The following is a 55,514-nucleotide window of genomic DNA, read 5'->3' as shown; positions in this document are numbered from 1 at the left end:
CGTGCGTGGCCGCTCGATGCGCTCGGTCGGTGCGATCACGTGTGCCTCGCCGTCGATCACGATCTTGCCGTCCTGGTTGACGCAGGCGCAGGCAAGGGTGAGACGTTTCTTCGCCGCGTCGCGCGCGCTGACCTTGACGCTGACCTTGAGCGTGTCGCCGATGCGCACGGGCGCGAGGAAGTTCAGGGTCTGGCCCAGGTAGATCGTACCCGGCCCGGGCAGGCGCGTGCCGAGCAGGGCCGAGATCAGCGTGGCGCCGAAAATGCCGTGCGCGATCACGCCGTGGAAGCGCGTCGACGCGGCGAAGGCCGGGTCCATGTGCTGCGGATTGACGTCGCCGGAAAGCGCCGCGAACAACTGGATGTCGGCTGCGGTGAGCGTGCGCTCGAGCCCGGCCTCGTCGCCGAGGGCGATCTCGTCGAACGTGCGGTTGCGGATCGTGCGCCGATCGTCGGCGGGTGGTTGGAAGGCGATGTCGTTCATGGGTGTCTCGATACGGGTTCAGGCCATCTGGCCGATGGTCTTGCGGAATCGCGCCAGGGAAAGAAAGAACAGCACACTGCCGATGACCAGCAGGATGAGGAACGGCTGCCAGACCACGTCGAGGCCGGCGCCGCGATAGAGGATCGCCTGGCCGAGCTCGACGAAGTGCGTGGTCGGAGCGGCGAGCATGATGTTCTGCACGATCTGCGGCATGCTTTCACGTGGCGTCGTTCCGCCCGACAGCAGTTGCAGCGGCAGCAGGATCAGCACCATGAGCAGGCCGAACTGCGGCATGCTGCGCGCGAGCGTGGCGAGGAAAATGCCCATCGAGGTCGTCGCGAACAGATGCAGCGCGGCGCCGGCGAGGAACAGCGCGACCGAGCCTTCGACCTTCACGTGCAGCAGGCCTTGCACGACCAGCAGCAGCGAGGTCGCCGCGGCGACGAGCACGACTGCGCCCATCGACCAGACCTTGGCGAGCATGATCTCGGTCGGCGTCACCGGCATCACGAGCAGGTGTTCGACGGTGCCGTGTTCGCGCTCGCGGATCAATGCGGCGCCGGTCAGGATGATCGACAGCATCGTCACGTCGTTGATGATCTGCATGAGGCCGCCGAACCAGGTATGGTCGAGCGTCGGATTGAAGCGCATGCGCGGGGCAAGGTCGACCTGCGGCACGCTCGTCGCGCGATGGCGCCGCACGAATTCGTTGATCTCGCCGAGCACGATCTGCTGCACGTAGCCGCCGCCGGTGAAGGCCTGGCTCATGCGCGTCGCGTCGACGTTGAGCTGCATCGTCGGCGCGCGCCCGGCGAGTACATCGCGCTGGAAGTCGGGCGGGATGTCGAGCACGAAGGTGTACCGGCCCGCGTCCATGCCGGCATCCATTTCGCCCGTCGTGATCTTCGACGGCGCCATGAACAGCGGTGGATAGAACGCCGAGGCGATGCGTGTCGACAACGCCGAACCGTCCTCGTCGACGATCGCGATCGGCGCCTTGTGCAACGTGTCCGGCATCGCGCGCGCGGCAGTGTAGACCGACACGGTGAACGTGTAGGCGATCAGCACGAGCATGACCGGATCGCGCCACAGGCTCCACAGTTCCTTGACGCCGAGGCGGAAGATGTTGGCGAGATGGCGCATCAGGCTTCCTGCTTGCGCAGCAGCGCGATCGCCGCACCGAGAATGACCGGCAGTGCGAGCAGCAGCGGCCAGAAATCACCGGCGAGATCGGCGAAACCGAGCGCCTTGTTGAACACGCCGCGGCTGATCGTGATCATGTACGTTGCCGGTTGGATGCTGCCGATCAGGCGACCGGCGCCTTCGAGCGAGGACACCGGGTCAATCAGGCCGGCGAACTGCGTTGCCGGAATGAGCGTGCCGATCATGGTGAAGAACATCGCAGCGATCTGGCTGCGCGTCAGCGCTGAGGCGACGAGGCCCATGCCGGTTGCGGCGATCGCAAAGAGCAATGCGGCGAGCAGCAGTGCCGCGTAGCTGCCCTTGACCGGAACGCCGAACACGGTCACCGCGGCAAGACTCATCAACAGGAAGTTGAGCACGGCGAGACCGATGTAGGGCAATTGCTTGCCGATCAGGAATTCGCTGCGCGTCGTCGGCGTGACGTAGAGATTGAGGATTGAGCCGAGTTCCTTCTCGCGCACCACCGCGAGCGCGGTCAGCATCGCCGGCAGCATCAGCAGGAGCAGCGGAATCACGGCCGGGACCATTGCCGGCAGGCTCTTCACGTCGGGGTTGTAGCGGAAACGGGTTTCGATCCCGGCGCTCGCCGGCGCGCTGCGGCCAAGGCGTTCGCGCGCCTGTTGCGCAAGCCAGAGTTGGTGCATCCCGGCCACGTAGCCTTGCACGGTCTCGGCACGCGTCGGCATCGCACCGTCGATCCATGCGCCGATCTGCACGTCGCGGCCATGGGTCAGGTCACGACCGAACCCCGGCGGAATCTCGAGCGCGAGCGACAGCTCGCCGCTGCGCATGCGCCGGTCGAGGTCGGCGTAATCGGCGATCGCGGGGCGTTCGATGAAATAGCGCGAGCCGGCGAGGTTGAGCGCATAGTCGCGGCTCAGTGCGGACTGATCGCGGTCGAGCACCGCGAAGCGCAGATTCTCGACATCGAGGCTGATGCCGTAGCCGATCACGAACATCAGCAGCAGCGAGCCGAGCAGCGCGAGCGTGCCGCGCACCGGATCGCGGCGCAGCTCGAGAGATTCGCGCCAGGTGCAGGTGAGCAGGCGTTGCAGGCTGAAGCGGCTCTGGTGTGCTGGGTGTATGGCCGTTGCGCCGGCCACCGGCACGGTATCGTCTTGCGCGGCTTGCGCTGCGCCGCCGCCGGCTTCGACGAGATAGTCGATGAACGCTTCCTCCAGGGTCTTCGCGCCGCGCCTGGCGACGAGTGCGGCCGGCGCGTCGCTGGCGAGCACTCTGCCGGCATGCATCAACGAGATGCGGTCGCAGCGTTCGGCTTCGTTCATGAAGTGCGTGGAGATGAAGATCGTCACGCGGTCGCGTCGCGACAGTTCGATCAGCAGGCGCCAGAAGTTGTCGCGCGCGATCGGGTCGACGCCCGAAGTCGGCTCGTCGAGGATCAGCAGTACCGGTCGATGCACCATCGCCACCGCGAGCGAGAGGCGTTGGCGCATGCCGAGCGGAACCGATTCGGGAAGGGCGTCGCCCACCTCGCCCAGGTCGAAGCGCGCGAGCATCTCCTCCACGCGCGCGGGTATCTCGGCTGCGGGCACATGGAACAGGCGGGCGTGCAGCACGAGGTTTTGCCGCACGCTCAGTTCGGCGTAGAGCGAGAACGCCTGCGACATGTAGCCGACGCGGCGGCGCGTGTCCAGGTCGCGTGGATCGACCACGTTACCGAGCAGACGGGCCTGGCCTTCGCTGGCCGGCAGCAGGCCGGTGAGCATCTTCATCGTCGTCGACTTGCCGCAGCCGTTGGAGCCGAGAAAGCCGAAGATCTCGCCACGGCGGATACGCAGGTCGACGTGGTCGACCGCGACGAAATCGCCGAAGCGCATGGTCAGACCCTGGGCCTCGATCGCGATGTCGTCGTCGCCGCCGGATGCGAGCGGCGGAATTTCCACCGCCGAATAGCCGCGCCGCTTCTCCTCCGGCAGCAGGCGGATGAAGGCGGCTTCGAGCGAGGGCGATGCGGTGCGCGCGAGCAATTCGGTCGGCGTACCCGTGGCGAGCGCCTTGCCGGCGTCCATCGCCACCAGCCAGTCAAAACGCTGCGCCTCGTCCATGTATGCGGTCGCGACGACGACGCTCATGCCAGGCCGGTCGGCACGGATGCGCGCGATCAGGTCCCAGAACTGCGCGCGCGCCAGCGGGTCGACGCCGGTGGTCGGTTCGTCGAGCACGAGCAGGTCCGGGTCGTGGATCAGAGCGCAGCACAGGCCGAGCTTCTGCTTCATACCGCCGGAGAGCTTTCCCGACGGGCGCGCGAGGAACGGTTGCAGGCCAGTGCTGCGCGTCAACTCGTCGATGCGGCGGCGGCGCTCGATCGCGTCATGGCCGAACAGGCGTGCGAAAAACTGCAGGTTCTCCTCGACCGACAGCGTCGGATAGAGATTCTTGCCGAGGCCTTGCGGCATGTAGGCGATGCGTGGGCAGACCGCGGCGCGGTGACGCCGGCTCGCCATGTCGCCGCCGAGTACGTCGAGACGGCCTTCCTGCAGCGCGCGCGCGCCGGCGAGCAACGACAGCAGACTGGACTTGCCGACGCCGTCAGGCCCGAGCAGGCCGACCATGCGTCCCGCGGGAATGTCGAGGTCGACGGCGTCGAGCGCGAGCGTTTTCGCGTAGCGCAGGCTCACGCCGCGCAGACTCGCGACCGGCGCGAGAAGGGCGGGCATGCCTTACTCCGGTACCTTGACCGCGAGCGACGCCGGCCATTGTGCGGCCGGATCGAGCTTGATCCAGGCGACACCGGGCAGGCCGGTCTTCACCTGTTTCAGATGCTTCCGCAGCAGTGCGCGATCGATCTGCGCCTTGACCCGGAACATCAGCTTCTGCCGCTCGCTCGCCGTCTCCACGGTTTTCGGCGTGAACTGCGCCACTGCGGCGACGAACGATACCTTGGCGGGGACCACGTATTGCGGCGCGGCATCGAGCACGATATGCACTTCGCTGCCGAGGGCGATCTTGCCGGCAACGGTCTCGGGCAGGAAGAAGGTCATGTAGACGTCGCCGAGGTCGACGAGGTTGAGCACGTTGCCGCCCGCGCCGAGCACTTCGCCGGGCTGGGCGACGCGGTACTGCACGCGACCGTCGCGCGGCGAGGTCAGGGTCGAATCGGCTATATCCGCATCGATGCGCGCGATCGTTGCGCTGGCGGCGTCCGCGCTCGAACGCGCGCTCGTCACTTGCGAGCGGGTGGTTTCGATCGCCGCCTTTGCTGCGGCGACCTGCGCCTGCGCGGCCGCGACGGATGCGCGCGCGCTGTCGATTTGGGCGCGCGCATCGTCGAGCGCCTGTTGCGACAGCAACCCTTTCGTGGCGATCGTGCGCGTGCGCTCGAAGAGCTTTTGTGCGGCGTCGCGGTTGGCCACGCGTGCGGCGACCGTCGCTTGCGCCGCGCCGTATTCGCTCTCGCGCTGAGTGACCTGGAACTGCGCGGTCTGGATCGCGGCCTGCGCATTTGCGAGCTGTGCCTGCGCTTCGTCACGCTGCGCCTTGAGCACCTCGGTGTCCATGCGCGCGAGCGCTTGGCCGGCGCTGACGAATTCGCCTTCGTCGACGAGTACTTCGCGCAGGCGTCCCGCAGCCTTGGCTGCAACGTTGATCTCGATCGCCTCGATGCGCCCGTTGCCGCTGATGAAGCCCGGCCCCGGCCCGTGCGGACGCAGGTAGAGCCAGGTCGCCGCGCCGAGCACGACAATGGTGGCGACGGCTGCGGCGACGCGCAGCGCGGGTTTCCAGTTGGTGAGTTTCACGACTGTCCTCGATCAGTTCAGGATGTGCAGTCCGGCGTCGACGAGCAGCGTGTCGCCGGTGATCGCGCCCGCGGCATCGCTGCACAGGAAAGCGCAGATTGCGCCGACGTCGTCGAGGTCGATCAGGCGGCGCAGCGGTGCGCGCCGGGCGGACTCGTCGAGCAGCGCGTCGAAATGCGCGATGCCGGAGGCCGCGCGCGTCGCCACCGGCCCCGGCGACACCGCGTTGACGCGGATGCCGGCCGGACCGAGCTCGGCGGCGAGATAGCGCACGGACGATTCGAGCGCGGCCTTGACCGGACCCATCATGCCGTAGTTCGCGATCACCTCATCGGCGCCGAGATAGCTCAACGTGACGATGCTGCCGCCGTCGCGCATCAGCGGCTCGGCCAGCCGCGTCATGCGCAGCAGGGAATGACAGGAGACGTCCATCGCGCGCGCGAAGCCGGCGCGCGAGCAGTCGACGACACGGCCGTGCAAGTCGTCCTTGGGCGCGAAGGCGATCGAGTGGAGCAGGAAGTCGAGCCGGCCCCATTGCCGTGCGATCGCGGCAAAGACCGCTTCGAGCTGGCCTTCCTGTTCGACATCGAGAGGCAGCGCGATCGGTGCGTCGATTTGTTTCGCGAGCGGTTCGACGAAGGGCCGCGCCTTGTCGTTGAGCCAGGTCACCGCGAGTTGCGCGCCGGCCGCATGGCAACGCTGCGCGCAGCCCCAGGCGAGGCTGTTCTCGTTGGCGATGCCGACAATGAGACCGCGCTTGCCGGCGAGGTTGACGATGCGCGTGGCGCCCATCTCACTTCTCCAGCACGTAGCGGCCGGGCGCGTCGTCGACGGCGGCATGGCCCTTGGTGCCGATCTTCGGCGGCACGAGCGGCGCGCCCGAACGCGCGTCCAGCCACGCGCACCATTCGGGCCACCAGGAGCCGTCCTTGTGCGCCGCCCGCGCCTGCCATTGCTCGGGCGACTCGTAGGGCGCGCCCTCGGCACGCGTGCGCAGCAAATAGCTGCGGTGCGGGTGACCGGGCTCGCTGACGATGCCGGCATTGTGTCCACCCGAAGTCAGCACGAAAGTGATCTCGGCGACGGTTTCGTAGTGCAGCTTGTAGACCGAATGCCACGGCGCGACGTGGTCGGTCATCGTGCCGACGCAGAAGATGGGCAGGCGGATGTCGCTCAGCGCGACCGGCTTGCCGCCGACCGGATAGCGTCCTTCGGCGAGGTCGTCGTCGAGGAACAGCCGGCGCAGGTATTCCGAATGCATGCGCGCCGGCATCCGTGTCGCGTCGGCGTTCCAGGCCATCAGGTCGTTCGTTGCCTCGCGCTCGCCCATCAGGTAGTTGCCGACCAGCTTCGACCAGAGCAGATCGTACGAACGTAACATCTGGAACGCGCCGGCCATCTGCTGCGCGGTGAGATAGCCGGTCTGCGCCATCTGGTCTTCGAGATAGCTGACCTGACTCTCGTCGATGAACAGGGCGAGTTCGCCAGGCTCGCTGAACTCGGTCTGCGCGGCGAGCAGGGTCATCGAGGCGAGGCGGTCGTCGCCGTCGCGCGCCATCGCCGCCGCACCGATCGACAGCAGGGTGCCGCCGAGACAGTAGCCGGCAGCGTGGATCTTCTTCTTCGGCGCGATCGCGGATACCGCGTCGAGCGCGGCCATCAGGCCGAGGTCGAGATAGTCCTGCATGCCGAGGTTGCGTTCGGCCGTGCCCGGGTTCTTCCACGAGACGCAGAACACGGTGTGCCCCTGGTCGACCAGGTACTTGATCAGCGAATTGCCCGGCGACAGGTCGAGGATGTAGTACTTCATGATCCACGCCGGCACGATCAGGATCGGCTCGGGCCGCACCTTGGCCGTGGTCGGCGAGTACTGGATCAGTTCGATGAGGCGGTTGCGCAGCACGACCTTGCCCGGCGTGACCGCGACATCGCGCCCGGGCGCGAAATGCTCGACGCCGGCCGGCGGCTGGCCCGAGACGAGGCGCTGCATGTCGTCGAACGCGTTGAGCGCGCCGCGCACGAGATTGGCGCCGCCTTGGCGCGCGGTCCGGTCCAGCACGAGCGGATTGGTGGCAAGGAAATTGCCCGGCGAGAACACGTCGAGCCACTGCCGGGCTGCGAAGGCGACCACGTTGGCGTGATGCTCGGACACGCCGCGCACGTCGCGCGCGGCGGCGGCCCAGTACTTTTCTGCCGAGCGGAAGGCTTGCTGCAGCGCGACGAACGGCCAGCGTTGCCATTCGGGCGCATCGAAGCGACGGTCGCGCCCGGCCGGCTCGACGCAAGGCTGCGACCCGGAGCCGCCGGAGACGAAGGAATCGCGCAAGCAGTGGTTCCATTCGACGATTTCGCCCAGTGCCAGGCGCTGCAATTCGAGCTGTTTGCCCGGCGAAACGGCCAGATGCATGGCCCAGTCGAGAAAGGCGAGGAGGCACGAAGCGGGTGAAACGGACGCGGTAATCCGCGCGAGGTCGGCATGGAATCGTTGGTCGAGGCGCTTCGTGTCGAACGGTGCGGCGGATTCGAAAGCAGCTGGGGCTGGCATGGTGATGATTCGGAGCGGAGAGCGGTGAGACTAGGTTACGGCATGCAAACTTGGCTTGATCGAGGTCAAGAAATTGTGCATTGCGTCAAGACTATAGCGTATGGTTCACGCAGGCAATCTTGATCCGCGTCAAGTACGGCGTCCGGGCAGGCGCCTAGTCTTGCGCCTGCCAACCCCGCAATTGTCCGTCATCCGGCGGCCAATCGAACAAGGATGAGGATGCAGATCCAGTTTCTCGGCGCAGCCGGCACGGTCACCGGTTCCAAGTACCTGCTCGGCGCCGGCGACACGCGCGTGCTCGTCGACTGCGGTCTGTTTCAGGGGCTCAAGCAATTGCGCCTGCGCAACTGGTCGGCGCTGCCGGTGGAGCCTTCGGCGATCGGCGCGGTGGTGCTGACGCACGCGCATCTGGACCATTCCGGTTACCTGCCGCTGCTGGTCAAGCGTGGTTTCCGCGGCCGCATCTACTGCACGGCGGCGACGTTCGAATTGTGCAAGCTGCTGCTGCCCGACAGCGGGCGCCTGCAGGAAGAAGACGCCGAATACGCGAACCGGCACGGATTTTCCAAACACAATCCGGCGCTGCCGCTGTATGACGAAGAGGACGCGCTGAAGTCGCTGCGCCAGTTCCATCCGGTCGGCTACGAACAGACGATCGATCTCGGCGGCGGGCTGCAGGCGCAACTCGCACCGGCAGGACACATCCTCGGCTCGGCTTTCGTCAGCGTGAGCGATGGCCGGCGGCGCGTCGTGTTCTCGGGCGATCTCGGTCGTCAGAACGATCCGGTCATGCGCGCGCCGCGCGCCCCCGATGCCGCCGACTATCTGTTGATCGAGTCGACCTATGGCGATCGCCTGCATCCGCCAATCGATCCCGGCGACGAACTCGAACCGATCATCGCGCGCACGATCCGGCGCGGCGGCGTGGTCGTGGTGCCGTCGTTCGCGGTCGGGCGCGCGCAGTCGCTGCTGCACAGCATCGCGCGGCTCAAGGCGGCGGCGCGCATTCCACCCGATCTGCCGGTGTACCTGAACAGTCCGATGGCGGTCGACGTGACCGGGCTTTACCACCGGTTCCACCAGGAGCACCGCCTCGACGAAGCGCAATGCAAGGCGATGTGCCGGGTGGCGAAGTACGTCAACACGGTAGAGGAATCCAAACATCTGAACACGTTGCAGCGGCCGATGATCCTGATCGCCGCAAGCGGCATGGCGACCGGCGGGCGCGTTGTCCACCATCTCAAGGCGTTTGCGCCGGATTCGCGCAACACGATCCTATTTTCCGGATACCAGGCTGCGGGCACGCGCGGCGCGGCGATGCTGGGTGGCGCGAAAACGATCCGCATCCACGGCGGCGATGTGGCGGTGCGCGCCGAGGTCGCCACGTTGTCCGCGCTGTCGGCGCACGCCGACTACGCCGACAGCCTGACCTGGATGCGGCAATTCCGCGCCGCGCCGAAGACCACGTTCGTCACCCATGGCGAGCCGGTCGCCGCGGACGCCTTGCGCCAGCATATCGAACACGAGTTGCATTGGCAGGTACACGTTCCCGAACACTGCGAGAGCAGCAAACTCGACTGAGACAGGACATGCGTAGCATCGAAAGGTTTTCCGCCGAAGAAGATGCGCGCGCGTTGCGCGCCCGCGATCAGGAATTCGCCGCCTGGGCGCAAGGCTGTGGCGCAATCCGCCACGTCGCGGAGACGCAATTGCGCGTCTACGACATGCATCAGGCGCTGGCCGCGCGCCATGTCGCCGGCGACGGTGTGCCGTTCTTCCGGATGCTGCGTGCGCTCGACCGAGTGACGAACGCGGCGATGTGGCTGGTCGCTCACATGACCTACGCCATGCATGTATATCTGGACGGCAGGTCGCTGCAGGCGGCGGATTTCAAGGTAAACCCGCAGGGTCACATGGGTGGTTCGCTCAACATGGTGCCGGCCTACGCGGGCTACCTTGCCGTGAACGCGCTGACCGGCATCACGCGCGGCTGGTTGATGGGGCAGGGGCATTGCGTGTCGGCGGTGGATGCGCTCAACGTGCTCGTCGGCAACATGACGCCGGCACATGCCGAGCGATACGGCTTGTCCGACCGGCAACTCTCGCGCATGGCCCAGGACTTCTACAGCTATCGACTCGCCGCGGACGGTTCGCCGGAATCGCCGCTCGGCAGCCACGTCAACATCCATACCGCCGGCGCGATCCTCGAGGGGGGCTTTCTCGGCTTCGCCGAACTGCTCCATGTGCATATGCCGCTGTCCGGGGAGCGCCTGACGGCGTTCCTCTCCGACGGCGCATTCGAGGAACAGCGCGGTGGCGACTGGGCGCCGCGCTGGTGGCGCGCGCAGGATTGCGGCATGGTCACGCCGATCCTGATCTCCAACGGCCGCCGAATCGACCAGCGCACGCTGGCCTCGCAGGAAGGCGGCCCGACCTGGCTTTCGCAGCACCTCAAACTCAACGGTTACGATCCCGTCGTGTTCGACGGTCGCGACCCGGCCGCGTTCGCCTGGGCGATCTGGGTGATGGAGGAGCGCCTGCAGCTTTGCATCGACCGTGCGCATGCGGGCACGATGCGCTATCCCGCGCCTCTGCCGTATGGCATTGCGGTCGCGCCCAAAGGCGCGGGATTCCACGGCGAAGGCACGAATGCCGCGCACGGCACGCCGCTGGGGGCAAACCCCTATTTCTCGCCGACCGCACGGGAACATTTCAACGCATCGGCGCGGCGTCTGTGGGTACCAGCGGCGGAACTCGCGGCGGCCGTCGATTGTTTCGGCAGGCACCGGGAGCGCGTGCGCGAACGCGACAATCCGATCGCCCACCGCGATGTCGCGCAGGTCGAAATTCACCCCGCGTGGCGCGAGTTGACGAATGCGGCGCCAATGGTTTCCGCGATGCAGGCGATCGACGATGCGTTTGTCGCCGCAGTACGGGCGAATCCGAACCTGCGCCCGCGCTTCGGCAATCCGGACGAAAGCCGTTCCAACCATATGGTGCGCACGCTCGAACTGCTCAAGCACCGCGTCTGCGACGTCGAACTCGCCGACCAGGAGGCGGTCGACGGTGGCGTCATCACTGCGCTCAACGAAGAGGCGGTGGTCTGCGCTGCCCTCGGCAACAAGGGCGGCATCAACATCGCCGTAACCTACGAAGCCTTCGCGGTGAAGATGCAGTCGGCATTGCGCCAGGAGATCGTCTTTGCCGCGCACGCGAAGGCTGCGGGGTACCCAGCGCGCTGGTTGTCGGTGCCGGTGGTGCTGACCTCGCACACCTGGGAGAACGGCAAGAACGAAGTTTCGCACCAGGACACGAGCATGGTCGAGGCGATGTTCGGCGAGTCGTCCGATATCGCGCGCGTGGTATTTCCGGTCGACTACAACAGCGCGGCCGCGACGATGCGCGAGGTGTATCGCACGCACGGCCAGATTTTCGCGATCGTTACTTCGAAAACCGAGATGCCATCCGTGTTCGGCGCGGACGATGCGCGCCGCCTCGTGGCCGACGGCGGCATACTGATGCGCCAGGCCGGTCACCGCATCGACGAGGCGGAGCTTGCGATCACCGCGATCGGCGCCTGCCAACTGCAGGAGGCGCTCAAGGCCTCGCAACGGCTGCGCCGGCGCGACGTTCCGCACCGCGTCGTCTGTCTGCTCGAACCGGCGCGCCTGCGCAGCGGTCGCACCGCGGCCGAGGAAACGCATACGAGCCTGGACCGCTGCGGCGGCGAACTGTACGCCGCGACCCGGGCGCAGGTGCTGCTCTGCCATACGCGGCCCGAGCCGATGCTGGGCTTGCTCCAGCCCATTCTTGCCGGTAGTGCGGTCGCCGCGCTTGGCTATCGCGGACGCGGCGGCACGCTGGACATGCAAGGCATGCTGTTCGCGAACGGCTGCAGTTGGGCGCACGTGCTGCGTGCCGCGGCGGGCCTGTTGCACATCGATCTTGCCGACCTGCTCGGCGAAGCCGAAATCGACGCGATCGAGGGCGTCGGCGACCCGCGCGTCATCACCGGCATGACGCCGCCGCAGACATGATCCCGTTCCGCCACGTTTGACGCGGATCAAGATCGGGCGGCGCATCCCGGCGCAATATGGCATCCTCGATTGCAGTCTGGAGAAAACGGCCATGCGTGACATTCTGGCGTACGCGGGCAACCACCAGACCTTTACTCCGAGCCTGTGCTACGCGGCGGCGCTGGCAAAACAATTCGAAGCCCGCCTCAGTGCGCTCTATGTGCAGGAGCCGATCACCTACCTGCCTACCTACGCCGCGATCGGGCTGGTCGCCGAGATCGCCCGGTTCACCGAGGAGGAGGTCGAGGCGGCCCGGCAGAATGGCGCCAGGTTCACGCGTTGGGCATCCGATCGCGGCGTTGCCGAAAACGACTGGATGGTGGTCGAGGGCGCGCTCAAACCGGTGCTTGCCGAAATCTGCAATTGGCACGACTTGCTTGTGCTCGGCGTCGGCGGCGACAGCGGGTGGGGCAGCGTCGGGCGCGTCGGCGAGCTGTTGCTGAGCTGCGGTGCACCCTGCGTCGTCGTACCCGAGAGGTCGGCGATACCGACGTCGGAGGCGCGTCTGGCATCGATCGCCGTCGCCTGGAATGGTTCTCCGGAATCCGTGCGTGTCATCCACGCGGCACTGCCGCTGCTCGCGCGCGCGGACCGCGTTACCCTGATCGACGGCGAAACCGTCGACCCGACGGCCAACCTGGTCCGCTTCTCACCGATGCGGATCGAACCGTACCTCGCCCGGCACGGCGTGAAAGTCGTCAGGCGCCGCCTTGAAGTCGGCGGCGACGAGGCTGGTGCAGCGCTGCTCGCCGCCGCGCACGAAGCGCAGGCCGACCTGCTGGTCATGGGCGCCTACGGCAAGTCGCGGTTCTCCGAGTGGCTTCTCGGTGGCGCGACGCGCCATGTGCTCGAGTACGCGACGCTGCCGCTGTTCATGCGCCACTGATTGCAGGCCGTTAGCTCATCGCCTTGACCACGATGAGGACGATGCCCACGCACAGGCAAAGACCGAGGAAAATCGCGCCGGCCCAGCCACGCGCGAATCCGCCACGCTTGCGCAGCAGCCAATTGAGCAGGGCGAGAATGGCCATCGGCAATCCGAGTGCGATGCCGAGAACCAGATAGATCGGATCGAAAAGATTCATGTGGTAGCCCCTGGGTTCAGCGTCCCGATGCTGTCTGGACAATGGCCGGTCGCGGCCGCACCCGGCGCAGCCTGGACTGACCGGGAACTTGATCGCTGCGCCTCGATTGCATCACGCCGATGGCCTCGCGCAGCCTGGAAACCGTCGTCTCATGCATGCTCAACATGGCCCGACGGACGCGAGGCGTCTTGACCTGGATCATGATCGCAGCATCGACGCGCGATCGAAATTGACCTGGATCAACACCGGCCTGGCGCGTGCGGAGCAGATTGCGATACAGCGTCATCCGACCCATCCAGTGGAGATACCGACCATGATCGCCACGATATTGCGTTCCGCCGGCAACCCCGACGACGCCGCGCCGGAATGGAAAGAGAAGCTGCGCGACGGAACCAGTGTACTGATCCGGCCGATTGCCGCGGGCGACACCGCGATCGAGCGCGAATTCATCGAACGTTTGTCGCCGCAGTCGCGCCGCTATCGCTTTCTCGGCGAAATTGCCACGCCCAGCCGGGCACTGCTCGACCGGCTCACTCATCCGGATCCGGCGCACGAAGCCGCCTTCGTCGCGTTGATCGCCGACGGTGCGCACAAACGCGAGATCGGCGTGGCGCGCTACTGCGCCGACCGCGACGAGCACAACTGCGAATGCGCCGTCGTCGTGGCCGACGAATGGCAAGGCAAGGGGCTGGCGACGCTGTTGATGCGGCATCTGATCGAGATTGCGCGCCAGCGCGGCTACCGGCGTCTGTACTCGATCGACGCGCGCGACAACGAAAGCATGCACACGCTGGCCGACTTTCTCGGTTTTGAACGCCAGACCGATCCGAACGACAGCACGCAGGTATTGCATCGGCTCGACTTGAATACGGCCACGTCCGGCTGACAGCGCCACGCAGCGTCGTCGACGACCCGGTCGCGGCGCGCCTGGCTTGCGTTTTCGCGCTGGGGAACGGATTCAGAACTGCCAGTGCAACGCTCCCAGTCCCAGCGCCACGGCGCGCGCATACCAATCGATATGGCTGGCCGGCGACGGCCGGCCGTTCACGCATATGGGGCAAGCGATTGGCTCGTCGACCCAGGGCTGCATCGCGCCGCGCAACTCGAGTTGCGCCGGCACAGTGGTCGCCAGTGCTTTCCCGGGGCCCGCGACGTGGAGCGGGGCAACCGCATCGCTGACATCATTGGCGAACTTCGCCAGTTTCGGCTGTGCGGTGATCGATGTCAGTCGGTGATAGCGCAAGCCGTGGCGACGGGCGAGGTCGACCAGATCGGCGGGTACGCCGCGCAGGCGCAATTTCTCAGCGCACGCGGCATCGCAGGGCATTCCCGACCCGCGCGCCGCGGCGAGCGCGATCGCCTCGCCAAGGCAGCCTTCCGCGAGCGCGCGCGCGCTCGACCGTGCAAACCCGCGTGCTTCGGCGCTGTCGTAGTCGAAACCGAGTGACGCCAGGGCATCGGCCAGGCCGATGACGCCGATGCGCAGAGTCTTTGCTTGACGCAGTCCGGTGACGCCGCGCAGCGCGATCGCATTGTCCAATGCGCGCACAGCGAGGCTGGCGCAGTCCTGCACGGCCGCGAAATCGACCGTCGCAGGTGGATTGCCGGCGGCAACGAAGCGGGCGAGATTCAGTACGGCGACCAGACCATCGTCGGGCCACGACATCGTTTCGGTGCCGGCCGTTGCCAGCAGACGCTGATCCAGCAGCAGCCGCCAGCTGCCGAAGGCGTCGAGGAGCCGGTGCTCGAACCGCGTACGCTCCTCCGTGGATTCCGCACGCGCCACGGCCGTGCCCACGCGTTGCCATGTCGCTTCGATGGTGTCGTCGCGAAGCTCGCCATCGCGCCGCCAACGGAACCACGTATCCCAGGCCTCGACCGCGGTCGGCGCAAGGAAAGGAGACGCCTTGTAACTCTCCGCGCTTTGGCGCATGACGTTTTGCAATGCCCGGCCGCTCAACGGTAAACCAGAACCGGTACCCGGCTATGGGTGAGCACCTTCTGGGTTTCGCTGCCGAGCAGGAAGCCCTCGATGCCGCGTCGGCCGTGCGAAGCCATCAAAATCAGATCGCAGCCGTGTTGTTGCGCCTCGGCGACGATCGCCTTGTACGGATGATCGCTTGTCACCTGCTTCGTTGCGCAGTCGACCTTCGCCGCCGCGGCCGCGCGTTCGGCATAGCGCAAGAATCGCCGTGCATGCTGTTGCCGGGTCGGGGTGGGATCACCCGCCGTCATCCGCAGCAGCTGCATTTGAGAGCCCGACGGATGGCGCCTGGGAATCACATGAAACGCGGTCAAGCGGGCACCGATCTGCGCGGCAAGCCGCACGGCCTGCTTGACCGCCTTTTCCGACAGTCGGGAGCCGTCGGTCGGAACAAGGATGTGCTTGAACATGATCCGCTACCTTCGCCGGGCCGCGCGCAGCATCGTGGCGCGTGGTCCAAGCTTAGTCGTGGCAGGCGATGAGGCTTTGATTCACGTCAATTCCGGCGAAGCGATTCGCGGTGCCGGTCCAGCGGGTCCGGGTGGCGAAGCCGGCGGGGGATGGTTCAAGCTCGATGCGCCGCCGGATCGTCGCCGGGCAAGCGCCTGCCGCCAGAATCGCGAAATGGGCTCGGCCGACGCGTTCCTGCCTGCCGGCAGTCACCCGGAGGCCTCGGTACCCCGACCGGTAATCATTGTCCGTACTTCTTGAACTACATGGCCGGCACCCGAGTGCTGAAAATGTGCGTTGCGAGCCGCCAGGGAGCGACATTCGAGCAATGCCGCATTTTCCCCATGTTACTTCATGAAGGAGACAGATCCATAAAAGTCCGTTGCTCACATCTCGTCCTGGCCATTGCGGCTGGTTTGTGCCTGAGCCCAGGCGCGTTTTCCGCGCCGGTGGCATCCGGCAGCCCGAATGCGGCGCCGCAGGGCGCGAAAGCGCGTCTCAGCAGCGCGCAACTGGCCGAAATGCAGGCGCGCATCAGTCTCGGCAATCAGATCGTGCAGAACCGTCAGCGCCGACGCAGTGGCCAAAGGCGCCAGTGATTCCTGGCGCATCGGCCTGTTGAGTGCGCTCTACAACACGCCCAGCAGCGCCCTGCGCGACATCAACGCCTCGGCCAGGACCCTCGATCAGGCGCAGGCGCAGGCCGCGCAGGCGCAGGTGGCGGCAAGCAGGACGGCTCCCGCTGCGGGCGGGGGCGCGTCTGCCAGCGCCGTGGCCGACAGCTTGGGCAGCACCAGCGACAGTCTGGTTTTCACGCCGAAGACGCCATGCCGCTTCATCGACACGCGCAATGTCGGCGGCGCGATCGGCACGACCGCGCGGGCGTTCGACACCTTCCTTTTCGGCAACAGCTACGGCGGCGACTCGGCGTGCACCCTGCCCGGCGCGGGCGAGCCGGCCATCGCGGCGAACGTGACCATCGTCGCTCCGAGTACGGCGGCGGGCAACATCACCATCCGCCCCGCGGGCAGTACATCGACGACCAGCTGGATGAACTGGTTCAATCTCGGTGCCGGTGCCCTGGCGAATGCGGGCATCATCTCGACGGCCCTCAACGGCTCGTCTCACTACGGGTTCGAGATCCTGACCGGCGGCGGTACCGTCCAGGTCATTGTCGACTACTTCGGCTACTTCTCGGCCAGCTCCGCAACCGCACTCACCTGCACGCAAGGAACCTATGAGACATTCAGCCTCGCCGCGGGATACAACACATTCCACTATACGACGGCAACCTGCCCCGGCGGCTATACGGCGGTTTCCGCCTATTGCTACAACAACGGCAACGCCAGCGTGTATCTCAACGGATTTGGCATCAATGGCGGCGCCTGGTGCGGCTGGAACAATCTGACCGGTTCGGCGGTGACCGTTACGCAGAACGTGTTCTGTTGCCAAGTTCCGTAGCCGGCGCTTGCTTGCGGCAACGAAATCCCGAGGCCCCGGTGCGCCGGGGCCTCGGACGGGGAAGGTCCCGCCGTTCGCTTCCAGCGCCCGATTGTCGAGGGGCGCGCGGGAATGTCGGTTGCTTCGGGGCAGTCCATCCAGAACCAATTCGGACAATCCGGCGGTGCGTGCCGTGGCGAGCCTCGGCGACGGGGCAAGCGATCCTGACCTCCAGCCACCGCTGAAAAGCCTCATTCGCGCAGAGTCCGCGCTCTTTGTCGTCCGCCGCCGCGAACGCTTTGTCGAACCTATGTTCCGGCCCGTCGTGTCTGCGCCTCGATCCATGCCAGATACGGCGCGTGCGCCGCGGCAATGTCGAGCGCGATCACCTCGGGCAATTCGTACGGGTGCAGCGCGACGATGCGTTCGCGCAGCGCGTCGAAACGCTCGCGCGTGGTCTTGATGATCAGCAGCTGCTCTTCGTCGCGATGCAGAAGGCCTTGCCAGCGGTAGGTCGAGATCAGGCCGGGGAGACGGTTGACGCAGGCGGCGAGGCGCTCTTCGACGAGCAAGGTCGCGATGCGCTGGCCGGTTTGCGCGTCGGGGCAGGTGCATAGCGCTATGATCGCGGTCATGTCGGATGAGGAAGCAATCATGGGTATGCGTCTATCCTGCGCCGGAAAAATTCTGCGTCAACCTTTGTTTTCGCGTGGCGCCGCGCATGCGTTGCTGATCCTGCTCGGCTTTTGCGTCGCAGCAGCCGCATCCGCCGCGGCGCCGTCGCCGGAAATCAACGTCGCCAGCTACAACCTGCGGCTGAACGTGGCCTCCGACGGAGCGAATGCGTGGCCGCACCGCGTCGATGCGGTCAAGGCACTGATCCGCTATCACGAGTTCGACATCGTCGGCACGCAGGAGGGCTTGCCGCAGCAGATCGCCGATCTCGATGCGATGCCGGGTTTCGCCCACGTCGGCGTCGGCCGCGACGACGGCAAGGACGCGGGCGAGCATTCGGCGATCTACTATCGCACTGCGCGCTTCGAGGTCGAGAAGCACGGCGACTACTGGCTCAGCGAGACGCCGGACAGGCCCTCGAAAGGCTGGGATGCGAAGTGCTGCAACCGCATCGCGAGCTGGGCAAAGTTCCATGATCGCATCAGCGGCAAGCGCTTCTTCGTGTTCAACGTGCACTTCGACCATCAGGGCGAAGTCGCGCGGCGCGAGTCGGCGAAACTGATGCTGCGCAAGATGCACGAGATCGCAGGCGACGCCACGGTGATCTGCACCGGCGATTTCAATTCCACGCCGGACACCGAGCAGGTCAGGACGATGAAAACGGCATTGCGCGATGCGCGCGAAGTCAGCGCCGAGCCGGCCTACGGCCCGCAGGGCACGTTCGAGGACTTCAAGCTCGACTCGGCGCTGCCCGAGCGCATCGATTACATCTTCGTCGGCCGCGGCATCGACGTGCTCAAGTACGCGACGCTGACCGATTCGGTCGAAGCGCGTTTCCCCTCCGATCATCTGCCGGTCGTCGCACGGATCCGCCTGCCGTAGCCGCGTCGCGGGCTTGTTGCGAATTCCGGATCACGCCTTGAGCAAGGCGCCGGCACCGAGCGCGAGCAGTTCTTCGGCGACGTCGCGACCCAGTGTTTCCGGCCCGGCGTCGAATGCGGACAGCGCCGTGGCGCGGATCAATCGTCCCGTCGCCGCATCGCCGACGAGGCCGTGCAGTTGCAGGCCGTGTTCGGTTTCGGTGCACCAAGCCGCGATCGGCACTTCGCAATTGCCCTGCAGGCGGCGCGTCATCGCGCGCTCGGCGCTGGTGCAGCGCGCCGTCGCTGCGTCGTGCAGCGGCGCGATCAGCGCCGCGGTGCGTGCATCGCCGGCGCGCAATTCCACGGCGATCGCGCCTTGCGCCGCAGCCGGCAGCCAGTCCGGCGCGGCCAGACGGCTGCGGATGCGCGCGGCGAGGCCGAGCCGGTCCAGCCCCGCGCAGGCGAGCACGATCGCGGCGTAGTCGCCGGCATCGAGCTTGGCCAGGCGGGTGTTGACGTTGCCACGCAGGTCGACGAGCTCGAGGTCCGGACGCAGCGCGCGCAGTTGCGCCTGCCGGCGCAGCGAGGAGGTGCCGACGCGCGCGCCGCAGGGCAGTTCGTCGAGGTGCGGATATTCGCCGCTGACGAAGCCGTCTGCGGCATCGGCGCGTTCGAGCACGGCGCCGACCTCGAAGCCGGCGTCGAGCTCCATCGGCATGTCCTTGTACGAATGCACGGCGATGTCGGCGCGGCGTTCGGCGAGGGCGACTTCGAGTTCCTTGAGAAACAGGCCTTTGCCGCCGATCTGCGCGAGCGGCCGGTCGAGGATGCGGTCGCCGCGCGTGGTCATCGGCAGCAGCTCGACGGTCAGGCCGGGATGCGCGGTACGCAGGCGTGCGGCGACGTGCTCGGCCTGCCACAGGGCAAGCGCGCTCTGGCGCGTGGCGATTCGAATGACATTCATCGGCACATTTTACCGGCCGCGGCAAAAATCCGCTTCATTCGCCCTTGACGAATTTGCGCAGCGCGGGCAGGTTGCGCCGGCTCACTTCGAGTCGCTCGTCGCTGCCGGAGAGGAGCACGAGGAATCGCTCTTCGCCCACGCGTTCGAGTCCGGCCACGCGGTTCTTCGCGACGAGGCAGTTGCGATGGATGCGCACGAAGCGCTCGTCGAACTCGGTTTCGAGCGTCTTCAGCGATTCCTCGACGAGCACCTCGCCGCGCGCGTGGCGCACGCGCACGTACTTGTCCTCGGCGGCGAAGTAGTCGATGTCGACGACCGGCACCATGACGAGGTTGCCGCGCACGCGCGCGCACAGATGCGTGCGGCGCACGGGCATGACCACGGCGGACTGCACGCGCGCGACGACCGCGCCGCTGTAGCGCTGCGCGCGCGCAAGCGCGGCGCGCAGGCGTTCGCCGCGGATCGGCTTGACCAGATAGTCGACCGCGTTCGCCTCGAATGCCGCGAGCGCGTGTTCGTCGTAGGCGGTGCAGAAGATCACTGCGGGCGCCGGATCGAGCGCGGCGAGATGGCGCGCGGCTTCGAGACCGCCCATCAACGGCATGTCGATATCGAGCAGGACCAGGTCCGGAGCGAGGCGCTCGCAGATTTCGACCGCACTGCGTCCGTCGCCGGCCTCGCCGAGCACATCGACGCCGCCAATTTCGGCGAGCAGGCTCGCCATGCGCGCGCGCGCGGGCGGTTCGTCGTCGACGATCAGGGCCTTCATGACGCCGCCTTCGCCGCGGGCAGGCACAGCCAGACTTCGTAGTCCTCGCTGCCCTCGCGCACTTCGAGCGCGCCGCGCCGGCCGCAGAGGTACTCGATCCGGCTGCGCGTGTTGCTCAGCGCCATGCCGTTGCGTGACGGTGCGCGCATGCCTTCGCGCGGGCGCGGGTTGGCGATCGTGACCACGACATCCTCGCCCCGGCGGTGCGCGCGCAGGAGCACGCTGCCACCCTGCGCCAGCGGCTGGATGCCGTGGTGGATCGCATTCTCGACCAGCGGTTGCAGCAACAGCGCCGGCACCGGCAGATCGTGCGGCAGATCGGGGGCGAGGTCGCACTGCACGCGCAGGCGCTCGCCGAGGCGCAATTGCTCGATCGCGAGATAGCGCTGCGCGAGTTCGAGTTCCGCGCCGAGAGTGGAGGGCTTGCCGTCGGCGCCGAGCGCGGCACGGAACAGGTCGGAGAGATCCTCGACCGCGCGCTCGGCTGCGACCGGTTCGGTACGGATCAGGCTCGCGATCGTATTCATGCTGTTGAACAGGAAGTGCGGGCGGATGCGCGCCTGCAGCGCATCGAGCCGCGCGCGCGCTTCGGCCTGCACGCGTGCGCGCCACTGTTCGATTACATAGAAATAGCGCAGCAGTGCCGCGCCGACGAGCGCGGCGAGGGCGGTGTTGCGCAGGACGAAACGCGGGCCGAATTGCGGTGCCAGGGTCAGGCCGGCGCCGAGCTGCTGGTCCAGCGTGAACACGATCGCGCTGCCGAGCGCGACCAGCGCGAGGATGATCGCGTAGGCGGCGAGCACGCCGGCGAGCGGCGCCAGCTGGAACAGGGCCGGGCGCATCTGGCAAAGGCAGACGATGCAGACCAGGGCGAGCCATTGCGCGAACACCGTCGCCGTGCCGAGGCGAGGCAACAGCGGCATCGCCTCGTCGCTCGGCGCGAGCAGGATCGCGGCGACGAGCAACTCGACCACGAGCATCGTCGCGAGCAACACGGGCAGCGAACAGAAATCCGGCAACCACGGGGCGGTTGCGGGTGTCTGCTTCTTTGCGCCGTCGCCCATCGCCGGAGTGCGCTCAGCGCAGGCGCGCGCCGAGCCAGTGGCGCAGATCGGCGATTTCGTCGGCGCAGACTTGGTGCGCCATCGGATAGCCGTGCCACTCGGGCGCGTAGCCGAGGTGTTGCAAGGCATCGCGGCTGATCTCGCCGAGACGGTACGGCACGATGGGATCGACGGTGCCGTGACCCATGAAGATCGGGATGGCGCGATTGGCGGCGGCGGCTTCGGCCGCAGTTTTCTCGGCCAGCGGCAGGTAGGTCGACAGCGCGATGATGCCCGCCAGCGCCTGTGCATGGCGCACGCCGGCGGCAAGCACGATCGCACCGCCTTGCGAGAAGCCGGCGAGAACGATGTTCGCACCGGCCACGCCGCGCGTACGCTCGCGCTCGATCAATTCTTCGAGTTGGACGATGGACGCGCGCATGCCGGCCTCGTCCTGCTTCTGCGCGATCTCCATGCCGGAGATGTCGTACCAGGCGCGCATCGGCATGCCGCCGTTGACGGTCACCGGCCGCACCGGTGCATGCGGGAACACGAAGCGCAGCGCCGGCCAGCTGCGGTCGACCAGTTCGGGCACGATGGGCTCGAAATCGTGGCCGTCGGCACCGAGGCCGTGCAGCCAGATCACGGCGTGTTGCGGGTTGGGGGCGGTTTCGATTTCGACGGCGGGCAGGGGCATGCGGGTCAAGGTTGCTGGAATCGGGGACAAAGCATAGAAGCAACCTCGTTCGCGCGAAAGCCGCGGTGAGCGAAAAAGCGTGACTTCCGGCCGCTTGCTGGCAGGTCGGCGTCGGCTATGCTGCGCGCTTTGCGCGCCACTGGATTTCGCCCATGATTCGCCGTCCCTTCACCGTTTTCATCGCTTCGCTCGTTTTCGTTTCCTCGCTGGCACAGGCCGATGGCGCTGCCGTCGCCGTGCCGTCGCCGACCCTGGAAACGATCATGGCCGACCCGGCCTGGATCGGCTCCCCGCCGCAAAATCCTTTCTGGTCGGTGGACGGCAAGGCGGTGTACTACTCGGCCAGGCGCAAGGATTCGGCGCTCGTCGACCTGCATCGCGTCGATCTTGCCGATGGCAAGGACAGCGTGGTCGACGGCGCTGCGATGGCGGCGAGCGACGGCACCGATGCGGTCTACGATCTTGCCGGCACGCGCGCGGCGTTCGCGCGCAACGGCGACATCTTCGTGCGCGATCTGCGCAACGGCGCGCTGACCCAGGTCACGCGCACGCCGGAGCGGGAATCGGCGCCGCAGTTCTCGGCCGACGGGCGCAGGTTGAGTTTTCGCGCCGGCAACGACTGGTTCGTGCATGATCTCGCCAGCCATGTGACCGCGCCGGCTGCCGTGCTCAAAAGCGAAAAGGATCCCGATGCCAAGCCGGCCGACGACGACCTGCGCGATTTCCAGCTGCGCACGTTCTCGACGCTGGCCAGGCTCAAGGACGAGAAGGAGGCGCGCCGCACGCATGCCGAGGAACTGCGCCGCGCCGATCCGACGCGCGCCGCCGCACCGTTTTTTCTCGGCGAGGAGGTGAAGGTTCTCGACACCGAGCTTTCGCCCGATGCGCGCTTCCTGCTCGTGGTGACGATGGCGAAGAAGCACGACGAAGGCCGTCACGGTGAGTTGACGCGCTATGTGACCGAGTCCGGCTACGAGGAATTCGAGAAGGAGCGCGTGCGCGTCGGCCGCAACGCGCCCGCGCCGCAATCGCTGCAGCTGCTCGACCTCGTCGCGCACAAGGCCTATCCGCTTGCGCTCGACGCGCTGCCCGGAATCCACGACGACCCGCTCAAGAGTGTGCGCGAGGAGAATGCTCGACAGGATCAGGCGAAAGCGGCCGGCAAATCCGCCGCCGAAAAATCCGATGCGCGGACGAAGGACAAGGCGGATGCGGCAAAGCCGCGCGGCGTGCGCATCGTCTCCAGTGCCGAGGACGGCGGTGGCGGCGGCATCGCCTGGAGCCGCGACGGCCAGGCACTCGCGATCCAGTTGCGCGCGATCGACAACAAGGACCGCTGGATCGCCACGGTCGATCTCGCCGCGCACCGGCTCGTGCCGCAACATCGCCTGACCGATCCGGCCTGGATCAACTGGAACTTCAACGAATTCGGTTTCCTCGACGACAACCGCACGCTCTGGTACGAATCGGAGGAAACCGGTTATGCGCATTTGTACACCAAGGCCGCGAACGGCAAGGCGAGCGCACTGACCGGCGGACGGTTCGAGGTCTCGCGTCCGCAGCTGTCGACCGATGGGCGCTGGTTTTACCTGCGCGCGAACGCCGAGGCGCCGTATGCCTATGACGTTTATCGCGTGCCGGCGAGCGGCGGCAAGCTCGAGCGCGTCACGCACTACAAGGGCATGCAGGACTTCGCGTTGAGCCATGACGGCCGCCAGTTGCTCGTCACCCACTCGGCCAGCTACGTGCCGGCGCAGCTCGCGATCGTCGAGGCCGACGGCTCGGGTTCGCCGCGCGAACTCGGCGACACGCGCAGCGCGGCGTTCGCCGGCATGACCTGGCTCGCGCCCGAGATCGTCGAAGTGCCCTCAACCCATTTCAAGGGCGTGATCTTCGCCAAGTTGTACAAGCCGGCGGGGACGGACAAGTCGGCGAAGCATCCCGCGGTGATCTTCGTCCACGGCGCGGGTTACCTGCAGAACGTGCACCTGCAATATCCGGCCTACTTCCGCGAACAGATGTTCCACAACCTGCTGGTGCAGAAGGGCTATGTCGTCATCGACATGGACTACCGCGGCTCGGAAGGTTACGGCCGCGAGTGGCGCACCGCGATCTACCGCCAGATGGGCCATCCGGAACTCGAAGACCTGCTCGATGGCAAGAAGTATCTGGTCGACCACTACAACGTCGATCCGAAGCGTGTCGGCATCTACGGCGGCTCGTACGGCGGCTTCATGACCCTGATGGCGCTGTTCCGCGCGCCGGGCGAGTTCGCCGCGGGCGCCGCGCTGCGTCCGGTCACCGACTGGATGCAGTACAACCACGAATACACCTCCAACATTCTCAATACGCCGCAGGACGACCCGATCGCGTACAAGCGGTCGTCACCGATCGAATTTGCCGCGGGCCTGCGCGATCCGCTGCTGATCTGCCACGGCGTGATCGACGACAACGTGCTGTTCGAGGATTCGATGCGCCTGTACTGGCGCCTGATCGAGCTGCACAAGGACAACTTCACGATCTCGCCGTACCCGCTCGATCGTCATGGTTTCACCAATGCCGATGCATGGCTGGACGAGTACAAGCGCATCGACAAGCTGTTTGAGACGAATCTGGAATCCGCGCATTGATCGTCCGAGGACCGCGCCATGCGCATCACCGGCCTGACCCCCATTCTCAACGTTTCCGACATCCACGCGAGTTTCGAGTGGTTCGCAAAGTGGGGTTGGCGCCGAGGCTTCGAGTGGGGCGATCCGCCGACCTTCGGCAGCGTGGTTACGCAAGCCTGCGAAATTTTTCTCTGCCAGGGCGCGCAGGGTGGGCGTGGCAAGGGCAGCAATACGACGACGTTCGGCGTCGAGGCGGGCAGCGAAACGGCCGACAAGGGTGTCTGGATGTCGGTCTGGGTCGATGACGTCGATGCCGTCCACGCGTGTTGTATCGCACAAGGAATCGAGGTGATGTTTCCCCCGACCGACATGCCGTGGGGCGTGCGCGAAATGCATGTGCGCCATCCCGACGGGCACGTTTTCCGCATCGGCCGCGGCAGCGCGGACGCGGAGGATTGCGACTGATCGGGAACCGGCCCACAATCCGGCCATGAGCACGCCGCGGCGCGCATTGGGGCTTTGGTCGGCGACCGCATTGGTCGTCGGCAACATGATCGGCTCCGGTGTGTTCCTGTTGCCGGCATCGCTTGCGCCGTACGGGCAGGCCAGCCTCTACGGTTGGGCCTTGTCGGCGTCAGGTGCATTGCTGCTCGCCGGCGTGTTTGCCTATCTCTCGCGCCGCCATCCGGTCGCCGGAGGTCCCTACGCGTATGCGCGCATCGCGTTCGGTGATCTGACCGGTTTCATCATGGCCTGGAGCTACTGGATCTCGGTCTGGTGCGCAGTGGCCGCCATTGCGGTCGCATTCGCTGGCAGCGCGGCGGCGATCTTTCCCGCGCTGGCCACGCCCGCGCGCGAAGCGGCCTGCGCGCTGATCGTGCTCTGGCTGGGCACGGCGTTCAACATCGCCGGCGTGCGCACCGCGGGCATCGCCCAGCTCGTCATCACCGTCCTGAAGTTGCTGCCATTGTTCGTCGTGATCGCGGTCGGTGCGAGCCGGCTCGACGCGCAATCGTTCACGCCGTTCAATCCGAGCGGACAAGGCTGGCTGTCGGTGACGACGGTGACCGCCGCGCTCGCGCTGTGGGCCTTGCAAGGCATGGAGTGCGCGACGATTCCGGCCGAGCACGTCGCCGACGCCGGGAAGACGATTCCGCGCGCGACCCTGCTCGGCGTCGCGCTCGCCGCGGCGGTGACGATTGCGGCCTGCACTGTCGTGCTCGGCCTGGTGCCGCTGGACAAGCTGGCGATGTCGACCGCGCCGTTCGCCGATGCGGCGTCGCGCCTGTGGGGGCAGGGCGCCGGTACCGCGATGGCGGTGGCGATGGCGGTATCCTGTCTCGGCGCGCTCAACGGCTGGGTTCTCGTGCAGGGGCAGGTGCCGTATGCGGCGGCGCGCGATGGCTTGTTCCCGGAATATTTCGCCCGCGTCGATGCGAACGGCACGCCGCGTATCGGCCTGATCATTGGTAGCGTGCTTGCGACCTTGCTTGTCGTCGCCAATTTCACCGGATCGCTGGTCGCGGTGTTCACCGCCTCGATTCTGCTCGCCACGGCCGCGGCGCTGCTGCCGTATGCGTTCAGCGCGGCGGCGATGCTCAAACTCGAAACGGGTGCGCCGATCGTGTCGTCTTGGCGGCTCGCTGTTGCCGCGCTCGCCTGCGTCTACAGCATCTGGGCACTGGTCGGCACGGGCGCCGAAGCCTTGATCTGGGGCGCGGGCTTGCTGCTTGCGGGTCTGCCGTTCTACTTGCTGCGGCGGACGCGGCACGTTGCGCGTGCGGTGGGCGACGCCTGACAGGGGTCACTATCGCAAATCATCTGCCTGCGTCACCATACGCGTCTCTCCGCACGCGCGTGCCTGCATGGCTTCGATGCAAAAACCCAATCACGCCCTGACCCAGGGCGCGATCGGCAAGACCCTGTTCGTGTTCACGCTGCCGATCCTCGCCGGCAACGTGCTGCAGTCGCTCAACGGCTCGGTCAACGCGATCTGGATCGGCCATGGCCTCGGCGAAGCCGCGCTCGCGGCCGGCTCCAACGTCAACACGATCCTGTTCTTTCTGATCGGCGCCGTGTTCGGCGTCGGTATGGCGGCGACCATCCTCGTCGGCCAGAGCATCGGTGCGAACAACATCGCGCAGGCCAAGCGCGTGGTCGGCACCAGTCTCGTGTTCTTCACCGCGATGTCGGTGGCGATTGCGGCGCTCGGTCTCCTCTTCGCCGAACCGCTGATGGCGAAGATGCGCACGCCCGCAGAGGCGCTGCCGCTCGCGGTGGCCTATCTGCGCGTGATCCTGCTCGGCGTGCCGTTCATCTACCTGCAGGCGTTCATCAGCATGACGCTGCGTGGCGCGGGCGATGCGCGCACGCCGTTCCTGTTTCTCGCCGTCAACGTCATGCTCGACATCGTGCTCAATCCGCTGTTCATCTTCGGCACGAAACGCCTCGTCGGCATCGCGCTGATTCCGGAGATGGGCATCGCCGGTTCCGCCACCGCTTCGCTGATCGCCACCGCGACGACGCTGATCGCGCTGATCGCGTATCTGTACCACAGCAGGCATTTCCTGCGCATCACGCGCGAGGAGTTGCATCACCTGAAGATCGATCCGGCGATCCTCAAGTCGCTGGTTGTCAAAGGCCTGCCGATGGGCCTGCAGATGATCGTGATGTCGGCATCGATGGTCGCGATGATCTCGCTCGTCAACAGCTTCGGCGAGCACACGACCGCGGCCTATGGCGCCTGCTTCCAGATCTGGAACTACGTGCAGATGCCGTCGATGGCGGTCGGCATGGCCGCGTCGAGCATGGCCGCGCAGAACGTCGGCGCGAAGCTGTGGGACCGCGTCGATCGCATCGCGCTGACCGGCATCGGTTTCAATTTCCTGCTCACCGGCGGGCTGGCGTTGATCCTCTACCTGTTCAACCGCGGCGCGCTGAATCTGTTCCTGCCGAGCGACAGCGGCGCGCTGGACATCGCGCAGCACATCAACCACATCGTCGTCTGGTCGTTCGTACTGTTCGGCATTTCGTTCGTGCTCAGCGGCGTCGTGCGTTCGACCGGCGCGGTGATTCCGCCGCTGATCATTCTGTTCCTCGCACTGTGGGTCATGCGCATCCCGTTCGCCTACCTGCTCAGCCCGAGCTGGGGCGCGGACGCGATCTGGTGGAGTTTTCCGCTGGGTTCGGCCGCGTCGGTGACGCTGTCGACGCTGTACTACCGCTATGGCGGCTGGCGCAAGGCACGCATGCTGGCGCCTGCGCCTAGCGCTGGCAGCGCGGACAGTAGAACGTCGAACGCTGACCCAGCGTGACCACACGGATCGGCGTGTCGCAGACCTTGCACGGCTCGTCCGCGCGTCCGTAGACGAACAACTCCTGCTCGAAATAGCCCGGCGTGCCGTCGGGCGAGATGAAATCGCGCAGCGTCGTGCCGCCGCGAGCGATCGCATGGTCGAGGATGCGCTTCACTTCCTCGGCGAGCCGTTCGTAGCGCGCGAGCGACACCGAACCCGCCGCGCGGTGCGGATGGATGCCGGCGGCGAACAGCGCCTCGGCCGCATAGATGTTGCCGACGCCGACCACAATCTTCTGGTCCATGAGGAAGGTCTTCACCGGCGCCATTCGGCCGCGTGACTTCTTCCACAAATAGGCGCCGCCGAAGTCTTCGTCCAGCGGCTCGGGACCGAGGTCGGCGAGCAGTTCGTGGGTGACTCCGGGGGGCTGCCACAGCTGCGAGCCGAAGCGGCGCGGATCGGTGTAGCGCAGGATACGCCCGGAGTCGAGGTGCCAGTCCACGTGGTCGTGCGTGCCCGGCGCAGTCGTGCCCGCGAGCACGCGCAGCGAGCCGGACATGCCCAAATGCAGAAGTGCGCTGCCGGCTCCGGTGTGCACGAGCAGGTATTTCGCGCGCCGTTCGACTGCGTCGACGCGCTGGCCGGGCAGCTTGTCGCGCAGCGCCTTCGGAATCGGCCAGCGCAGCCGGGCCTGACGCACGACCACAGCCTCGATGCGGCGGCCGACGAGGTGCGGCGCAATGCCGCGGCGCGTGGTTTCGACTTCGGGCAGTTCGGGCATGGCCTCATTTTGCCAGTTCGACCGGAATACCTGTGCCGCCGGCCGCATTTTCTTCGATGATTTGCCGCGTCGCAGGGTCGAACAAGCCCATGAACCGCGGGGAATTTCACTGGCGTGGGCCCCGGGTGTCACGTATGATGACAAACTTGCCTCGGGGTGGGGTCTGAAGAGAAGCATATGTTTGATACTGTTCTGGATTTTCTCAACGGCGGCCTGCTGCATGCGGGCTGGCTGTTCAAGGTGGTCTACTTCCTCATCGTCACCCAGCTGACGATCTTCGCGGTGACCTTGTATCTGCATCGCAGCGCCTGCCATCGCGGCGTTGATTTCCATCCGGTCGTGGCGCATATCCTGCGCTTCTGGTCGTGGGTGTCGACCGGCATGGTCACGCGGGAGTGGGTCGCGGTGCATCGCAAGCACCACGCCAAGTGCGAGACCGTCGATGATCCGCACAGCCCGAAGTTCTTCGGCATCAACACGGTGCTGTGGCAGGGCGTCGATCTCTATCGCGTCGCCTCGCTCGACCAGGAGACGCTGGAGAAGTACGGCAAGGGCTGCCCGGACGACTGGATCGAGCGCCATCTCTATTCCGGCCACCCGTACTGGGGGCCGACGCTGACCTTCGTCGTCAACATCCTCCTGTTCGGCATCTGGGGCGTGGCGATTTCCGCGCTGCAGATGGTCTGGATTCCGTTCTGGGCCGCTGGCGTCGTCAACGGCATCGGCCATTGGTGGGGCTACCGCAACTTCGAGACCGCGGACATGGCGACGAACCTGTCGCCGTGGGGCGTGTGGATCGGCGGCGAGGAGCTGCACAACAACCATCACGCCTTCCCGAGCTCGGCCAAGTTCGCGCTGCGCAAGTTCGAGGTCGACATCGGCTGGGGCATCATCTGCGCGTTGCGCGCGGTCGGCCTCGCCAAGGTGCTGCGCGTGGCGCCGACACTCGACGTGCGCCCGAACGTGCCGTTGCCCGACACCGAAACGATCAAGGCGCTGGTCTCGCACAAGTTCGAGGTCATGAGTGACTACTTCCGCGGCGTGATCGCACCGACCCTGCGTGAAGACGCCGCGCAGGCAGGCGCCAACCTCAAGGCGATTCCGCGCGCGCTGCGCCGCGCGCTCGGCAACGGCGGGCGCTGGCTCGACGAGCATTCGCGACAGAAGATGCAGGCGCTGGTCGAGAACCGTCCGACCCTGCGCACGGTCTGCGATTTCCGCGCGCGCCTCGCCGTCGTGCTCGAACGCAATGCGGGCGGCGCCGAGGCGATGAGGGCGGCGCTGATCGACTGGTGCCGCGAGGCGGAAGCGTCGGGCATTGCCACGCTCGCCGCATTCGCGGCGCGCCTGCGCGGCTACGCTCTTGCTCCCGCGCGCGCCTGACGCATCGTTCTGAAAGGAATGAAAACACCCCGCCGCGTCGGGGTGTTTTTTTTTTGCGCGATCGACAGTTCGTTCGGTGCTTGTCCGATCAGTTGGCAACAGCATAAGAGCTTGGGTCACGAAGAACACGAAGAAAGGCTCCAGATGAACTTTTTGCTTCTTGTTCTTCGTGTTCTCCGTGGTTCAATCTGTCCTGATTCGCAACAATCCGCAGATGAAAAGACTGCCCGATCGGGGCGCTTTCGGTCCGAGTATCTACAACCCCGTCATTCCCGCGAAGGCGGGACAAGCGTGAAGCGCGCAGAAAAGCCGAAGGCTGGCTCCGAAGGGGCGAGCGAAACGAGCCATGCAGTGCCTTTTGCCTCCTCTCTCGCGAGCAGTCAAAGCCAAGTCACTGGATGACAGCCCTCCGGCTGTTGAAAGCCCCGCCAGGAGCACTCGGGAATGATAGGCCAAAGCCTTCCTTCGTCGAGATGTCGGCTGAGAATTGCCAACTGATCGTATAGGCGTGGCCGCTTCATCGGCCTGGCGCGAGAATCCGGCGCCGAGTTTCCGGGAATCAGCCAATGAAAAAGCCCCGCATCGCTGCGGGGCTTTTGTGTTGCTTCGGACCTGCGACGAGTTGAGCGTCCGCATCGGGCGCTCCGACGAGCTGAGTTGATCCACGAAGCGCGAGACGTTGGCGGCGACTACCGACGCACGTCCCGCGCGAGTGGATGACTCAGAAGTCGCCCATGCCGCCCATGCCGCCCATGCCGCCGCCCGGTGCGCCGTGGCTATGCGCTTCTTCCTTCTTCGGCGCTTCGGCGACCATGGCTTCCGTCGTGATGACCAGGCCGGCGATCGACGCGGCGTTCTGCAGCGCCGTGCGGGTCACCTTGGTCGGATCGAGAATGCCGAACTCGACCATGTCGCCGTACTCGCCGTTGGCGGCGTTGTAGCCGTAGTTGCCCTTGCCCGCGGCGACCTTGTTGAGGATAACCGAGGCTTCTTCACCGGCGTTGGTGACGATCTCGCGCAGCGGCGCTTCCATCGCGCGCTTGGCGATGATGATGCCGTGGTTCTGGTCTTCGTTGTCGCCCTTCAACTTCTTGATCGCATCGAGCGCACGCACCAGGGCGACGCCGCCGCCCGGGACCACGCCTTCCTCGACCGCCGCACGCGTCGCGTGCAGGGCGTCTTCGACGCGCGCCTTCTTTTCCTTCATTTCGACTTCGGTCGCGGCGCCGACCTTGATCACCGCCACGCCGCCGGCCAGCTTGGCCACGCGCTCCTGCAGCTTCTCGCGGTCGTAGTCGGACGAGGTCTCTTCGATCTGCGCCTTGATCTGCGCGATGCGCGATTCGATCGCCTTGGCGTCGCCCGCGCCGTCGATGATCGTCGTGTTCTCCTTCGAGGAGACGATCTTCTTCGCGCGGCCGAGATCCTTGAGCGTCGCCTTCTCGAGCGACAGGCCGACTTCTTCGGAGATGACCTGGCCGCCGGTGAGGATGGCCATGTCTTCGAGCATCGCCTTGCGGCGGTCGCCGAAGCCCGGCGCCTTCACGGCTGCGACCTTGACGATGCCGCGGATCGTGTTGACGACCAGGGTCGCCAGCGCTTCGCCTTCAACTTCTTCGGCGACGATCAAGAGCGGCTTGCCGGCCTTGGCCACGCCTTCGAGCACGGGCAGAAGTTCACGCACGTTCGAGATCTTCTTGTCGTGCAGGAGGATGTACGGATCTTCCAGCTCGACCTGCTGCGACTGCTGGTTGTTGATGAAGTACGGCGAGAGGTAGCCACGATCGAACTGCATGCCTTCGACGACGTCGAGCTCGTTCTCCAGACCCGAGCCTTCTTCCACCGTGATCACGCCTTCCTTGCCGACCTTGTTCATCGCTTCGGCAATGATGTCGCCGATGTGCGTGTCGCCGTTGGCCGAGATCGTGCCGACCTGGGCGATCGACTTGTTGTCGGCCGAGGGCTTGGACAGGTTCTTCAGCTCGGCGACGGCGCCGATCACGGCCTTGTCGATGCCGCGCTTCAGATCCATCGGGTTCATGCCCGCGGCGACGGCCTTGAGGCCTTCGCGGATCAGCGCCTGCGCGAGCACGGTCGCGGTGGTGGTGCCGTCACCGGCGACGTCGGAGGTCTTGGAAGCGACTTCCTTGACCATCTGCGCGCCCATGTTCTCGAACTTGTCGGCCAGTTCGATCTCCTTGGCGACGGACACGCCGTCCTTGGTGATCGTCGGCGCGCCGAAGCTCTTGTCGAGCACGACATTGCGACCCTTCGGGCCGAGCGTGGCCTTGACCGCATTGGCCAGGGTGTTCACGCCGCGCAGGATGCGCGCGCGCGCGTCTTCACCGAAACGGATTTCTTTAGCTGCCATTGTCTTGATTCCTCGATTACGTATGCTTTTGATCGTCATTCCCGCGAAGGCGGGAATCCGGTTCTTGCGTTCTTGAATGCTGGATCGGAGAACTGGATTCCGGGCTCCGCCTGCGGTGGCCCCGGAATGACGGCTCTGGATTTGGTAGGGCTGATCAGCCTTCGATCACCGCAACGAGGTCTTCCTCGCGCATGACCAGCAGCTCTTCACCGTCGACCTTCACTTCGGTGCCCGAATACTTGCCGAACAGCACCTTGTCGCCGGCCTTGACCGCGAGTGGGCGCACCTTGCCGTCGTCGAGAATCTTGCCGGCGCCGACCGCGATAACCTCGCCCTTGATCGGCTTTTCGGTCGCGGTGTCGGGAATGACGATGCCACCGGCCGACTTGGTCTCGGCCTCCAGGCGCTTGATGATCACGCGATCATGCAATGGACGAAGCTTCATTAGCATATCCTCAACTGATTGAAAAACATGGAAATTTGTCCGGATTGTTAGCACTCCGGCATGCTGAGTGCCAAGTTTAGCGGCGAAGCAGCCCCGGTGTAAACGCCCCGCTGCGCGGAGGGATATGCGCTTGGGTGGACGGGTTTCAAGGGGGAAAAGACAAATTAGGCATAGCCTGGGCGAAGTCGATCGGCGAGGCTGCTTGTCCGACTTGAACGAATGAGGGTGGCGCTGGGCAAGAACACTCGTGTCTGTGGCTGTGCCACCTTCATCCGCCGCTTCGAGACACCTTTTCCCGGCAGCGCCTGAGCCTCGTGACGCGACCGAGCATTTTGTCGCATGTTTCGTGAATCATCGACGCGGTCAGGTCGGCGAGCGTGAGGTGACCCAACTTCTCGCGTCACATGCGCAGGTGCAGTTCGCGTTCGCGCTTGCCGCCGGGCTTCGGCTTGATCGAAATTAAATTTCGCGTTACGCGCGACTCGTTGGTATTGTTGGTGCCGCTTGTCCGAATCGAACGGACGACCTACCGCTTACAAGAGCCGGCAAACCAATTTTGCGCAACTTTTGCCAACACGTAACCGCTTGAAGCGTAGCGTTTTCTCATTGCATGATGTTGGCGGCAGTGGCTGCAAATTGTCCCAAGCTGTCCCAAGAGTGTCCCAAGGGCGGAGGCAGCTACTTCCGGCTAAAGTAGCTCGTCCGGCAACAGGTGAGCGAGGCTCGCTTGCCCTTGCTGACGCATGACGGGGTGACCATGATTTCACGCGAACAAGCTACGCAGATCGCAGAGGCGGAAGCGCTGGCCCATCAACTCGGCGAACGGGTCGATAGAGTCGTGCTGTTCGATGAGATAACTTGGCGTGAGCCGTGCCTTCCTTACTTCTTTTCGCCCGCTCCGGATTTGCCGCAGTGCTGGATCGCCTACATCGAACCATCCGGACGTCCTTCCATCAGGGCGAGCACCATCGTTGCAGTACACCGCGAAACCGGAGAAGTCGTCTATCGTGGAAGCGCTGGCGATGAAGGTTAATCAGCAGGGTGAAGGGTCGCTTAGCGGCATCAATGACGCGTGCTTGACGCGCTGCTATTTCAGCCAGCGCGCGGGCGCTTGAGCCGTGCATGACGTGATGCCCGTAAGGCCGTTTCGCCCCATCGAAAGACGTACTTCCTGATCGTTGATCAGCTCGATTTTGCGGCCCGTTTTCGAGGCGTGCTCCCAAGCTATCGATGTGAGAGCCTGCCGACATGCAACGGCCACTGCGTCGCTTTCCGGGATGAACTGGTAGCGTGAGTAGTAGATCGACGTGACAAATCCGTCTGGCCGATCCTCAAAGCCAACCTTGGTGTTCTTGTCATAGTAGTTCTGTGGTGCCACCGACTGTGTTACGGGAGTCGCGCAGCCCGCGATGAGCGCGGTAGCCAGCAGCAAAATGGTCTTGTTCATGGAAATCCCCTCTCAGCGGTCGATCCGTGTTCGTCTTGTCTGCGTTTCGAGGCGCATTTTGACCTTTAACGTTTCCGCTTTCGCCAGCAGCATCGCCACGTTCTGCGCCCGCACGTGGTTGCGGATTTTCGCCAGCGCCAAGCCCGATGTCAGGCCGGCCACGAGCCAGCGGCACAACGTCTGTGGTTGGGCGGGTATCTCGTGCATCGTTGACCGGCAGTGTAGCCGGTTTCGGCGGCCCGCCTATCCGGATGGAACCCGCTCCTAAATCGCTACGGTTTCGGGGGGAGCGTAAGGATTGCTGTAGGAACCGGTCGCCGGGTCGAATAGCGAACTCAAGTAGTCGTAACCGTTCCAGGTTCCGGTACTCCTGCCACTTGAAGCGTTTGCATCCAGCAGATACGAGTAGTCGGGGTCGTCGCCACCTCGATATGCCCTCGACGCCCCACCAAGCAGACTGCTTGCCAAGTCCAGATACGGATTGCGCCGGATGCCACCCTGTCTTATCTGCGCAAGGAAGTCATCACCCTTCGACTTGCGCGCGATCTGGCCCAAGTCCTGCGCGTAGCTGTCGATGTTCACGCGGTTGTTCGCGCGCTGCTGTCCGGGAGCATTGATGCTCGACAACAAATCCGATTGCTGATTACCGTAGCTCGTGATGCCCTGTGCGGCGTTCGCACCGGCCTGCTGGTAGGCATTCGAGACTGCCCCCGAAGCTTGGGATACCTTCTGCGCCTGCGCGGCTTTCGCCTGCAACACGTTCTGGTTCGCCAGCAACCCCGCCGACTTCTCCTTCTGGTCGGTCTGCTGCGACTGCTGCTGGATCATCTGGCCCGTGCGCGCATCGGCCTTGCGCTGATTCTCAGACTGCTGGCGAATCTGGGAAGCCAGCGCGTTGTCCTGCCGCTTCGCGGTCTGCTGCGTGTTGTAGTAGCTGGCCCGGCGCCGACGGCCGCCATCGCCAATGGAACCCAAACCGATTCGGTGCCCATTTCACATTCTCCTTTTGTTCGATGATTCGGTATCGAGCCGATCAATCAAGGGTTGAGCGTCTGCACGAGCTTGTGTCTCTCTTCGGGCGGAATATCGATCGTCGGCGATTCGTGGACGTATCGACCTTTGTCCTGCTCGGGGCGTATCCATCGCGTCAAAGCGCCATCCGGCGCTTGCTCCCAATGCCCCTGCGGCCCCCATTCGATCGAAATGATTAGGGCCGACGATGAACTGGCGCGGTGTTCCAACGCTGCAATTCGATCAACGAGATTTTTCACTTGTCGTCTCCAACGCCGCGACGCGGCGTAATAGTTCGTCCACTTCCGCGACGCGCGAGACGTTGCCGATCGCGCTTACCAATTGAGCGCCGAGGTCGGCAGGCAAGCGACCATCGGCGACCGCAGCAAGTACCGCCTTCGCCTTGTCCGTCAGTTCCGCCGCTGCATCGAGTTCGGGAAGCTCTACCGGCTCGGCGCAGGCGCGATAGACCGGCAACGCTCGCTCAAGCAACGTGCGCGCAGCTTGCACGTCGCCGTCGAGCGCGGCTTTCTGCAAACGCGTGATGATCTTCTCGACATCGATCAGCCTCCGCAGCTTCGTGACTGCGGTAGGCGTACCAGGCGGCTTTCCGGCAGGGTTGCCAGACTCGCCGGGCTTCCATCGACCTTTGATTTTCTTGCCTGTCACGTCTTGCTCCTACGTTGCAAAAATCAGTTCAGCTTCGCCCCGTGGGCGCTGAGCGAGTCTGTCGCTCGGTGGCCGATCGTTCGGATGCGCTGGCCGCGGGAAATCAAACCCAAACCAGTGCAGATAGTCCCAGCCGCAGAATTCGACAACTGGCCATCCGCCCTCGACGGGGACGCCATAAACCCACTCTTTCGATGTCCACACTGGGCCGCAGCACAAGCGTCGCGCCGGGTGGATTTCGTCGAAAGAAATCAATCCGGCCTCACGTACTGCGATGATGAGATAGAGCGCGCATGTCTTGTCGAAGCGATCCGGTGTCATGGATAGGAGATCGTTCCATGTCTCTTGCGTGAGAAGCGACAACGTCTTTTCAAACGCTTTTTGCTCGCCTCTCGCGACAAAGAAGTCCTCCATCTGCGAGAGCACTTCGTCTGCGGTTCGCGTCGTCATGCGGCACCTCGCGGGCGAAATTTCTCGCATTCGTGCTCGGCGCACGGCCACGGCCGCTGCGGTTCGCATCCGATGCTGCAGCGCCCCATGCCTTGCGCTGGATTCAGCACGTCGCGGACGAAGTGCTCGCATCCGCCGCATGTCACCGCGGGCCGCGACATTGCCGAGCGGTTCCCAACATGACACCACGCACAACCGGCACACACCGGCCAGCCGCGCACTGTTGGCAGAACATCGGCAACGTCAGGGTGAATCCAGACCGGCCCGCAGTGGGCACACATTGCCATCGCGGTCTCGTCGGCTGGCCGCTTGCCGTGTTCGCGCAGGTCGGTGTCGCGAACCGCGCGCACGTAGCAGCGCAAAACCTCGTCCGGCAGCCCGTGGCAGCCTTCCAGGTCGGCGGGCTGTAGCGCCTCGATCAGCGCCGGATCGACGCCCTCGGCGCCGGCGAGAAGGCGCAGGGTGTCGGCAATATCGGCATCGCCGTGATCCAGTTCCGCCAGCAACTCGGTCTTGTGCTCGGCGAGCCACGCCTTCCGTTCCGGGGTCAGCGTAGCGTCCGCGACGACATGCAACCGGTCGCCGCGGCGGGTCACGCGGACGCCGGCCGCGCGCAGGTCATCGATCAATTTCCGGGCGGCGCTCACAGGTCGAATTCCTCAACCACGGCCGCCGAAGGTGGCGGATTTCCTCCTGAAGGTGGCGAAGATGGCGGTCTTTTTTGTGCGCTACCTTCGCTACCTTCGGCGCCATCTTCGGGGCGAGGGAGCTTCCACGCCCAACCGTCTTTCATGCCAATCTTGACGGCGACGGCCCCGATTTTGCGCTTCGCGCGCTGCATCGAATCTCTGGAATAGCCCGCAGCCGATGCTTCGGCGAAAACCGCTCTTGCCTGCATTGACCCTTCTTCGAGAAGTCCACGCAGGAAGTCCGCAGCGTCGGTTCCGGGGTCGATGCTCGGCTCGGCTTCAGTCAACAATTCGCGCGCCGTGCCCTCGACAGCCGCCCCCCAGACGATCCGGCTGGAAAACAGCCCCGGATGACCGGCTACCTCGACTTGCTCGAAGGCGTAGCCGTAGCCGCCGCCGTCCGGGCCGATATTCGATTTCGCGCGCGCGAGCAGCATGCGCTTGTCGGTATCGTCCTCGGACTGCTGCTTGACGGTGCCAAGCACCACGCGCGCGAGGGCGCCGAACGCCAGCGAGCCGGATACTCTCTCCAACGGCTCCCGTCCGTTCGTACCCTTCGAGTAGTGGGTGATGCCAACCAGAGCCGCGTCGAGTCTGATCGCAAGATCGACCAGTGGTTGCAGGCCGCGGCGTACCTCAGCGTTCTTGTGCGAGTCCCCGGGCACGGCGCTGACCAGCGGATCAATGACGATCAACGCGACTCCCTCCGTCTCGGCGACCGCTGCCGCCAAGCTGGTCACATCGCGCGCGGGATCGAATGGGAAGATTTCACCGCCATGACGCACGCCGTCCACGAACTGGATTCGCGACAAGTCCGCACCGGCCGCAATCAATCTGGGAACGAGGGTGTCTCGTGGATCGTCCTCGCCCGTCCAGACGAGTACTCGACCATGATCAGGACGCCAGCCGGAGGGCAGGGCGCGGCCCGCACTGACGCTAGCAGCGATATCCATCGCGAGCGTGGTCTTGCCGGTGCCGGGCTGTCCGGCGAGCACGTGCAGCTTGCCGCGAGCCAGCCAGCCCGGCCAAAGCCAGCGGATCGGCTCCGGCTTCACCGTATCGGCGGCGAGGAGAATTACTCCGTCAATCGATACGGGTTTGCGCGTCGGCATTTCGTATACGGCGACGCTCACGCTGCCCTCGCTTTCGACCAGTCGGCCGAGCGGATAACCAGAGCTTCGTTGTTGCCGTGGACCGCGTATGCCATCGGCGAGCCGCAGCTAACGACGGCATGCGCCAGCGCGAAAATGCGGGCGCGTGGTTCGCCTATGCCGACGATGAACACGCCACCCGGCACGGCCGGCCAGCGGTAGCTATTCGGGTCTTCGCCGGGTGGTAACAGCAGTGTCTTGCCGACGCTGGTGCGGGCAACCCGCATGCGCGCCTGCTGCCAAGAGTCACGACCGGCATACAGGTACACATTGGGATTTTTGCCGGCGCTGATTGCCGCTTCGACTTCGCGCCCGAATGGCGGCAAGCGAGTCGCACCAGACTCGAAAGGTTCAATCGGAATGACGGTTAGTTGCGCGTCTGGCACGGCGCGGTATACTGATTCCGGCGCTTCGCCGCGATGCTTTTCATAGACGCCACGGTTGCCGCCGTGGCGTTCTTGTTTTTGGGAGCCCATTACGCCACCTTCGCTTCGCGCTGCGAGCGCAGCCAGGCAATGAACTCGACCTCGTCGATCAAGACCCTGCGGCCGACGCGAACAACGCAGCGGTTGAAGCCGTTGTGTTCGCGGTTGAAAAGTTGCCAGCGGATACCGGCCTCGGTGAAGCCGGCAGACTTGTACTTTTCCGCCAGTTTGGGAGCGGTCAGGAATTGCGATTGCGTTTCCATTGTTGCCTCACGGTATTGAAGGTAAGGCGACATTGGAGCGCGACTGACGCGCTCTAGTTACTTGCGCGCGATTTTCTGCATGCAGTGACGCGAGTTGCGAAACGCCGCGCTCCAATGTCGTCAGTGATCCAGTCGGGTGCGGCGGCCCAAAGCGCCGGACTTTTGGCGTCAGGGTTCCGATCTAGCTGAGTGTTGATCCAGGTTGTGATTTCAGGGCGGCGTTTCTTGTGTGTACCGGCCTGCCGCTTCTTGTCACGCGCACCACCTGCGCCCAGAACGAGCTTTGCGAACTTCTCGGCGTCACACTTCGCCGCACTGCGGATTCGGTTCAACAAGCGCACGGCGAGCGCAACGTCGTCGGGGATTGGCGTCACGTTTCGGAAGCCAACCCGTGGCTCATATTCGTCGATCAAGGCGCGGGCCTCACCGTCGTTCCGCGTGCGCTCCAGCAAGTATTCGCGGATGTCCGAAAGAATGTCTCGCAGTAGTTCCGACGAGGTAGGATCAAACTGCCCGAGTAACCCGTCGAAGTCCCCGCGCTCGCGCCTGTTGGCGTCCGCAACACCCGATTTGAATGCATCAAGCGCCTCGGTATCCGCGGGGATCATCGCGCTTCCAATTTCTGTTTTCTCGGGCATAAGCGTCCCCTCTTGGCGCCCTTCAAAGATCGCCACGGCAGCGGGTGAAGGTTTCCTAGCCATGATGAAGTCCTCATCTTCGTTGTGGTTAGGCCCCTCGGCGTGCTGGTATCACGCCGGGGAGCCGCTTACCGGCTTGCGCCGGATTCCTGAACGCGGGTTACTTTCTCTTGTTGAAAATCCCGCGTCGCAACTGCATAATCTGGATCACCTAGCCCCCCTTGTCCGAATCGTCTCCGTAGGGTGTGCTTGGCGGGCAATCGCCCGTCTAGGCGAGGGGTGCGGCAAAAGAGCGGCGATCCCGCTCTTTTTGCTTTTCAGAGGAAGTCCCATACGTCCCCCAAGCGGCCGGCGCGCGCGAGCGCCGTTCGCCAGCGCCACGCGTTTTTGCGGTCATCGCCGCGATACGAACGCAGGATCGCACCAGCCACCATGTCGGCAAGCTGGATCAAGTCATCCCCGGCCGAGTCGGCGAACTTGAATTTGCCTATCTGTCCCTCCCGCAACTGCGCGCGCAGGTACGTGTTGAGTGCCTGGCGAAATTCCTTGCTTCCGCTGCCGTCCAGCTTCACGTTTGCGCCGCGCAACAGACCGCCGTCGTGCTTCAGCAGCAATTGCAGGAAGTAGTTGTAGAACTGGTCGGCGTCGGCGCGCAGGTGCTCGCTATAGACCTTCGCTTTGTCCACGACGAGCGCGCGTGCAGTGAAGTGGAAGCTGCACACTTCATCGAAAAACGCATCGCGCACGGGATCGGCGCTCTTGGCGAACTTGAATTCCGGTTTGACGTGCAGGCGAGTACGCAGATCGGCAATCGCAGCCGCGGCCCGCTCGGCTTCCTTGAAGTCGTCGAACGCCACCAGTGCAATCACGAAATGCGAGGTTGACCCCTTCGCGATCTTGAACGCCGGGTCGCCGCTTTCATCGATCAGAACGAGCACGGCATTACTTCCCGAATGCCCGCTTGTTCATGCGCTCCAACACGCCGCGCGTGTGCCCCTCGGTCAAGTGCGTGTAGCGCCGCACCATCTGCAACGTCTTGTGCCCGAGCACTTCGGCAATCTCGGCGAGCGTGCCGCCGTTCATGGCGATCCACGATGCGGCTGTGTGGCGCAGATCATGAAATCGGAAATCAGCGATGCCCGCGCGTTCACACGCCTCGCGGAACATCTTGCCGACTTCCAGCGGCTTGCCGGTGTCGCCGGGGAAAACTAGATCGGTATCCAGCCGGCGCACCTTGCGATGTTCGACAAGCAGGTCGCGCGCGAGCCCGACGATTGGCACCGTGCGTCGCTCGCCGTTCTTCGTCTGTTGAAACGTCATCAAACTGCGCTGCATGTCCACGTCGGGCCAGCGCAGGCCGAGCAATTCGCCGCGGCGCGCACCCGTAGCGAGTGCGCAGACGACGACGGCATGCAGCAACGCACTGTGCGCTTGGCACTCACGGAGCAGCGCGTCGCGCTCGGCGTCGCTAAGGAACCGGACGCGTCCGCGCGGCTCGGACAGCTTCGACAGCTTGCGCATCGGCGAATCGTCCAGCCAGCCGTAGTCCTTGACCGCCGTGGTCAAGAGCGAAGCAAGCACCATCAGTTGCCGGTTGATCGCTCCATTGGACACAGGGCGCTTTAGCCTCGTGACGCGGCCGAGCATCTTGCTGCGCGTCTCGTGAATCATTGGTGCGGTCAGGTCGGCGAGCGTGATGTGTCCAAGCTTCTCGCGCCACATGCGCAGATGCAGTTCACGTTCGCGCTTGCCGCGAATCTTTGCAACCGGCAGAGTCTCGGCAAGGTAGCGGTCGATCAGGTCGGCCAGCGTATGCCGCCGAGCTTCGGCCTGATCGAAGTAACGCCCCTCACGGATTCTGGTCTCGGTCTCAGCAGCCCAACGCTTGGCGTCCGTGATCCGGTCGAACGTGGCGGATGCCGGCTTGTGCCCGCGCATGCGCACTTTCACTCGATACTGAGCGTCGCCAGCCTTACCGATGCGCTTTTCGATGGTTGCCATGAATCGCCCCTCGCGGCCACATTTTGGGGGGAAATGTCCCAAAAGTGTCCCAATGATGCAAGAGGCGTGTGTTGACTAAGACGTAACTTATTGATTTTATTGGTGCCGCTTGTCCGAATCGAACGGACGACCTACCGCTTACAAGGCGGTTGCTCTACCAACTGAGCTAAAGCGGCAACGATGTGGAAAATCGCGTGGGCTCGGTCGCGTGGCCGGCACGATTCCAGCGCCGCATATTTTCGCACGAAACCCGCGGCTCAAAAACAATCGATCGGTTGCGCATGCAGTTCGCTGCGTGCGGGGACCTGCGCGCGCCAGTCGATGGCCGCGTCGCCGGCTTGCGCATAGTCGACCCAATAGATCGGCACTTCGTCGCTGCGCTGGATCACTTCGGGCTTGAAGCCAAGCGCGCGGATCTCGTTCAAGCGCTTGTCGGCGTTGGCCTGCTCGCGGAACAGGCCGAGCGAGATCGCGTTCGGCTGCTCGCCCGCGGTGACGACGTAGTAGTCGCTGATGCCCTTGCTCGACAACTGGCGCGCGATGTCGAGCGCGCGCTCGCGGTTGCCGGGCGCGGGCAGGTAGACCCAGTAGCCGCGCACCTCGGTGACGCGCGTTTCACGGAACTGGATGCGCGCGACCAGGGGCGTCAACGCCTTCATTGCGGCGCGCACATCGGCCTGGGTTGCGAATGCGCCGACGGAAAGGCAGGTTTCCCGGGACGGGCCGTTTGCGCGCTTCGGTGCCGGCGACGTGGCGACGGGTGCGCTGTGGTCGGTTTCGCTGAGCAGGACGAGTCGCGCCACGCCGGGGTCGGCGGCCGGCGCTTCGGCCAGCGGCGCGCGCGGCGCGAAATACAACCAGCATGCCGCACCGACATTGAGCGCGAGCAGAAGCAGGAAAAGGACGCGAACGAACATCCGTGCGTGAAGGGTTTGCGAAATCGGCGGAGTGCGGATTCTAGCAGTGCGCCGCGGTGTTCACTTTCCTTCCGCGTCGGCGAAATGCGCGAGCCCGCGCAGGACGAGGTCGGGTTCACAACGATGTTCGAGTTCAAGCAGCGACGCGAGGCTTCGGGCGCCACCGCCGCAGAGGATCAGTTCCGGCGTCACGCCGAACGAGGCCTGCGCGCGCCGTGCGAAACGTTCAACCAGCGCGACCGCGGCCAGCCAGGTACCCGATTCGACGGCGGCGGCAGTGGTGTCGGCGAACTCTGCGATTGGCGCGGGCGTGAGTTCGCCCAGACGTGCGGTGTGTTCGAGCAGCGCCTGGCGCATCAGCGCCGGCGCCGGCGCGATCAGCCCGCCGAGATGGCGGCCGTCGGCACCGACGGCGTCGAGCGCGAGCGCGGTACCGCAGCTCGCGATCACGGCCGGCGCTGCGGTTTCATGGTGCGCGGCGACCATGCCGAGGAAGCGGTCGACGCCGAGCCGGGCCGGCGCCGAGTAGGCATTGCGCACGCCGCAGGCCGCGGCCGGACTGCGCGCATAGCGCACCGGTATGGCGAAATGCCCGCCGAGCGAGCGTGTCAACGCCTGTTCCAGCGCGCCGGCGGCGACCGAAGCGATCCAGATCGCGTCGATCGTCGGTACATCCCTCCACAATGCGGAAAAGTCCATCTCGCCCGGTATCGCCTCACCGCCTTCGGCTTCGCCGGTGCGTGCGTGCGTCAGCGTGCTGCCGCGCTGGAGTTGCGCGCCATCCCAGAACGCGGATTTCAGGCGCGAGTTGCCGAGGTCGATCAACAATTTCATGCGTGCGGTTCCCCGGATTCATTCAAAGCGTTCATGCGGCGCGCACGGAGACTTCCGCGCTGTCGTAGTGGGCGGCGGTCCTGCCGTGGCGGACGATCAGCGCGCCGCGTTCGTCCACGCCTGCGGCTATGCCATCGTGCGCCGCGCCGGCGGCGAGCACGCGCACATGGTGTCCGCGCAGCAGGTCGTGGCGCGCATAGGCTTCGCCGAACGCGGCGAAACCTTGTGTCTCGAAGCGGTCGAGCGCTTCGATCAGGCGCGCGATCAGGCGTGCCGCCAGCGCGTTGCGCGAAGGAACCTCACGGCACAGGCTGGCGATGTCGATCGCGGGCTGGTCGATGCGGCCGTGCGTGGTGGCCGGCAGACGCAGGTTGATGCCGACCCCAATGACCGCGTGGCAGGGACCGAGGAATTCGCCGCCGAGCTCGACGAGGATGCCGGCGAGCTTGCGTCCTTCGGCGAGCACGTCGTTCGGCCATTTCAGGCCGACGTCGACGCCGCAGCAGTCGGCCAGCGCGTCGACGACGGCGACGCCGGCCACGAGGCTCAGTCCCGACAACTGCGCCATGCCGGCTTCGAAACGGCGCAGCAGCGACAAGTAGAGGTTGCCGCCGAGCGGCGACTGCCACTCGCGCCCGCGCCGGCCGCGGCCCGCCGTCTGCGTTTCCGCAAGGCAGACCTCGATGCCGGCCGCAGCCGCGGCGCCGCGCTGCAGCTCGGTGTTGGTCGAGTCGATGCGCCAGTGCACGGCGAGCGCGGCGAGGCGCGCTCGCGTTGCGACGTCGAGCCGCTCGCGAATGCTGTCCGCGGCCAGAGGTTCAAGCCGCCAGGCGAGGCGATAGCCGCTGCCGGCCGCGGCCTCCACCGGGGCGCCGAGTTCGCGCAGGTGCTCGATCTGTTTCCACACCGCGGCGCGCGTCACCCCCAGCTGGCGCGCGAGCTGCGCCCCCGAGACTGCGTGTTCGGCGGACAGCGCGGCGAGCAGGGCGGACGGGTCGATGGGCATGGTTCGATGATAGTGCATCGCAGCGAAGAACCTGGCGGTGCAACCTTTGCCGCCATTGCCGCATCTGTATTCATGCTCGCCGCGGATGTGCCTGTCCGATTGTCCGCGACGGACACGCGGACACGCCGGTGGACCTCCACATGACATTGATTGGAAAAGGATTTTCTGGTGGCACGATTACTGCTTCTCGGTTGTCATCAGACACTGGCGCGTGCCTTGCCGGCATGCGACCATCCGCAACCTGCAAGATGAGTATTCCGATGAACCGCACGCACTCACGCTACGTCGTTCTCGCCGCCTTGCTGGCTTTTGTTGGTGCCGGCCTGTATTCCGAAGCCGCGCGTTGCTGCGACGCCGACGGCGTCGGTACGGCCAAGGCCGTCGCCACGCCGCTGCCGGCAACGGTGACACCAGCCGCACCGCAAGTCGTCGCGCCCGCCGCCAGGCCTGAGGTTGCTACGGTTCAGCCTGTCGTGACCGCGGGTTCTGCGGCTCCGAGCGACGATGCCGGCAACAATCTCGGCGACGGCAGCCCGGTCGGCGCGCACAAGCGCGGCCTGCGCTGGCAGTCGTTCCTGCCCGGCGTCATCAAGTAGGCTTCTGCCAGGTCGGCCTCACAACGTCGGAACGTCTAATTCGGCGGCCAGCGTCGCGAGCCAGCGGTCGCTGGCCGCGCTGCCGCGTGCGTGCACCGACTCGATCGCGTAGCCGACCAGCCATTTGCGCAGGCGCGTTTCAACGCGCGCGAGCGCGGCGGCATCGCGGCCGAGTTCGACGCTGTCCTCGGATTGGAACGATGCGCCGTCGAGACGATACAGGCCGACACGATCGCCGTCGTTGCGCAGCAGAAAACATTCCTGGTTGCGCGACAGGGTCGCCAGCAGCCTGGCCGTGCCCACGTCCTGCGGATCGGCCGCGAGCAGCAGGCGCGGCTTCGGCGGCTGCTTCGCGTAGGTCGCATCGCCGTCAGAGTAGATGCGGCGCACGCGCCAATCGAGCGCGCGCCGCTCGAAACTCCACAGCGTCGCGCCGACCTCGCTCTCGTAGTCCGGATAGCGTTCGCGCAGCACGGCCATGCCCTGCGCGCCGAGCGCGGCGCGGCGTTCGTCGCCGAAGCTCGCGCTGCGCTCGTGATGCACGAGCACGTTGCCGGCGATGAGGTTGCGATAGCCGGCGCGTTCGCCGCGCTGGCAGAAATCGTTTTCCTCGCCATAGCCCTGCGGGAATGCGGCCTCGTCCATTGGCCCGATGCGTGCGAGCAGCACGCGCTTGACGTACATGCAGAAGCCGTTGCCGGTCGGCAGTTGCGGGTAGCGCATGCCGGCCTGCTGCAACACGGCGCGCTGTGCCTGGGCGAGGGTCCAGCGCGCGGGAATCGGACAATGCCGTTCCAGTTCCGGCACGCTGAATGCGCCGGCGTTGTCGGACACGGCGGTGACCGTGCCGATATCGTCGGCGCTGTAGGCGGCGATCTTCAGCGCCGCGAGCCAGCGCGGGCCGACGACGGTGTCGCTGTTGAGCAGCACCACGTCGTCGCCGCCGGCGAGGCGCATGCCGACGTTGACGCTGCCGGTGTAGCCGCGGTTGCGCTCATTGCGCTGCACGAGCACGTGCTTGTGCTTTGCGGCCGCGTCGAGGATCGGCGCGATGCGCGCATCGGTGCTTGCATCGTCGATCAGGATCAGGCGCGCGTTCGGCGAATGGCGCAGCACCGGAGCGATGCAGTTCTGCACGCTCTGCGGTGAGTTGAAGATCGGCACGACGATGCTGACGCGCGGCAGTTCGACGAGCGGCACTGCGGGCAGCCGTGGCGTGCCGGCGAGCGTGGCAAGACGGCGCGACGTTGCCGCTGGCGCCGATGCGGTTGGCGGCGCGGCGGCCGCGCCAAGACGAACCTCCCAGCAGGGCAGCAACTCGAGCGGCGGCTCTGTCGCGGTCACGGCCAGGCCGAAACGCAACTCGTCGTGGCCGCTCGGCGACCAGGGGAACGCCAACTCGAATTCGCGTGCGCCGGCAGCATCCGCTGCGAAGCGCGCGAACACGACGTCGTCGAGCGTCAGCTCGGTGGGCGGCAATCCGGCGAGATCGCCGGCGATGCGCCAGCGCAGCGCATTGCCGTTCCAGCCGAGCCACTCCGCGCGCCACTGCGCTGCCTCCATCGCCCACCTTGCCCGCTCGAAAGACCGCAGCAAGCATAGCGGACTTGGGTGGGCGTGGCGCGTCGATGTCCGGTGAGCGTCAAGCGCGTTCGATATGTGCGGCGTAACAGCCGGGCCGCGCAATGTGCGCGTGCAGGTATAGAGTCTGCGGGTCGGCGAGCTGGCGCGCGATCGCCGCTTCGAGCTCGCGTCCTTCGACCACGTCGGCCGAGGTCATCATGCCTTCGACGTCGAAGCCGCGCAGCGACAGCAGGCGGCGGCGCAGCATGTCGGGCACCGTGTCGACCGCGTCGAAGCGCACCTCGCCTGCGCGCACGTAGATCGCGTGGCGCGAACGGTAGGGCGTGGCGACGTCCAGGTGTTCGTGGTTGACCAGGATCACCTCGTCGCCGACCTTCGCATCGGTCAGGCTGATGCGGCACGGATAGCCGTGGTCGGCATCGACCGTTCGACGCACGGCGCAGCGCTGTGCGAGTTCGGCGTCGGACAAGGTGAACAGGTTGGCGAACGGTTCGGCCGCGAGGCCGCGGATTCGAAAATGCATGGCAGGTGCTCGCTGAGTGGATTCGAGCACAGTCTGCCGTACCGGCAGCGTAAGCGAACCCCGCTTCTTGCGCGTGAATTCGCGCGCGGCGCCCGCTCAAATCTTCTCGCCGACGATCAGCCAGTTGTTGAACGGCAGGCGTCCGCTCAACGGAGCGAAGCGCGCGCGCAGGCCGCAGCCTGCGAGCAGGGTTTCGAGTTCCGCGCGCGTCGGATAGCGCTTCGGCGCGGTGTTCATCCAGCCGATGCGGCGGGAGAACACGTCCATCGCGCGGGTGAAACGCGTGCGCGCGTCGGCATCGTCGAGTCCGCTGCGGATCACCAGGCGCGCGCCCGGCGCGATGCAGGCCGCCGCACGCTCGACCAGTTCGTTCGCGGCCTGCGGCGGCAGGTATTGCAGTACGTCGAGCAGGGCGACGCTGCCGCGATGAGCGGGTAGGGGGGCGCGTGCGAGATCGATGCAAGCGAAGCGTGCCTCGCCCAAGTCCGCACGTCCGGCCGCGGTGCGCGCGGCGGCGATTTTGTTCGCGTCGTTGTCGACGCCGAGGTAACCGCCACGGAAGCCTTGCGCGCGCAGCGTGTGCGCGAGCAGGCCGATGCCGCAGCCGAGATCGAGCAGCGGCGCCGACGTTTCGCGCAAGACCGCGCCGACGCCCGCATACAGCGGGTCGCTCGCCAGTTTGCAGCGCGCATACCAGTAGTGCTGGCGCGATGGAAGATAGGCGCCAGCGATCGAACCGGAATGCCGGGGATTCCCGGCATCCCCCGTTGGCGTCATCCGCTCACACCGTCAGCGGATTCGGCTTGTCCGCGTCGATCTTCCAGGTCTTGAGCGCGCGAGCGACGTCCTTGGCGCTCATCTTGCCTTCGGCGGCGAGCGCGGCGATCGCGGCGTGGGCGATGTAGTGGCGATCGACCTCGAAGAAGCGGCGCAGGTTCTCGCGCGAGTCGCTGCGGCCGTAGCCGTCGCAGCCGAGCACGGTGTACTTCTTGCCGTCCGGCATGAACGCGCGAATCTGGTCGGCGTACTCGCGCACGTAGTCGGTCGCGGCGACGGCCGGGCCGGCGCGGTCGGCGAGGCATTGGGTCACGTACGGCACGCGCGGCTTGCCTTCGGGATGCAGGCGGTTCCAACGTTCGGCGTCGAAGCCTTCCTTGCGCAGTTCGGAGAAGCTCGGGCAACTCCAGATGTCGGCGCTGACGCCGAACTCCTTTTCCAACAGCTCGGCCGCGGCAATCGCCTCGCGCAGGATCGTGCCGCTGCCGAGCAGTTGCACGCGCGGCTCGTTCTTCTTCGGCTTGCCGGCGTCCTTGAACAGGTACATGCCCTTGATGATGCCTTCCTCCGCGCCCTTCGGCAGATCCGGGTGCGGGTAGTTCTCGTTCATCACGGTGACGTAGTAGTAGACGTCCTCCTGCTCCTGCATCATGCGGCGCACGCCGTCCTGCATGATGACCGCGACCTCGTAGGAGAAAGTCGGGTCGTAGGCCTTGCAGTTCGGGATGTTTGCGGCGAACAGGTGGCTGTGGCCGTCCTCGTGCTGCAGGCCTTCGCCGTTGAGCGTGGTACGGCCGGAGGTGCCGCCGACGAGGAAGCCGCGCGCGCGCATGTCGCCTGCGGCCCAGGCGAGGTCGCCGATGCGCTGGAAACCAAACATCGAGTAGTAGATGTAGAACGGCAGCATCGGCACGTTCGACACCGAGTAGCTCGTCGCCGCGGCGATCCATGCACTCATCGCGCCCGGTTCGGAAATGCCCTCCTGCAACACCTGGCCCTTGATGTCCTCGCGGTAGTACATGAGCTGGTCGGAGTCCTGCGGCCGGTACTTCTGCCCGAACGGCGCATAGATGCCGATCTGGCGGAACATGCCTTCCATGCCGAAGGTGCGTGCTTCGTCGGCGACGATCGGCACGATGCGCTGGCCGAGATTCTTGTCGCGCAGCAGCAGGTTGATGCCGCGCACGAAGGCCATCGTCGTCGAGATCTCGCGCTCGCCGGTGCCTTTGGTGATCGGCTCGAACACGCTCAGCGCCGGCGCTTCGAATGGCTGGCTCTTGCGCCGGCGTTGTGGCAGGAAGCCGCCGAGCGCCGCGCGGCGTTCGAGCATGTATTTCACCTCCGGCGAGTCCATGCCCGGATGGTAGTAGGGCACTTCGTGCAGTTTGTCGTCGGCAATCGGAATCTGGAAACGGTCGCGGAAGTGGCGTACCGAATCGTCGTCGAGCTTCTTCTGCTGGTGGGTCGGGTTGAGCGACTCACCTGCCGAACCCATGCCGTAGCCCTTGACCGTCTTGGCCAGAATCACCGTGGGCATGCCCTGCGTGCTGACTGCTTCGTGATACGCCGCGTAGACTTTGTGCGGGTCGTGGCCACCGCGGTTGAGGCGCCAGATGTCGTCGTCGGACAGGCTGCGCACCATCTCCAGCGTCTCCGGATACTTGCCGAAGAAATTCTCGCGCGTGTACTTGCCGCCGAACGCCTTGCAGGCCTGGTATTCGCCGTCGACCGTTTCCATCATCAGCTTGCGCAGCACGCCCTTGCTGTCGCGCGCGAGCAGCGGGTCCCAGTAGCTGCCCCAGACGAGCTTGAGCACGTTCCAGCCGGCGCCGCGGAACACGCCTTCGAGTTCCTGGATGATCTTGCCGTTGCCGCGCACCGGGCCGTCGAGGCGTTGCAGGTTGCAGTTGAGCACGAAAATGAGGTTGTCGAGCTTCTCGCGTCCGGCCAGCGAGATCGCGCCGAGCGTCTCCGGTTCGTCCGATTCGCCGTCACCGATGAAGCACCATACCTTGCGGTCGCTCTTCGGGATCAGGCCGCGGTTCTCGAGATAGCGCATCACATGCGCCTGGTAGATCGCTTGCAAAGGGCCCAGGCCCATCGACACGGTCGGCGCCTGCCAATAGTCCGGCATCAGCCACGGATGCGGATACGAGGACAGGCCGCGCCCCTTGCCGGCAACTTCCATGCGGAACAGGTCGAGTCGGTCTTCATCGATGCGGCCCTCGAGGAACGAACGCGCATAGATGCCCGGACTCGCGTGGCCCTGGTGGAAAATCAGGTCGCCGGGATGATTCTCGCTCGGCGCGCGCCAGAAGTGGTTGAAGCCGACGTCGACCAGCGTCGCGCTCGAGGCGAAGCTGGCGATGTGGCCGCCGAGCTCACCCGGCTTGCGGTTCGCGCGCACGACCATCGCCATCGCGTTCCAGCGCACCAGGCAGCGGATCTTCCATTCCATCTCCGCATTGCCCGGACTCTTCGCTTCCAGGTGTGGCGGGATCGTATTGATGTATTCGGTCGTCGGCTGGAACGGCAGGTGGCCGCCGGCGCGCCGCGTCGCGTCGACCATTTTCTCGAGCAGGAAGTGCGCGCGCTCGGGTCCGTCCGCGCCGATCACCGCATCGAGCGATTCGGTCCACTCGCGGGTTTCGGTGGGGTCGATGTCCTGATTGAGGATGTCGTCGAGCTTGTTCATTTTCCCTCCGGTTCTGCTGGTACTCGATGGCGGCACGAAATCGGCGTCGCGTGGAATGCCGGCGCAATGGAGCGAGTTTATCCTTCCGGCGGCGCAGCGTCGATGCGTTTGCGAGTCGACGCTGCACTGCGGCGTTGCCGAAAGAAGCCGCGGTCGGGACCGATGCCCTGATCGTGGATGTCGTCTGGCGCGATGGGCCGCGGGGCGGTATGGTTCGGCCCATGATCCCCGTCCGCCTCCCGCATCCGCGCACCCGGCATCCAGACAGGTGCGGCCGATGAGCGCGCCCGCCGCCGACCCCGTGCTCGCCCGGCTCGTCGCGGTCGAGGCCTCGATTCGCGCCGGCGATCTCGCCGCCGCCGGGGCCGCGCTGGGCACGGTTCTCGCTATCGCGCCGAACGACGTGCGCGCCGCGCTCGTCGAAGCGGTGTTCGCGCGCGCATCGCAGGACAGCCATCGCGAAATCTCGGCGTTGCGGCGTGCCGTGGCACTGACGCCGCGCTGGCCGGTGCCGCGTCTCGAGCTCGGCAAGGCACTCGCGCGCGCGGACGAGCAGGACGCCGCGGCCGCCGCGGTCGACAAGGCGGTGGAACTCGCGCCGGACGATCTCGGGGTACTCGAGGCCGCCGTCGCCGTCGCCAACCAGGCCGGCAACTATGCGAGTGCGGAGCGCTACTTGCGCGCTGCACTCGCGCTGCAACCGGGAAACAGGCAGATCACCCGCGCGCTCGCTGTCTGCTGTTTCGGTGGCGCGCGCTACGCCGAAGCCGAGTTGCTGTATCGCCAACTGTTCGATGCGGACGATCGGGATGCGCAGGCACTCGCCGGTCTCGGCGAGTGCCTCGTGCAGTTGCGCAGGCGCGACGAGGCCGTCGTCAGCCTGGAACGCGCGCTCGCGTTGCAGCCCGACGATGCTTCGATCCGGTTCAATCTCGCGATCGCGCGCGGCGAGACACCCGCCACGCAGCCGAACGAGATGACCGAGGCGCTGTTCGACGGCTATTCGATGCGTTTCGACAGGCATCTGGTCGGTGAGCTCAAGTATCGCGTGCCAAAGCGCGTGGCCGAGTTGGTGCGCGAACGGCATCCGGATCTGCGCATCGACGTGCTCGATCTGGGCTGCGGCACCGGGTTGACCGGAGTCTATCTCGGCGGGGTGAAGGGCAGTTTGGTCGGCGTCGACCTGTCCGCAGGCATGCTCGAACGCGCGCAGCGGCATGCAATCTATACCCGCCTCGTCCATGACGACCTGCGCGCGGAACTGCGAAGATCCGCGGCGGCCTCCTACGATTGCGTGATCGCCAACGACGTGTTCGTCTACGTCGGGGACATCGCGCAGATCGTGGCCGACTGTTTTCGCGTCCTGCGCCGCGGCGGCATGCTGATCTTCTCCTGCGAGACCGCGGACGATGGCGAGCATGATTTCGTGTTGCGCCAGAGCAAGCGCTATGCGCATTCGCGCGCCTACCTCGAGCGCCTGTGCAGCACCGCGGATGGTGCCCGGGTCGCGTTCGAAAACCTCGACCTGCGCCAGGAAAACCAGGTGGCGATTCCCGGTTTCATCGGTGTCGCTCAGCGTCGCTGATCCAGTCGCGCGACGGCGAATTTCGCGTGCCAACGGCGTGCTACATTCGCTGCGGCATGGCTGCCCAATCCGACCAATCCGACGAGGCTGTCCGCCGATTTCGTGAGGCCGTGGCGCGCGGCGAAACGCCGCGTACGCAGCCTGCCGCGCTCGTGGCCGAGTTGTTCGACGGCCTCGCCGAGCGCTTCGAGAAGCACCTGGTCGGGCGGCTGCAATATCGCGTGCCGCATCGCGTCGCTGACATCGTATTGGGCCGCCACCCGCAGCGCAGGCTCGACCTGCTCGACCTCGGCTGCGGCACCGGGTTGCTCGGCCTGTGTCTCGGCCGCATCGACGGCGATCTGGCCGGCGTCGATCTATCGGCGCGGATGCTCGACCAGGCGGCGCCGTTGGGCATCTACACCCGACTGCGCCAAGGCGACGCGCTGGTGGAACTGCACGACACGCCGGCGCAGAGCCACGACTGCATCACGGCCTGCGACGTGTTCATCTACGTCGGCGATCTGTCCGATCTGATCGCGGCCGCGTATCGTGCGTTGCGGCCGGGCGGTGCGTTGATCTTTTCCTGCGAACAAGCGGACGCGACGGAAGGCGATCTGTGCTTGCGCGCGAGCGGACGCTACGCGCACTCGCGCATTTCGATTGCCGGGTTGTGCCGCAACGCCGGCTTTGCCGAATGCAGGTTCGAAGACATCATGCTGCGCCTCGAAGCGGATCATCCGATCGCGGGCTGCATTGTCGTTGCCGAAAAGCGCTGAGCCGCGGCCGGCGCTCGATCCGATGGCTGTAGACCCCTGCTACTTGACCGGCGTGGTCAGCGGCTTGCCTTTCTCGGCGACGAACACGACCGCGATTTTCGCCGGCACGCTGCCCTTGTTGGTCGCCTGATGCACGGTGTTCGCCGGTACGTGGAACACATCGCCGGCCTTGAGTGTCACCGTGGGTTTGCCGGCAAGTTCCTGCACGACCTCGCCTTCGAGCAGAAACGCATACACGTCGGCCGGATGCGTGTGATAGCCCTCGGCCGCGCCGGGCGGAATTTCGACGCGCACCATCACGCCTTCGTGGCCGGGAATGCTCAAGTCGTCCTTGAGCAGAATCTGACGCTGGATTTTCGGTACATCGTCCGCGCGCAATGCCGGTGCGACGCAAGCCAGCGCCAGTGCGCCGGCAATGGTTGCGAGATGGTGCTTGCGGTGCATGGTTTTTTTCCGGAAGCAAACGATGACTGCGCGGGAAACGCTCCTACGCCGGCTTGCCCGACTGTGCGTTTTCGATCTGCGCGCGGATTTGCGCCTCGACGCATGCCACCGCGGTCATGTTGACCACGCGGCGCACGGTCGAGACCGGCGTGAGAATGTGCGCGGGCTTGGAGATACCCATCAGGATCGGCCCGATCGCGACGCCCTCGGTCAAGTGGCGCACGAGGTTGTAGGCGATGTTGGCCGCGTCCATGTTCGGGCAGACGAAGACATTGGCCGTGCCGGTCAGCGTCGATTCGGGGAAGATGCGCGCGCGCACCGCTTCGTTGAGTGCGGTGTCGGCCTGCATCTCGCCGTCGATTTCGAGCGTGGGGTCGGCGGTGCGCACGAGTTCGAGCACGCGGCGCATCTTCTGCGAGCTCGGTGTCGAGTGGCCGCCGAAGTTCGAATGCGAAAGCAGGGCCACGCGCGGCTTGATGCCGAACATCTTCAGGCGGCGTACGCCCTGCAGCGTCGCTTCGGCCAGTTGCTCGGCGGTCGGGTCCGGCTGCACATGCGTATCGATGAAGAAGAACGCGCCACGGTCGTTCTGCACGCAGGTCATCGCCGACGGCGCGCATACGTCGGGGTCGAGCGGCAGCACGCTGCGGACGTAGTTGAGCTTGGATTGGTACGTGCCGACCAGGCCGGTGATCATGCCGTCGGCCTCGCCACGCGCGACCATGATGGCCGCGATCAGCGTCACGCGCGTGCGGATCATCGCCTTGGCCAGCGCCGGGGTCGTGCCGCGGCGCGCGTTGAGCTTGTGATAGTAGTTCCAGTATTCGTCGTAGCGTGGATCGTCGTCGACGTTGGTCAGTTCGAAGTGTTCGCCCGCGCGGATGCGCAGGCCGAGGCGCTGGATGCGCTTTTCGATCACCGCCGGGCGGCCGATCAGGATCGGCCTGGCCAAACCTTCGTCGACGATGGTCTGCACCGCGCGCAGCACCGTATCCTCTTCGCCTTCGGCGAAGACGATGCGCTTGACGTCGGCGCGCGCGCGCTCGAACAGCGGCTTCATCAGCGTGGTGGTACGGAACACGAACTGCGAAAGCTTTTCCGAATACGCCCGCAGGTCGGTGATCGGCTGCGTCGCCACACCCGACTCCATCGCCGCGCGCGCCACCGCGGGCGCGACCGAAACGAGCAGGCGCGGATCGAATGGCTGCGGGATCAGGTATTCCGGGCCGAAAGTCAGATGGTTGTCGCCGAGGCTGTAGGCGCGCTCGGCGACATCGGAAGTCTCGCGCCGCGCTAGTTCGGCGATCGCATGCACGCTGGCGACTTCCATCTGCGCGTTGATCGTCGTCGCGCCGACGTCGAGCGCACCGCGGAAGATGTACGGAAAGCACAGCGCGTTGTTGACCTGGTTCGGATAGTCCGAGCGCCCGGTCGCGATGATCGCGTCTGGGCGCACTTCCTTGGCCAGTTCGGGCAGGATCTCCGGGGTCGGATTGGCAAGGGCGAGGATGACCGGTCTTTCGGCCATCGTCCCGATCATGTCCTGGGTGAGCACGCCGCCTGCCGAGACCCCGAGGAAAATGTCGGCGCCGCGGACGATGTCGCCGAGCGTACGCGCGCTCGTGTCGCGGGCGTAGCGCTCAAGCTCGCCGCACAGTCCGGGACGGCCGTTGTAGAGCACGCCGTCCTTGTCGTTGACGAGGATATTCTCCGGTTTCACGCCGAGGCGTACGAGCATGTCCAGACAGGCGATGCCGGCAGCGCCCGCGCCGGAGGCGGCGAGCTTCACATCGCTGATGTTCTTGCCGATGATGTGCAGCGCGTTGATCACGGCGACGCCGACGATGATCGCGGTGCCGTGCTGGTCGTCGTGGAACACCGGGATGTTCATGCGCTTCTTGAGCTCCTCCTCGATGTAGAAGCACTCCGGCGCCTTGATGTCCTCGAGGTTGATGCCGCCGAAGGTCGGCTCCAGCGAGGCGATCGTGTGGACCAGCTTGTCGGGGTCGTCCTCTTGGATCTCGATGTCGAACACGTCGATCCCGGCGAACTTCTGGAACAGCACCCCCTTTCCTTCCATGACCGGCTTGCCGGCCAGCGGGCCAATATCGCCCAAGCCAAGCACCGCGGT

The 55,514-nt window shown here is 65.6% G+C and carries 58 protein-coding genes and 1 tRNA gene (1 of these 59 running past the window's edge); 18 read left to right on the top strand and 41 right to left on the bottom strand.

Annotation, left to right across the window (positions count from 1 at the left end; all coding sequences use genetic code 11):
- The 6 genes in view from AC16HO_RS13845 to AC16HO_RS13820 are tightly spaced (at most 18 nt apart) and all read right to left on the bottom strand, a layout consistent with a single transcriptional unit that may run on beyond the window.
- On the bottom strand, positions 1-483 hold the 5' end (the start) of the coding sequence (locus AC16HO_RS13845) for a bifunctional enoyl-CoA hydratase/phosphate acetyltransferase (protein WP_395644154.1). Its footprint begins 942 nt before the window's first position; the window shows 483 of its 1,425 coding nt (coding positions 1-483); the start codon lies at positions 481-483; its stop codon lies beyond the left edge, outside the window.
- An 18-nt stretch (positions 484-501) separates the two neighbouring features.
- Positions 502-1,626: an ABC transporter permease gene (locus tag AC16HO_RS13840; RefSeq protein WP_395644155.1), complete on the bottom strand. Its 1,125-nt coding sequence runs from the start codon at positions 1,624-1,626 to the stop codon at positions 502-504.
- Positions 1,626-4,364, bottom strand: coding sequence for a ribosome-associated ATPase/putative transporter RbbA (gene rbbA, locus AC16HO_RS13835; RefSeq protein WP_395644156.1), 2,739 nt, complete (start codon positions 4,362-4,364; stop codon positions 1,626-1,628). The genes AC16HO_RS13840 and rbbA overlap by 1 nt, the downstream gene beginning before the upstream one ends.
- A 3-nt stretch (positions 4,365-4,367) precedes the next feature.
- Positions 4,368-5,444, bottom strand: coding sequence for an HlyD family secretion protein (locus AC16HO_RS13830; RefSeq protein ID WP_395644157.1), 1,077 nt, complete (start codon positions 5,442-5,444; stop codon positions 4,368-4,370).
- 12 nt (positions 5,445-5,456) lie between these two features.
- Positions 5,457-6,236 carry an enoyl-ACP reductase FabI gene (gene fabI, locus AC16HO_RS13825; protein ID WP_395644158.1) on the bottom strand — a complete coding sequence of 260 codons (780 nt, stop codon included), beginning with the start codon at positions 6,234-6,236 and terminating at the stop codon, positions 5,457-5,459.
- 1 nt (position 6,237) lies between these two features.
- The gene (locus AC16HO_RS13820; RefSeq protein ID WP_395644159.1) at positions 6,238-7,989 is read right to left on the bottom strand and encodes a PHA/PHB synthase family protein; all 1,752 of its coding nucleotides are present in this window, start codon (positions 7,987-7,989) and stop codon (positions 6,238-6,240) included.
- A 213-nt stretch (positions 7,990-8,202) separates the two neighbouring features.
- On the opposite strand from AC16HO_RS13820, the gene AC16HO_RS13815 reads away from it, so the two are divergent.
- From AC16HO_RS13815 to AC16HO_RS13805, 3 genes are all read left to right on the top strand, one after another.
- Positions 8,203-9,570: an MBL fold metallo-hydrolase RNA specificity domain-containing protein gene (locus tag AC16HO_RS13815; protein WP_484335557.1), complete on the top strand. Its 1,368-nt coding sequence runs from the start codon at positions 8,203-8,205 to the stop codon at positions 9,568-9,570.
- Positions 9,571-9,578: 8 nt separating this feature from the next.
- The gene (locus tag AC16HO_RS13810) at positions 9,579-12,026 is read left to right on the top strand and encodes a phosphoketolase family protein (protein ID WP_395644160.1); all 2,448 of its coding nucleotides are present in this window, start codon (positions 9,579-9,581) and stop codon (positions 12,024-12,026) included.
- 91 nt (positions 12,027-12,117) lie between these two features.
- Positions 12,118-12,951 (top strand): universal stress protein, encoded by an 834-nt coding sequence (locus tag AC16HO_RS13805; protein ID WP_395644161.1) that lies wholly within the window; start codon positions 12,118-12,120, stop codon positions 12,949-12,951.
- A gap of 10 nt (positions 12,952-12,961) precedes the next feature.
- Here AC16HO_RS13805 and AC16HO_RS13800 read toward each other — a convergent pair whose 3' ends face one another.
- On the bottom strand, positions 12,962-13,150 hold the full coding sequence (locus AC16HO_RS13800; RefSeq protein WP_395644162.1) for a hypothetical protein: 189 nt from the start codon (positions 13,148-13,150) through the stop codon (positions 12,962-12,964).
- 16 nt (positions 13,151-13,166) lie between these two features.
- Positions 13,167-13,436: a hypothetical protein gene (locus tag AC16HO_RS13795; RefSeq protein ID WP_395644163.1), complete on the bottom strand. Its 270-nt coding sequence runs from the start codon at positions 13,434-13,436 to the stop codon at positions 13,167-13,169.
- A gap of 27 nt (positions 13,437-13,463) precedes the next feature.
- On the opposite strand from AC16HO_RS13795, the gene AC16HO_RS13790 reads away from it, so the two are divergent.
- Positions 13,464-14,036 (top strand): GNAT family N-acetyltransferase, encoded by a 573-nt coding sequence (locus AC16HO_RS13790; RefSeq protein ID WP_395644164.1) that lies wholly within the window; start codon positions 13,464-13,466, stop codon positions 14,034-14,036.
- A 72-nt stretch (positions 14,037-14,108) separates the two neighbouring features.
- Here the strand turns inward: AC16HO_RS13790 and AC16HO_RS13785 are convergent, their stop codons facing one another.
- Both AC16HO_RS13785 and AC16HO_RS13780 read right to left on the bottom strand, forming a co-directional pair.
- Entirely contained in the window at positions 14,109-15,083 is a 975-nt protein-coding gene (locus tag AC16HO_RS13785; RefSeq protein WP_395644165.1) for a glycyl radical enzyme family protein, read from the bottom strand.
- Positions 15,084-15,106: 23 nt separating this feature from the next.
- A complete protein-coding gene (locus AC16HO_RS13780) occupies positions 15,107-15,544 on the bottom strand; it encodes a universal stress protein (protein WP_395644166.1) in 438 nt (145 codons plus the stop codon).
- Here AC16HO_RS13780 and AC16HO_RS13775 point away from each other — a divergent pair.
- Genes AC16HO_RS13775 through AC16HO_RS13765 form a run of 3 tightly spaced genes read left to right on the top strand, consistent with a single transcriptional unit; the run spans position 15,543 to position 17,045 of the window.
- Positions 15,543-15,845 carry a hypothetical protein gene (locus AC16HO_RS13775; protein ID WP_395644167.1) on the top strand — a complete coding sequence of 101 codons (303 nt, stop codon included), beginning with the start codon at positions 15,543-15,545 and terminating at the stop codon, positions 15,843-15,845. The genes AC16HO_RS13780 and AC16HO_RS13775 overlap by 2 nt on opposite strands.
- Positions 15,842-16,183, top strand: a complete 342-nt coding sequence (locus AC16HO_RS13770; protein ID WP_484335556.1) for a hypothetical protein — start codon at positions 15,842-15,844, stop codon at positions 16,181-16,183. The genes AC16HO_RS13775 and AC16HO_RS13770 overlap by 4 nt, the downstream gene beginning before the upstream one ends.
- On the top strand, positions 16,164-17,045 hold the full coding sequence (locus AC16HO_RS13765; protein ID WP_395644169.1) for a hypothetical protein: 882 nt from the start codon (positions 16,164-16,166) through the stop codon (positions 17,043-17,045). The genes AC16HO_RS13770 and AC16HO_RS13765 overlap by 20 nt, the downstream gene beginning before the upstream one ends.
- Positions 17,046-17,332: 287 nt before the next feature.
- Here the strand turns inward: AC16HO_RS13765 and cutA are convergent, their stop codons facing one another.
- Complete coding sequence (gene cutA / locus AC16HO_RS13760; RefSeq protein ID WP_395644170.1) at positions 17,333-17,659, bottom strand: divalent-cation tolerance protein CutA; 327 nt, start codon at positions 17,657-17,659, stop codon at positions 17,333-17,335.
- Between the two features lie 19 nt (positions 17,660-17,678).
- On the opposite strand from cutA, the gene AC16HO_RS13755 reads away from it, so the two are divergent.
- On the top strand, positions 17,679-18,581 hold the full coding sequence (locus AC16HO_RS13755) for an endonuclease/exonuclease/phosphatase family protein (RefSeq protein ID WP_395644171.1): 903 nt from the start codon (positions 17,679-17,681) through the stop codon (positions 18,579-18,581).
- Positions 18,582-18,611: 30 nt separating this feature from the next.
- On the opposite strand, the gene hemC is transcribed toward AC16HO_RS13755, so the two are convergent.
- From hemC to AC16HO_RS13735, 4 genes are read right to left on the bottom strand one after another with little or no spacing between them, the layout of a single operon-like run.
- On the bottom strand, positions 18,612-19,526 hold the full coding sequence (hemC, locus tag AC16HO_RS13750; RefSeq protein WP_395644172.1) for a hydroxymethylbilane synthase: 915 nt from the start codon (positions 19,524-19,526) through the stop codon (positions 18,612-18,614).
- Positions 19,527-19,560: 34 nt separating this feature from the next.
- On the bottom strand, positions 19,561-20,295 hold the full coding sequence (locus AC16HO_RS13745) for a LytR/AlgR family response regulator transcription factor (protein ID WP_395644173.1): 735 nt from the start codon (positions 20,293-20,295) through the stop codon (positions 19,561-19,563).
- The gene (locus AC16HO_RS13740) at positions 20,292-21,359 is read right to left on the bottom strand and encodes a sensor histidine kinase (RefSeq protein WP_395644174.1); all 1,068 of its coding nucleotides are present in this window, start codon (positions 21,357-21,359) and stop codon (positions 20,292-20,294) included. Before AC16HO_RS13740 ends, AC16HO_RS13745 begins: the two co-directional genes overlap by 4 nt.
- A 13-nt stretch (positions 21,360-21,372) precedes the next feature.
- The gene (locus AC16HO_RS13735) at positions 21,373-22,035 is read right to left on the bottom strand and encodes an alpha/beta hydrolase (protein WP_395644175.1); all 663 of its coding nucleotides are present in this window, start codon (positions 22,033-22,035) and stop codon (positions 21,373-21,375) included.
- Between the two features lie 152 nt (positions 22,036-22,187).
- Between AC16HO_RS13735 and AC16HO_RS13730 the strand changes: the two genes are divergently transcribed.
- The 4 genes from AC16HO_RS13730 to AC16HO_RS13715 all read left to right on the top strand — a co-directional run bounded on the left by AC16HO_RS13730 (position 22,188) and on the right by AC16HO_RS13715 (position 27,958).
- Positions 22,188-24,665, top strand: a complete 2,478-nt coding sequence (locus AC16HO_RS13730; protein WP_395644176.1) for a prolyl oligopeptidase family serine peptidase — start codon at positions 22,188-22,190, stop codon at positions 24,663-24,665.
- A gap of 18 nt (positions 24,666-24,683) precedes the next feature.
- Positions 24,684-25,109: a bleomycin resistance family protein gene (locus AC16HO_RS13725; protein ID WP_395644177.1), complete on the top strand. Its 426-nt coding sequence runs from the start codon at positions 24,684-24,686 to the stop codon at positions 25,107-25,109.
- Positions 25,110-25,134: 25 nt separating this feature from the next.
- Positions 25,135-26,442, top strand: coding sequence for an amino acid permease (locus AC16HO_RS13720; RefSeq protein WP_395644178.1), 1,308 nt, complete (start codon positions 25,135-25,137; stop codon positions 26,440-26,442).
- A 76-nt stretch (positions 26,443-26,518) separates the two neighbouring features.
- Positions 26,519-27,958 carry an MATE family efflux transporter gene (locus AC16HO_RS13715; protein WP_395644179.1) on the top strand — a complete coding sequence of 480 codons (1,440 nt, stop codon included), beginning with the start codon at positions 26,519-26,521 and terminating at the stop codon, positions 27,956-27,958.
- On the opposite strand, the gene mutM is transcribed toward AC16HO_RS13715, so the two are convergent.
- Positions 27,909-28,721, bottom strand: a complete 813-nt coding sequence (gene mutM, locus AC16HO_RS13710; RefSeq protein WP_395644180.1) for a bifunctional DNA-formamidopyrimidine glycosylase/DNA-(apurinic or apyrimidinic site) lyase — start codon at positions 28,719-28,721, stop codon at positions 27,909-27,911. The two genes, AC16HO_RS13715 and mutM, sit on opposite strands and share 50 nt — an antisense overlap.
- Positions 28,722-28,898: 177 nt before the next feature.
- Here mutM and AC16HO_RS13705 point away from each other — a divergent pair, with 177 nt between their 5' ends.
- Entirely contained in the window at positions 28,899-30,104 is a 1,206-nt protein-coding gene (locus AC16HO_RS13705) for a DesA family fatty acid desaturase (RefSeq protein WP_395644181.1), read from the top strand.
- Positions 30,105-30,122: 18 nt separating this feature from the next.
- Positions 30,123-30,506: a hypothetical protein gene (locus AC16HO_RS13700; protein ID WP_484335555.1), complete on the top strand. Its 384-nt coding sequence runs from the start codon at positions 30,123-30,125 to the stop codon at positions 30,504-30,506.
- A gap of 319 nt (positions 30,507-30,825) precedes the next feature.
- Here the strand turns inward: AC16HO_RS13700 and groL are convergent, their stop codons facing one another.
- Both groL and groES read right to left on the bottom strand, forming a co-directional pair.
- A complete protein-coding gene (gene groL / locus AC16HO_RS13695) occupies positions 30,826-32,475 on the bottom strand; it encodes a chaperonin GroEL (RefSeq protein WP_395644182.1) in 1,650 nt (549 codons plus the stop codon).
- 154 nt (positions 32,476-32,629) lie between these two features.
- A complete protein-coding gene (gene groES / locus AC16HO_RS13690) occupies positions 32,630-32,920 on the bottom strand; it encodes a co-chaperone GroES (protein WP_395644183.1) in 291 nt (96 codons plus the stop codon).
- A gap of 757 nt (positions 32,921-33,677) precedes the next feature.
- Here groES and AC16HO_RS13685 point away from each other — a divergent pair.
- Complete coding sequence (locus AC16HO_RS13685) at positions 33,678-33,953, top strand: hypothetical protein (RefSeq protein ID WP_484335554.1); 276 nt, start codon at positions 33,678-33,680, stop codon at positions 33,951-33,953.
- 54 nt (positions 33,954-34,007) lie between these two features.
- Here AC16HO_RS13685 and AC16HO_RS13680 read toward each other — a convergent pair whose 3' ends face one another.
- From AC16HO_RS13680 to AC16HO_RS13600, 17 genes are all read right to left on the bottom strand, one after another.
- Positions 34,008-34,367 carry a hypothetical protein gene (locus AC16HO_RS13680; protein ID WP_484335553.1) on the bottom strand — a complete coding sequence of 120 codons (360 nt, stop codon included), beginning with the start codon at positions 34,365-34,367 and terminating at the stop codon, positions 34,008-34,010.
- 12 nt (positions 34,368-34,379) lie between these two features.
- Positions 34,380-34,529, bottom strand: a complete 150-nt coding sequence (locus AC16HO_RS13675) for a hypothetical protein (protein WP_484335552.1) — start codon at positions 34,527-34,529, stop codon at positions 34,380-34,382.
- 102 nt (positions 34,530-34,631) lie between these two features.
- The gene (locus AC16HO_RS13670; protein WP_484335551.1) at positions 34,632-35,342 is read right to left on the bottom strand and encodes a hypothetical protein; all 711 of its coding nucleotides are present in this window, start codon (positions 35,340-35,342) and stop codon (positions 34,632-34,634) included.
- Between the two features lie 62 nt (positions 35,343-35,404).
- On the bottom strand, positions 35,405-35,638 hold the full coding sequence (locus tag AC16HO_RS13665) for a hypothetical protein (protein WP_484335550.1): 234 nt from the start codon (positions 35,636-35,638) through the stop codon (positions 35,405-35,407).
- Positions 35,622-36,047, bottom strand: coding sequence for a DUF5681 domain-containing protein (locus AC16HO_RS13660; protein WP_395644185.1), 426 nt, complete (start codon positions 36,045-36,047; stop codon positions 35,622-35,624). The genes AC16HO_RS13665 and AC16HO_RS13660 overlap by 17 nt, the downstream gene beginning before the upstream one ends.
- Before the next feature lie 9 nt (positions 36,048-36,056).
- Positions 36,057-36,497 (bottom strand): hypothetical protein, encoded by a 441-nt coding sequence (locus tag AC16HO_RS13655; RefSeq protein WP_484335549.1) that lies wholly within the window; start codon positions 36,495-36,497, stop codon positions 36,057-36,059.
- Positions 36,494-37,144 carry a TubC N-terminal docking domain-related protein gene (locus tag AC16HO_RS13650; RefSeq protein ID WP_484335548.1) on the bottom strand — a complete coding sequence of 217 codons (651 nt, stop codon included), beginning with the start codon at positions 37,142-37,144 and terminating at the stop codon, positions 36,494-36,496. The genes AC16HO_RS13655 and AC16HO_RS13650 overlap by 4 nt, the downstream gene beginning before the upstream one ends.
- Positions 37,141-38,319: an AAA family ATPase gene (locus AC16HO_RS13645; protein WP_395644186.1), complete on the bottom strand. Its 1,179-nt coding sequence runs from the start codon at positions 38,317-38,319 to the stop codon at positions 37,141-37,143. The genes AC16HO_RS13650 and AC16HO_RS13645 overlap by 4 nt, the downstream gene beginning before the upstream one ends.
- Entirely contained in the window at positions 38,316-38,813 is a 498-nt protein-coding gene (locus AC16HO_RS13640; RefSeq protein ID WP_395644187.1) for a hypothetical protein, read from the bottom strand. Before AC16HO_RS13640 ends, AC16HO_RS13645 begins: the two co-directional genes overlap by 4 nt.
- Entirely contained in the window at positions 38,813-39,025 is a 213-nt protein-coding gene (locus tag AC16HO_RS13635; protein WP_395644188.1) for a hypothetical protein, read from the bottom strand. Before AC16HO_RS13635 ends, AC16HO_RS13640 begins: the two co-directional genes overlap by 1 nt.
- A 53-nt stretch (positions 39,026-39,078) precedes the next feature.
- Complete coding sequence (locus tag AC16HO_RS13630; RefSeq protein ID WP_395644189.1) at positions 39,079-39,663, bottom strand: hypothetical protein; 585 nt, start codon at positions 39,661-39,663, stop codon at positions 39,079-39,081.
- A 317-nt stretch (positions 39,664-39,980) separates the two neighbouring features.
- On the bottom strand, positions 39,981-40,601 hold the full coding sequence (locus AC16HO_RS13625; RefSeq protein WP_484335547.1) for a DUF3800 domain-containing protein: 621 nt from the start codon (positions 40,599-40,601) through the stop codon (positions 39,981-39,983).
- A 4-nt stretch (positions 40,602-40,605) separates the two neighbouring features.
- Positions 40,606-41,664: a tyrosine-type recombinase/integrase gene (locus tag AC16HO_RS13620; RefSeq protein WP_395644191.1), complete on the bottom strand. Its 1,059-nt coding sequence runs from the start codon at positions 41,662-41,664 to the stop codon at positions 40,606-40,608.
- Positions 41,665-41,764: 100 nt separating this feature from the next.
- A tRNA-Thr gene (locus AC16HO_RS13615) sits at positions 41,765-41,840 on the bottom strand.
- An 81-nt stretch (positions 41,841-41,921) separates the two neighbouring features.
- Entirely contained in the window at positions 41,922-42,581 is a 660-nt protein-coding gene (locus AC16HO_RS13610) for an SPOR domain-containing protein (protein WP_395644192.1), read from the bottom strand.
- A 60-nt stretch (positions 42,582-42,641) separates the two neighbouring features.
- A complete protein-coding gene (locus AC16HO_RS13605; protein ID WP_395644193.1) occupies positions 42,642-43,415 on the bottom strand; it encodes a type III pantothenate kinase in 774 nt (257 codons plus the stop codon).
- Between the two features lie 31 nt (positions 43,416-43,446).
- On the bottom strand, positions 43,447-44,421 hold the full coding sequence (locus tag AC16HO_RS13600; RefSeq protein ID WP_395644194.1) for a biotin--[acetyl-CoA-carboxylase] ligase: 975 nt from the start codon (positions 44,419-44,421) through the stop codon (positions 43,447-43,449).
- Positions 44,422-44,681: 260 nt separating this feature from the next.
- Here AC16HO_RS13600 and AC16HO_RS13595 point away from each other — a divergent pair, with 260 nt between their 5' ends.
- Positions 44,682-45,017 carry a hypothetical protein gene (locus tag AC16HO_RS13595; RefSeq protein WP_395644195.1) on the top strand — a complete coding sequence of 112 codons (336 nt, stop codon included), beginning with the start codon at positions 44,682-44,684 and terminating at the stop codon, positions 45,015-45,017.
- An 18-nt stretch (positions 45,018-45,035) separates the two neighbouring features.
- On the opposite strand, the gene AC16HO_RS13590 is transcribed toward AC16HO_RS13595, so the two are convergent.
- The 4 genes from AC16HO_RS13590 to aceE all read right to left on the bottom strand — a co-directional run bounded on the left by AC16HO_RS13590 (position 45,036) and on the right by aceE (position 50,596).
- On the bottom strand, positions 45,036-46,580 hold the full coding sequence (locus AC16HO_RS13590) for a glycosyltransferase family 2 protein (protein WP_395644196.1): 1,545 nt from the start codon (positions 46,578-46,580) through the stop codon (positions 45,036-45,038).
- Positions 46,581-46,659: 79 nt separating this feature from the next.
- On the bottom strand, positions 46,660-47,124 hold the full coding sequence (locus AC16HO_RS13585; RefSeq protein WP_395644197.1) for a DUF1203 domain-containing protein: 465 nt from the start codon (positions 47,122-47,124) through the stop codon (positions 46,660-46,662).
- Between the two features lie 96 nt (positions 47,125-47,220).
- Positions 47,221-47,901, bottom strand: coding sequence for a class I SAM-dependent methyltransferase (locus AC16HO_RS13580; protein ID WP_395644198.1), 681 nt, complete (start codon positions 47,899-47,901; stop codon positions 47,221-47,223).
- 4 nt (positions 47,902-47,905) lie between these two features.
- Entirely contained in the window at positions 47,906-50,596 is a 2,691-nt protein-coding gene (gene aceE / locus AC16HO_RS13575) for a pyruvate dehydrogenase (acetyl-transferring), homodimeric type (protein ID WP_395644199.1), read from the bottom strand.
- Between the two features lie 277 nt (positions 50,597-50,873).
- Between aceE and AC16HO_RS13570 the strand changes: the two genes are divergently transcribed.
- Complete coding sequence (locus AC16HO_RS13570) at positions 50,874-52,181, top strand: methyltransferase domain-containing protein (RefSeq protein ID WP_395644200.1); 1,308 nt, start codon at positions 50,874-50,876, stop codon at positions 52,179-52,181.
- 56 nt (positions 52,182-52,237) lie between these two features.
- On the top strand, positions 52,238-52,939 hold the full coding sequence (locus tag AC16HO_RS13565) for a class I SAM-dependent DNA methyltransferase (protein WP_395644201.1): 702 nt from the start codon (positions 52,238-52,240) through the stop codon (positions 52,937-52,939).
- 39 nt (positions 52,940-52,978) lie between these two features.
- Here the strand turns inward: AC16HO_RS13565 and AC16HO_RS13560 are convergent, their stop codons facing one another.
- Positions 52,979-53,383, bottom strand: a complete 405-nt coding sequence (locus AC16HO_RS13560; RefSeq protein ID WP_395644202.1) for a cupin domain-containing protein — start codon at positions 53,381-53,383, stop codon at positions 52,979-52,981.
- A 43-nt stretch (positions 53,384-53,426) separates the two neighbouring features.
- Positions 53,427-55,514: NADP-dependent malic enzyme (locus tag AC16HO_RS13555; RefSeq protein ID WP_484335546.1), on the bottom strand; the 2,088-nt coding region annotated here is incomplete at its 5' end.

The sequence above is a fragment of the Rudaea sp. genome, from assembly GCF_057139185.1.
The sequence above is the reverse complement of the archived record's forward strand: the minus strand, read 5'-3'. Positions and strand labels throughout refer to the sequence as shown.

Bases quoted from the DNA above. Each gene is read 5' to 3' on its own strand.
- AC16HO_RS13840 (WP_395644155.1), bottom strand. From the start codon at position 1,626: ATGCGCCATCTCGCCAACATCTTCCGCCTCGGCGTCAAGGAACTGTGG.
- rbbA (WP_395644156.1), bottom strand. From the start codon at position 4,364: ATGCCCGCCCTTCTCGCGCCGGTCGCGAGTCTGCGCGGCGTGAGCCTG.
- fabI (WP_395644158.1), bottom strand. From the start codon at position 6,236: ATGGGCGCCACGCGCATCGTCAACCTCGCCGGCAAGCGCGGTCTCATT.
- AC16HO_RS13820 (WP_395644159.1), bottom strand. From the start codon at position 7,989: ATGCCAGCCCCAGCTGCTTTCGAATCCGCCGCACCGTTCGACACGAAG.
- AC16HO_RS13815 (WP_484335557.1), top strand. From the start codon at position 8,203: ATGAGGATGCAGATCCAGTTTCTCGGCGCAGCCGGCACGGTCACCGGT.
- AC16HO_RS13810 (WP_395644160.1), top strand. From the start codon at position 9,579: ATGCGTAGCATCGAAAGGTTTTCCGCCGAAGAAGATGCGCGCGCGTTG.
- AC16HO_RS13805 (WP_395644161.1), top strand. From the start codon at position 12,118: ATGCGTGACATTCTGGCGTACGCGGGCAACCACCAGACCTTTACTCCG.
- AC16HO_RS13800 (WP_395644162.1), bottom strand. From the start codon at position 13,150: ATGAATCTTTTCGATCCGATCTATCTGGTTCTCGGCATCGCACTCGGA.
- AC16HO_RS13795 (WP_395644163.1), bottom strand. From the start codon at position 13,436: ATGACGCTGTATCGCAATCTGCTCCGCACGCGCCAGGCCGGTGTTGAT.
- AC16HO_RS13790 (WP_395644164.1), top strand. From the start codon at position 13,464: ATGATCGCCACGATATTGCGTTCCGCCGGCAACCCCGACGACGCCGCG.
- AC16HO_RS13785 (WP_395644165.1), bottom strand. From the start codon at position 15,083: ATGCGCCAAAGCGCGGAGAGTTACAAGGCGTCTCCTTTCCTTGCGCCG.
- AC16HO_RS13775 (WP_395644167.1), top strand. From the start codon at position 15,543: ATGATCCGCTACCTTCGCCGGGCCGCGCGCAGCATCGTGGCGCGTGGT.
- AC16HO_RS13780 (WP_395644166.1), bottom strand. From the start codon at position 15,544: ATGTTCAAGCACATCCTTGTTCCGACCGACGGCTCCCGACTGTCGGAA.
- cutA (WP_395644170.1), bottom strand. From the start codon at position 17,659: ATGACCGCGATCATAGCGCTATGCACCTGCCCCGACGCGCAAACCGGC.
- AC16HO_RS13755 (WP_395644171.1), top strand. From the start codon at position 17,679: ATGGGTATGCGTCTATCCTGCGCCGGAAAAATTCTGCGTCAACCTTTG.
- hemC (WP_395644172.1), bottom strand. From the start codon at position 19,526: ATGAATGTCATTCGAATCGCCACGCGCCAGAGCGCGCTTGCCCTGTGG.
- AC16HO_RS13745 (WP_395644173.1), bottom strand. From the start codon at position 20,295: ATGAAGGCCCTGATCGTCGACGACGAACCGCCCGCGCGCGCGCGCATG.
- AC16HO_RS13740 (WP_395644174.1), bottom strand. From the start codon at position 21,359: ATGGGCGACGGCGCAAAGAAGCAGACACCCGCAACCGCCCCGTGGTTG.
- AC16HO_RS13735 (WP_395644175.1), bottom strand. From the start codon at position 22,035: ATGCCCCTGCCCGCCGTCGAAATCGAAACCGCCCCCAACCCGCAACAC.
- AC16HO_RS13730 (WP_395644176.1), top strand. From the start codon at position 22,188: ATGATTCGCCGTCCCTTCACCGTTTTCATCGCTTCGCTCGTTTTCGTT.
- AC16HO_RS13725 (WP_395644177.1), top strand. From the start codon at position 24,684: ATGCGCATCACCGGCCTGACCCCCATTCTCAACGTTTCCGACATCCAC.
- AC16HO_RS13720 (WP_395644178.1), top strand. From the start codon at position 25,135: ATGAGCACGCCGCGGCGCGCATTGGGGCTTTGGTCGGCGACCGCATTG.
- AC16HO_RS13715 (WP_395644179.1), top strand. From the start codon at position 26,519: ATGCAAAAACCCAATCACGCCCTGACCCAGGGCGCGATCGGCAAGACC.
- mutM (WP_395644180.1), bottom strand. From the start codon at position 28,721: ATGCCCGAACTGCCCGAAGTCGAAACCACGCGCCGCGGCATTGCGCCG.
- AC16HO_RS13705 (WP_395644181.1), top strand. From the start codon at position 28,899: ATGTTTGATACTGTTCTGGATTTTCTCAACGGCGGCCTGCTGCATGCG.
- AC16HO_RS13700 (WP_484335555.1), top strand. From the start codon at position 30,123: ATGAAAACACCCCGCCGCGTCGGGGTGTTTTTTTTTTGCGCGATCGAC.
- groL (WP_395644182.1), bottom strand. From the start codon at position 32,475: ATGGCAGCTAAAGAAATCCGTTTCGGTGAAGACGCGCGCGCGCGCATC.
- groES (WP_395644183.1), bottom strand. From the start codon at position 32,920: ATGAAGCTTCGTCCATTGCATGATCGCGTGATCATCAAGCGCCTGGAG.
- AC16HO_RS13685 (WP_484335554.1), top strand. From the start codon at position 33,678: ATGATTTCACGCGAACAAGCTACGCAGATCGCAGAGGCGGAAGCGCTG.
- AC16HO_RS13680 (WP_484335553.1), bottom strand. From the start codon at position 34,367: ATGAACAAGACCATTTTGCTGCTGGCTACCGCGCTCATCGCGGGCTGC.
- AC16HO_RS13655 (WP_484335549.1), bottom strand. From the start codon at position 36,497: ATGACGACGCGAACCGCAGACGAAGTGCTCTCGCAGATGGAGGACTTC.
- AC16HO_RS13640 (WP_395644187.1), bottom strand. From the start codon at position 38,813: ATGGGCTCCCAAAAACAAGAACGCCACGGCGGCAACCGTGGCGTCTAT.
- AC16HO_RS13635 (WP_395644188.1), bottom strand. From the start codon at position 39,025: ATGGAAACGCAATCGCAATTCCTGACCGCTCCCAAACTGGCGGAAAAG.
- AC16HO_RS13630 (WP_395644189.1), bottom strand. From the start codon at position 39,663: ATGCCCGAGAAAACAGAAATTGGAAGCGCGATGATCCCCGCGGATACC.
- AC16HO_RS13620 (WP_395644191.1), bottom strand. From the start codon at position 41,664: ATGGCAACCATCGAAAAGCGCATCGGTAAGGCTGGCGACGCTCAGTAT.
- AC16HO_RS13610 (WP_395644192.1), bottom strand. From the start codon at position 42,581: ATGTTCGTTCGCGTCCTTTTCCTGCTTCTGCTCGCGCTCAATGTCGGT.
- AC16HO_RS13605 (WP_395644193.1), bottom strand. From the start codon at position 43,415: ATGAAATTGTTGATCGACCTCGGCAACTCGCGCCTGAAATCCGCGTTC.
- AC16HO_RS13600 (WP_395644194.1), bottom strand. From the start codon at position 44,421: ATGCCCATCGACCCGTCCGCCCTGCTCGCCGCGCTGTCCGCCGAACAC.
- AC16HO_RS13595 (WP_395644195.1), top strand. From the start codon at position 44,682: ATGAACCGCACGCACTCACGCTACGTCGTTCTCGCCGCCTTGCTGGCT.
- AC16HO_RS13590 (WP_395644196.1), bottom strand. From the start codon at position 46,580: ATGGAGGCAGCGCAGTGGCGCGCGGAGTGGCTCGGCTGGAACGGCAAT.
- AC16HO_RS13585 (WP_395644197.1), bottom strand. From the start codon at position 47,124: ATGCATTTTCGAATCCGCGGCCTCGCGGCCGAACCGTTCGCCAACCTG.
- AC16HO_RS13580 (WP_395644198.1), bottom strand. From the start codon at position 47,901: ATGACGCCAACGGGGGATGCCGGGAATCCCCGGCATTCCGGTTCGATC.
- aceE (WP_395644199.1), bottom strand. From the start codon at position 50,596: ATGAACAAGCTCGACGACATCCTCAATCAGGACATCGACCCCACCGAA.
- AC16HO_RS13570 (WP_395644200.1), top strand. From the start codon at position 50,874: ATGAGCGCGCCCGCCGCCGACCCCGTGCTCGCCCGGCTCGTCGCGGTC.
- AC16HO_RS13565 (WP_395644201.1), top strand. From the start codon at position 52,238: ATGGCTGCCCAATCCGACCAATCCGACGAGGCTGTCCGCCGATTTCGT.
- AC16HO_RS13560 (WP_395644202.1), bottom strand. From the start codon at position 53,383: ATGCACCGCAAGCACCATCTCGCAACCATTGCCGGCGCACTGGCGCTG.